Origin of the sequence: Amycolatopsis sp. NPDC101161, from assembly GCF_044768185.1 — a bacterium.
In the GTDB taxonomy this organism is placed as follows: Bacteria; Actinomycetota; Actinomycetes; order Mycobacteriales; family Pseudonocardiaceae; genus Amycolatopsis.
On sequence record NZ_JBIWPI010000003.1, the window covers coordinates 1,190,217 to 1,231,466 of the forward strand.

Here is a 41,250-nt window from a genome sequence, read left to right on the forward strand (position 1 = left end):
CGGTCCTCCTCGGACGTGGGGCGTTCGATCACCGGCAGGATCAGCCGGCTGGGGTGCGCGGTCCGTGGTGGACGGCGACCACCACGGCGTCCGACGACCCCGCCACCGATCACCGCAGCTCGCATCACGATCCTCCTTCCGCCGTCGACGCTAAGGACGTCACCCGGTTAACTCCAGTGCAAGGTTGGTACGGACTGATTCCAGCTGCGATAATCGGCGGGTGGATTACGACCTGAGCCTCATCGAGGCGCTGGACGCACTGCTCACCGAGAGCAGCGTGACGAAGGCGGCGGCGCGCCTGCACACCTCGGCGCCGGCGATGAGCCGCACCCTCGCCCGGCTGCGGCGCGCGTTCGACGATCCGCTGCTCGTGCGGGCCGGGCGTGATCTCGTGCCGACCCCTCGGGCGCTGGAGCTGCGCAGCGAGGTGCACGCGGTCGCGACCCGGGCCCGCGCGCTGTTCACCGCGTCGACCGCGGCCGACCCGCGGACCGTGGTGCGCATGTTCGACCTGAAGGTCACCGACATGCTGTCCACGACGTTCATCCCGTCCCTCATCGACGACCTGCGGAGCCAGGCGCCGGGGATCTCCCTGCGGCTGCGGCCGGAGAACCTCGAGGACACCCCGGCGCTGCGCGAAGGACTCGTGGACCTGGAGATCGGGACGCTCCGCCCGGGCGACCCCGAGATCCACTCGGAAACGCTCGTCACCGAAACGCTGGTCGGCGCGATCCGGCCGGAGCACCCGCTGGCGAAGGTGAAGACCGTCACCCCGAAGAGGTTCGCCGCGGCCGACCACATCGTCGTCTCGCGCCGGGGCCGCGCCCACGGCCCGATCGACGAGCGGCTCGCCGAACTGGGCCTGAGCCGCCGGGTGGTCGCGGTGCTGCCGAGCTTCGCGGGGGCGCTGCACCTGGCCCGGGCCACCGACGTCGTCTGCGTCACGCCCGCCAGGCTGGGTCGCTCGATGCTGGAGATGCTGGGGCTGCGGACGTTCCCGATCCCCGTGGCGTTACCGGAGGTGGTGCTCGGCATGGCGTGGCATCCCCGCAACCACCACGACCGGACGCACGCGCTGCTGCGGGAGCGCACTCGCCGGATCATGGCCCTGGCCGCCGGCTCGGCGTGATCGCGTTCGTGACGGGTCACGCCTCCGGCGTTCGCAGCACCGCCCACACGACCTTCATCCGGACACGGCGATCACGTGCTTGCCCAGCACACCGCCGCGTTCGAAGGCCTCGTGCGCGGCGGCGATGTCGGCCAGCGGGTACACGCGGTGCACCACCGGGCGCAGCGCGCCGGCCGTGACGTGGTCCGCCAGCTCGTCCAGCACCGCGGAACCGGGGTTGGCGCTGAGCGTGCGGATGCGCCGGGAGCCGTGGACGCTCGACGCCGCGATCGCGGCCAGGGCGGGAGCCGAGAGCCCGACGGTGACCATCCGGCCGCCCTTGGCCAGCCTGCCGCGGTAGCAGTGCAGCTCGGAGCCGACCGTGTCGACGATGACGTCGAACGGCCCGATCTCCTCCGCGGTGGTGGTGCCGTAGTCGAGGACCTCGTCGGCTCCGAGGTCACGCAGGATCGCGGCGTGGCGGTCGCGGGCCAAAGCGGTGACGCGGCCGCCCATCGCGTGGGCCAGTTGCACCGCCGCGGTGCCGACGCCGCCGGCCGCGCCCCGGACCAGGACCCGCTCGCCCTCGGTCAGCCGGACGCTGTCGCGCAGCGCGATCAGCGCGGTGCTGCCCGCGACGACCAGGGACGCTGCCTCGACCGCCGAAACACCCACCGGCGCGGGACTGATGCGGTCGGCGGGAACCACGACGTACTCGGCTGCTCCGGCGACGGTGTGCCGTTTCCGGGGGTGCACCATGCCCCACACCCGGTCCCCGGCCTGGTAGCCCGCGACGCCGGCGCCGGTCGTGACGACCACACCGGCGAAGTCCAGGCCGACCCCGATCGGGAACTTCCGGCCCGACACCATCTTCACCCCGCCGGCGCGGACGATCGCGTCGTGTCCGTTCACGCTGGACGCCTCGACCGCCACCAAGACCTCGCCGGCGCCGGGGGAGGGCCGGTCGGTTTCGGTGACCCGCAGGACGTCCGGTGTTCCGAAGCTGGTGATCTGTGCGGCTTTCATGTCGGGTTTCCTCCCGTGGTCGGCTGGTGTGCCGCCGATCCTGGGGCCTGCCCGCGGAAACCCGGTCGTTCGCGTTGTCCTGGGTCTGCCGGACCCACCTTCGCCGGGCGCGTCCCGGGCATACTGGGCCGGTGACCGACGACCCCCGCCGCGCGCTGGCCGAGTTCCTGCGGACCCGGCGAACGCGGGTGCGGCCCCAGGACGTCGGCTTGGAGCCGGGCCCGCGGCGACGCGTCGCCGGGCTGCGCCGCGAAGAACTGGCCATGCTGGCCGGGGTGAGCTCGGACTACTACCAGCGCATGGAGCAGGGCCGCGACGTGCGGCCCTCCGGCCAGGTCCTCGACGCGATCGCCGGCGCGCTGAACTTCTCCGCCGAGGAGACCCGGCACCTGCACGGCCTCGCGGCCGCCGCGCGCACCCCGGCCCGCCCCGCACGCGCGTACCCGCCGGAGGAAGTACCGGAGACCACGCTGCGGCTGCTGGCCGGGACGACCTCGCCCGCGCTGGTCGTCGGGCGCTTCTTGGACGTGCTGGCCTGGAACCCGCTGGCCGGTGCGTTGCTGGGCGCGTTCACCGACCTGCCGCGGGCCGAGCGGAACCTGCTGGCGATGTTGCTGCACCCGGACGCCGACCAGGCCTGCCCGGAACGGTCGGCGACCGTCGCCGAGCTGACCGCCATGTTGCGGACGCAGGTCGCCACCGAACCGGGGCACCCGCGCGCGGTGGAGCTGGTGGGGGAGCTGGCGGCGCGCAGTGCGGAGTTCGCGACGCTGTGGGCCCGCCACGACGTCGAGGACACGACCCGCGGCCGGATGCGCGTCGAGCACCCGCTGGTCGGGGAACTGAATCTGGACTGGGACGCCTACCCGATGCCGGGCGCGCCGGGGCCCGTGCTCATCGTCTACACCGCCGAGCCGGGCAGCGCGGACGACGAACGACTTCAGCTCCTGCGCGGTGCTCAGCTCAGCGCTTGAGGAACAGCTCCCGCGTCAGTGGTTCCAGTTCGTCCTGATGCGAGAACTCGCCGATGCCGACCAGGTTCATGGAGGCTCCTCGTTCGCGGCTGTGGGATCACCGGGCCAGGGCGAGGAGTTCGTCGATTGCTTGCTCCGGACCGTCGTAGGTGAGATGGGCGATGGCGAACATGGGAGCGATCACCCGGCTCCAGGCGTAGAGCCGGTCACCATCGAGTCCGCAGGCGTCCGCGACTCGTTGACAACGCACCTCGACGCCTTCGTGTCCGGCGCCGGCCACCACGTAGTCGACGGCGTCGAAGCAGGGATCGCCGATGCAGGCCTTGGGGTCGATCGCGACCAGACCGCGCGACGGGCCGCCGTCCAGGACGTTGCCGAGGTGCAGATCGCCGTGCAGCAACACGACCCGGGCCTGGGTGTCCAGCAACGCCTCACAGCGTTCGATCGTCCGTCGCCAGGTGGCCTGGTCGATCCGGGCGGCGATGGCGGGATCGGCGAGCCGTCGGCCGATCCGGGCGAAGGCTTCCTCACACCGGCCACGCAGATCCCACGGCCAGCGCGCGGGCGGGGCCACCGCGTGCAGCGCGGCGAGCAGCTCTCCCCACCGCGGCGGCAACGACGTCTGCGGAAGGTCTCCGGCCTCGGTGCCGGGCCGGATCTCTTCCAGGACCATCGCGCCCGCCTCGGCGTCCGCGGACAACACCGCTGGCACGCGGCCCGAGGACGCGAACACGCGCAGCATCTCCACTTGCCTGGTCAGCAGTGCCCGATCCGGACTGAGCTTGAGCACCGCCGGCGTTCCGTCCGGCCAGTGACATCGCAGGACGACCGAGGACGCTCCACTCTGGAACAGTTCACCGAGCACGAGGCCCCACCGGGAGGCCAGCCACGCGGCGAGGGCCGGAACCTCGTCGAGCCATCCCGCGGCGTCGGGACCGAACCGGCTCACCAACCGGGCGCCGGCTTCTTCGATGTCCACACCAGCAGTGTTGCAGCCGGTCGGCCACGGGCTTGCGTGCTTTTCCTGCACGACCGCACCGGTTGGGTCAGCGGCGCCCGGACAACGTCCGCGTGACCCCGCGCGCCGCGGCCAGCAGGGCGGGGATGCCGGCGTGGGCGTGGTCGTCGTTGGGGACGATGATCGAGAGCGCGGCGACGACGTCGTTGAGCGCGTCTCGGACGGGGACCGCGATGCCGGTCGCGTCCTCGTGGACGTGTCCGGGCAGCAGCGCGTAGCCCTGCTTCCGGACGGCGGCCCAGGCGTGCTCCAGCTGGTCCGGGGTCGTGATCGTCGCCGCGGTGCGACGCCGCATCGGGCGTCGCAGGACGCGCTCGCGGATCTCGGCGGGCGCGTAGGCCAGCAGCACGTGCCCGCTCGAGGAGAGGTGCACCGGCAGCCGCCCGGCGATCTGCGAGTAGTTGATCACCGCGTCGCGAGCCGAGAGCCGTTCCACGAACAGCACGTCGTCGCCGTCGAGGACGGCGAGCTGGGCGTGGTGGCCGACGACCGCGTGCAGATCCTCCAGGTACGGCATCGCCGCGTCCCGCAGTGACGACGTGGGGGAGGCCCGGGCGGCGAGCTCCCACAGCCGGACGCCGACCCGGACCTCGCGGCCGGGACCACGGGCCAGCAGCCCGTGTGCGCTCAGTTCGGCGATCAGCCGGGAGGCGGTGGCGATGTGCAGGCCGGTGCGTCGCGCGATTTCGGAGACGGTCAAGGACGTCTCGTCGGCGGTGAACGCGGCGATGATCCGCGCCGCCCGGGCGATCGACGACTCGCCGGTGGGTGCCCGTGCCATGTCCCGAGTATCGCCGCCGCCGGTTCTCTCGTCCATTGAGAGTTCGTTTCGCGGCCCGCGCGGATGTCGGCGATGGTCGTCAAGCACGTCGAGGAGGGTCAACGATGAATGCTTCCTTGCAGGTTCTGAGCAAGCACGTGGTGGCAGACGGGGTGGTGACCCTCGAGCTGGCCGCGGCCGGCGGTGGCCGGCTGAAGGACTGGACGCCCGGCGCGCACGTGGATCTGGTGCTGCCGAACGGGCTGACCCGGCAGTACTCCCTGTGCGGCGACCGCTGGGACCCCGGGCGGTACCGGATCGGGGTCCTGCGCGAGCCCGGCGGACGGGGCGGCTCGGCGTACGTGCACGACGAGCTGGACGTCGGCGACGAGGTCGGCGTGGGCGGGCCGCGGAACAACTTTCCCCTGGTGCCGTCGCCCGAGTACCTGTTCGTCGCCGGCGGCATCGGGATCACGCCGCTGCTGCCGATGGTGCACCAGGCCGAGCTGCTCGGCGCCCGGTGGCGGCTGCTCTGCGGCGGCCGGAGCCGCGTGGCGATGGCGTTCCTCGGCGACCTGGATGCTTACGGCGACCGCGTCCTGGTCCGTCCCCAGGACGAGCACGGCCTGCTCGACCTGGCCGGCTTCCTCGGTGATCCGCGGCCGGACGTGAAGGTCTACGCCTGTGGCCCGGCGCCGATGCTGGCCGCGATCGAGCGGGTCTGCGCGGTGTGGCCACCGCACGCGCTGCGCACCGAGCGGTTCGCCGCCGGCCCGGGAGAAGCGGCCCGCAGCACGCCGTTCGACGTCGAGCTGGCCCGCAGCGGGGTCAGCGTCACCGTGCCGGCCGGGACCAGCGTGCTCGACGCCGTCGCCGAAGCGGGTGTCGAGATCCTTTCGTCCTGCCGCCAGGGCACGTGCGGCACCTGCGAGACCACGGTGCTCGCGGGACGCCCCGAACACCGCGACGCGATCCTCGAGGATCACGAACGCGCCGCGGACGACTGCATGTTCGTCTGCGTGTCCCGCTCGCTGTCCGACCGCCTCGTCCTCGACCTGTGACCCTCCGGAGGCCTCGCATGACCACGCTCGAAACCCGTTGCCCGGTCCACGAAGGCGACCCGTTCAGCCACGCCGTGCTGGAGGACCCCCTTCCGCTGCACGCCCAGCTCCGCGACGCCGGTCCGGTCGTCTACCTGTCCCGCTACGAGGTTTACGCCCTCGCCCGCCACGAGCAGGTGCACGCCGCCCTCACTGACTGGCAACGACTCCAGTCCGCCGCCGGCGTCGGGTTGGCGAACTTCCGGACCGAGAAGCCCTGGCGGCCGCCGAGCCTGCTGCTGGAGGCCGACCCACCCCGCCACGACGCGCCTCGCCGCGTCTTGAGCAAGGTCCTCGGCCCGCGCGCGCTGCGGCGGCTGCGCGAGCGGTGGACCGCCGACGCGGGAGTGCTGGTCGACCAGGTTCTGGCCGGGGGCTCGCGGTTCGACGCCGCCCAGGCGCTGGCCCACGCGTTCCCGCTGCGCGTGTTCCCCGACGCGGTCGGTCTTCCGCCGGACGGACGGGAAAACCTGCTGCCCTACGGTGACCACGCCTTCAACGCCTTCGGCCCGGACAACGACCTCGTGGCCAAGGGCACGCCACGAGTGGCGGAGCTGTCGGACTGGGTGAGCCGCCGATGCCGGCGGGAAGTCCTTGCGCCTCAAGGATTCGGTGCCGACATCTGGGCCGCCGCCGACCGCGGGGACATCACCCCCGAGCAGGCGCCGCTGATCGTGCGGTCCCTGCTGACCGCCGGCGTCGACACCACCGTCCACGCGCTTTCCGCCGTGCTGCACGCCTTCGCCACGCACCCCGGGCAGTGGCAGCGCCTGCGGGAGGACCCGGGCTTGGCCCGGGTGGCCTTCGACGAGGCCGTCCGCTGGGAGTCGCCGGTGCAGACGTTCTTCCGCACGACGACCACGGACGTGCGGATCGCGGATGTGCTCATACCCGAAGGGAACAAGGTGCTGATGTTCCTGGCCGCGGCGAACCGGGACCCCCGTCGCTGGAACGACCCGGACGCGTTCGATCTCGCGCGCGATCCCTCCGGCCACGTCGGCTTCGGCATGGGCCTTCACCAGTGCGTCGGTCAGCACGTCGCCCGCCTCGAAGCCGAGGCGCTGCTCACCGCGCTCGTCGGACGGGTTCGGCTGATCGAGCTGGACGGTCCGCCGCGACGCCACCACAACAACACCCTCAGAGCGTGGGCCTCATTGCCCGTCAGGGTCGTGCGGTGACCCGATTTCGGGCGAGCCGGGGGAACAGGGCTTCGGCGGCCGTGCGGTCGACGTCGGGGAAGCGGTCGGCGCCCGGGCCCTCGTAGGTGGTGAGGTTCCGGTCGAACCCCTCGCGCCATTCCGCGGGCGCGAACGGGAAGTCGCTGCCGTAGAGGACGTGGCCGGGTTCGGCGAAGGCGTAGAGGGACGGCAGCGCGGTCGGGGTGGCGGACAGCGCCGTGTCGAAGTAGAACTTCCGCAGCCCGGCCAGGATGCCGTCCGGGGTGGTGCCGGGGTTGAACATCGCCGCGCCGGTGAAGCGGTGCGCGGCGAAGGGCAGGAAGCCGCCGGCGTGCGAGAGGATGATCCGCAGGTCGGGGTGGCGGTCGAACACACCGTGGGCCACCAGGTCGAGCGCGGCGCGCGTGGTGTCGAAGGGGAAGTCGAGCAATGGGCTCGGCAGGCCGTCGAGCCGCGCGATCGGCGGCTCGGCCGGGTGCACGAACACCACGGCGCGGCGGGCGGCCAGCTCCGTCCACAGTGGCTCGTAGGCCGGGTCGCCGAGGTAGTGGCCGCGGGCGTTGGACAGCAGGACGACGCCGTCGGCGTGCAGGTCGTCCAGCGCGCGTACGGCTTCGGCGACGGCGCCGTCGAAGTCCGGCAGCGGCAGCACGGCGAAGTGCCCGAACCGATCCGGCGTGTCCTTGACCAGTTCCGCCTGGAAGTCGTTGATTTCGCGGGCCAGGTCGCGGGCCGCGGCGTCGTCGCCGAAGTGGACGCCGGGGGCGCTGATCGACAGCACCCCGGTGGCGATCCCCGCGCCGTCCATCATCGCGGTCGCGGCGGCCGGGCTCCACGAGGGCATCGGCCAGCCGCCGGCGGTCTCGCCGCTGTCCTCGAGCGCCTTCAGGTAGCGGGAGGGGAGCAGGTGCTGGTGCACGTCGATTCGACTGCTCACGGTGTCTAGCCTCCTAATAACTAGGTTGCTAACTATTGTTCTGCTAGCCTAGCTCCCATGAGGACGACCGGCAACCACCCGCCCACTGCCGCGGAGGTCGACGAGCTCGTGCAGGCGGCCGACGCGGTGTTCTTCGCGATGCGGAAGGCCCGGTCGGCGGGGGCGGACCGGGACGGCGGGCTGTCCCTGCCGCAGGTCACGATGCTCGAGCCGCTGCTCGCGGAGCCGGAGCTGCCGGTCGGCCGGCTCGCCGCGGCCGCGGACGTGTCGATTCCGACGGCGACCCGGATGCTCCAGCAGTTGGAGTCCGCCGGAGTGGTGGTGCGCCGCCGCTCGGCCGAGGACGAGCGCAAGGTACTGGTCGCGTTGACGGCGGACGGCGGTGAGCGGCTGACCCGGTTGCTCACCCGTCGCCGGGAACGCCAGGCGGAGGCGTTCGCCGTGTTCACGCCCGAGGAGCGCGCGCAGCTCGTGGCTCTGCTCCGGAAGCTCGCACCGGTCATCGACATCGACCTCGGCGCCCGGAACTACTGAGCGATTTCCTAGCGCAATGCCTGGGAAAGCGCGCCCAGGCTGACGTCGACAATCGTGCGGAGCTGCTCCGGTCTCGCCCCGGCCCGGCTCATCACGGCCAGCGACTGGTTGACCGCCGCAAGGTGGACAGCGAAGGCGTCAGCCCGCTTCGCGGCCTTCAACGCCCTCCGCAGCCGCGCGCGCTGAAAGCCGAGAGCTTCGGTCGCGCGCGCGGCGATGGCGGGGCTCAGCACCGGTGTCGCCATGGCGGTCTGGGCGATCAGGCATCCGTCCGGCAGGTCGGGGTCGGCGATCCGCTTGAGGGTGACGTCGAAGAACTCCCGTATCGCCCGCAGCGGCTCGTCGGACGCGCCCGAAAGCGCCTGGTCGTACCGTTCCCCGTAGCGCGTGGCGTAGCGGTCCAGGCAGCGCAGGTAGAGCGACTCCTTGTCGCCGAGCGACGAGTAGATGGAACTGCGGTTCAACCCGGTCGCCCTGGAGAGGTCGTCGAGCGACGTGTCGGCGTACCCGGCTCGCCAGAACTGGACCATCGCCGCGTCGAGCACGACGTCCACATCGAACTGCTTCTTCCCGGTCATGCCGCCAGCCTAACTCATCTTGAACCGAACAGTTCAAGATGAGCTAAGCTAGTGACATGACCGAAAATCCGATCTCCGGGTTGCCGCTGCACGACCTCGCGGGGTTCACCCACCGCTGGGTCGACGCGGAAGGCGTCCGGCTCCACGCCGTGGAAGGTGGTCAGCCGACCGGTCCGGCCGTCGTCCTGCTCGCCGGCTTCCCGCAGACCTGGTGGGCCTGGCGCAAAGCGATGCCGGGCCTCGCCGGGCGATTCCGCGTGATCGCGATCGACCTGCCGGGCCAAGGCCATTCCGCCCGCCCGCACGACAGCTACGACACGCACACCGTCGCGTCGCGCGTCCAGGCCGCGGTGACCGCGCTCGACGTGCCGAAGTACTGGCTCGCCGCCCACGACGTCGGCGCCTGGGTCGCGTTCTCGCTGGCCCTGAAGTACGAAGAGCGCCTGCACGGCCTGGCCCTGCTCGACGCGGGCATCCCCGGCATCACCCTGCCGGACGCGATCCCCACGGATCCCGGCCGGGCGTGGAAGACGTGGCACTTCGCGTTCCACGTCGTGCCCGACCTGCCCGAGACGCTGCTCACCGGTCGCGAGCGCGATTACGTCGACTGGTTCCTGAGGGTCAAGACCTTGTCCCCGAACACTTTCGACAGCGCTGAGATCGACCACTACGCCGCCGCCATCGCGGCGGAGGGAGGTCTCCGAGCGTCTCTCGCGTATTACCGCGACGCCGCGGAATCCGCGCGCAAGAACCTGGACGCTCTCGACCGGCAGCACTTGAGCGTCCCGGTCCTGGGCGTCTCCAGCTCCCATGGGTCAATCCCCGACATGGCCGCTTCCCTTGGCCCCTGGGCGGACAACGCGACGGGCGTCGTCATCCCGCAGGCCGGGCACTTCATTCCCGACGAACAACCCGACGCGGTCGTGGACGCGTTGACCGCGTTCATCGATCACGCAGGCGGGAGGGCTTGAGCAGCAGCGCCAAGGCGGCGGTGATCAGGCTGACGACGGCGAGGACATCAAAGGCGACTCGGTAACCGTCCACAACGGACGCGTCCCCGCCGCCGCGATCGGTGACGGTGGCGGCGATGGTGACCAGCGCAGCCAGGCCGAGCGCGGCGCCGAGCTGCCGGCACATGTTGAGCAGCCCCGAGGCAATACCTGCGTCGCGCGGGTCGACGCCGCTGGTGGCCGCGACGATCGCCGGCATCATCGTGAGGCTGGTTCCTGCGCCGACCACCACCGTGGGCAGCAGGACGTGGGTGACGTAGCCGTCGTGCACGGGCAGCCGCCCCAGCCAGGCCAGCCCCACGGCGGCGGCGACGGCGCCGACGACCAGCAGGCGCCGCGCGCCGATGGCGGGGATCAGCCGCTGGGAGACGAGCACTCCTACGCTGATGACGGCGACCATGGGCAGCAGGGACAGTCCGGTGCGCAGAGCGCTTTGTCCCTCGACCTGCTGCAGGTAGAGCGACAGGAAGAACAGCGGAGCGGTGAGCACGACACCCAGGCACAAGGTGAGGATGTTGCCCATGCGCACGGTGGCGCTGGAGAAGATCGCCCAGGGGATGAGCGGTTCGGCACTGCGACGCTCGATGGCTACGAACGCCGCGAGCAGCACGACGCCGGCGATCAGCGCGACGACCACGCGCGGTGCTCCCCAGCCGCCGTCCGGTGCGGCCGAGACCCCGTAGACGATCGCCGCGGCCGACAGCGTCACGGCGATCGCGCCGGGCACGTCGACGCTCGAGCGACGGTGACCGGTCACCGTCGGCGCCAGGTAGGTCAGGCCCGCGATCAGCAGGCCGACGCCGAGGGGGACGTTGACCAGCATCACCCAGCGCCAGCTCACCGACGCCAGCAGACCACCGGCGACGATGCCGGCGGCTCCGGCGCTGGAAGCGGCCACGCCCCACCAGGTCATCGCCCGCCTGCGCCGGGACGGGTCGGAGTGGCTGGCGGTGATCAGGCTCAGGCTGGACGGCGCCAACGCCGCCGCGCCCGCGCCCTGCACGACTCGCGCGGCCAGCAGCATCCAGCCGTCCTGGGCCAGCCCGCCGGCCAGCGACGCCACCGAGAAGACGGCCAAGCCCGTCAGGAAGACGCGCCGGCGTCCGAACAGGTCACCGGCGCGCGAGGCGCACAGCAGCAGGCCGCCGAAAGTGACCAGGTAGCCGTTGACCACCCACTGCTGGGCGCTGGTCGACAAGCCCAGGCCCGACTTCATGGACGGCAGGGCCACGTTCACGATGCTGGAATCCAGGACCACCATGAACTGCGCCACGCAGGCCAACGCCGCGACGGCCGCGAGAGCGACGCCGTGCTTGGCCACCCCGTTCGAGGAGTCCGCCGGCGCGGACGGCGAGAGTGTTCGGTCGGGCACGGCTGTCTCCCTCGGTTGCCGGATAGGCTATCCACCAACCGTAGACCAATAACGGATAGGCTGTCCACCACACAGTGCGGCGAGCGGAGACAGTGATGGCGACGGGCAAGACGGCGTTCCCCAACCGGCGGGCGGCCGCGCAGCGCAACCGCGCCAAGATCCTCGACGCGGCACGGGCGGCGTTCGCCGACCCCGCGGCCGAAATCTCCATGGCCGAGATCGCCCGCCGCGCCGAGGTGGGCATGGCCACGCTCTACCGCAACTTCCCCGGCCGGCAGGAACTGCTGGAGGCGCTCTACGCCGACGAAGTCGACCAGATCTGCGACGCCGCCAGGATCGAGCCCGGACAGGCTCCCGAGGCCGCGCTCACCGCGTGGCTGCGCCTGCAGATCGACTTCATCCCGCACAAACGGCTGATCATCTCCGAACTCTTGGAGCACACCGACCGCGGCAGCATCACCAGCCACCGGGCCCGCGCGATCGAGGCGGGCCGCCCCCTGCTGACGGCGGCCCAGAAAGCCGGGCAGGTCCGCGGCGACGTCACCCTCGAGCAGATCTTCGACCTGATCGTCGCCATCGCGAAGATCAACGGCTCACCCGACTATGTGCGACCGCTCTTCGAGACGGTGCTCGACGGCCTGCGTCACCGTGCTTCGATGACTTCGCCCACATAACCAAAGGCCACCAGGTTACGTCGGTGCCGCCACGACACCGAGCGCCGCCGGCCCTATTAGAGTCGTTGCCATCCACGATGAGAGGGAGGGGAAGATGACGCGGCGACGTGAGGCCGAGGTCGGCCGGTTCGGACTGGAACCGGCACCCGGAGGTCTCCGGCTCGTGCAGAGCCTCATCAACACCTCGCTGAGTGGTCACCAAGGCGAGCTCGAGGAAGACCTGCTCGCCAAACCCGGCACGGCCAACGAATGGCTGTCCCGGGCACTCGCGGAGTGGTCCGCGGTCACCGGCCAGCAAGTCGCCGGCAGAACCGTGCGGGGAGCCGAGCTGGGAGCGCTGCGGGTTTTTCGGGAGCAGCTCCGGAACACGCTGCGCGCCCAGGCGGCACACATCGAGGCGCCCGCACTCCGGGAGCCGGGCGCCGCCGCGTCGGCCTTCGACATCGTGGTCACCTTGCGCGCGGACGGACACCTCGGCTACGGCACCTCCGCGCCGGGATGGCAGCAGGTCGCGGGACTGGCGACGGCGGAACTGCTGCTGGCTCGCGCGGCAGGGACACTGCCGCGGCTCAAGACGTGCGCCGCTCCGGACTGCGGCGCCTGCTTCTACGACGGGTCGCCCAATCGGATCCGGGTCTGGCACAACACGCAGATGTGCGGGAACCTGCCCAACCTGCGGGCCTCCCGGGCCCGGCGAAGCGCGAGCTGAACGGCCGGGCCCTTTGCCGGACAGGGCAGCGGCCCGTCGGCCTAGTTCGCGATCCGGCGGAGCGCCGAGAGCCACACCGTGGTCGGGTTCACCCGGGCGGGGAAGCGCGCGAGCACCTCGTCGTAGAACTCGACCCGGGAAGGTGTGCCGTCGAGGATCGACCGCACCACCTCGAGGTACTCGCGCGTCTCGGCGGTGATCGACGGATCGTCCCCGCGCGTCGCATCCTTGTGGCCGGCCACCACGGCCGACGGCGACAGCGACTCGACGATGTCGATCGCCGCGAGCCAGGAGTCGAGACCGCCGTCCGCCGACTCGCCGACGAACTGGTGCACGTTGTTGTAGATGACGTCACCCGCGATCACCAGGCCGATGGACGGCACGTGCAGGACGGTGGTGTCGTCCGTGTCGGTGTGCCCGACCTCGATCGGGTTCAGCGCGTACCCGTCGACGCTCAAACCGCCGTCCGGCACCGGTCGGGCCACCACCGGGGTGTCCGAGAGCTTTCCCGGGAAGATGCCCGCGAACAGGGCGGTCGGCTGACCGTCGGGACTCCCCCGGCGCATCCCGGCGATGACTCCCTCGGTCGAGTACACCGGTGTGTCCGGGAAGTGCTCGAGCAGCGTGGTCGTGGCGTACCAGTGGTCGCCGTGGTCGTGCGTGAGGTACACGGCGGACAACCGCCGGCCGAACCCCTTCACCCACTCCGCGACGTGTTCGCCCTGGGCGATGGTCATCCCGGGATCGACCAGGACCGCCTCGGTGTCGCCGTAGACGAGCGTGCTCGACACCGCGGACCAGTGCGGCGCCTCGCCCCTCGGCGACTGCAGCGGCGACGGCGTCGCCAGCGGTTCCATCTCCGAGACGTGCACCTCGTACCGCAGTTCGTGCTGTGCCATCGCCACTCCATCGCTGTTCGCCGACACGCGGACGACGTGTCCCTGACGACAAACATAGCCAAAGGCTCTTTGGTTATGTCAAGGTCTGTGCTACAACGATGATGCTGGAGCAACGGAACGCCAGCGGATGCGGGGGATGCCGGATGGCACGAGTACTGGTGGTCGGCGCGGGCGCGACCGGCGCCTTCTTCGGCACCCGCCTGGCGGCGGCCGGGAACGAGGTCACCTTCCTGGTCCGCCCGCGGCGACGGGACTTCCTGCGCACCAGGGGCCTGCGGATCATCGGACCGGAGCGCGAGGAGGTGCTGCACCCCCGGCTGATCACCGCGGACGAGGTCGGCGGCGGCTACGACGCGGTGCTGCTGTCGGTCAAGGCGGCCGGTCTGGCGGCCGCGCTGGACGACCTGGCACCGGCCGTCGGCGAGCGGACCGCCGTCATCCCGTTCCTCAACGGCATCGCGCACCTGGACACGCTCAACCAGCGGTTCGGCCCCGATCGCGTGCTCGGCGGTGTGGTGAAGGTGGCGACCCTGGTCGACGGCAACGGCGACATCCGCCGGCTCGCGTCGCCGGCGTCGATGGTGATCGGTGAGCAGAGTGGCCGGGACAGCGAGCGGTTGCGGCTGCTGGCCGACGCCTTCGAACCGGCCGCGTTCGACTTCGCCACGTCCGGGCACATCGTGGACGAGATGTGGCACAAGTGGGCCTTCATCGCCGCTGTCACCGCGGTCACCGTCCTCATGCGAGGCTCGGTGGGTGAGATCGCCGCGGTGCCGGGCGGTCCGGAGTTCGCCACCGCCGTCGTGGCCGAGGCCGCCGCGGTCTCGGCGGCAGCCGGGCACCCGCTGGCCGAGGACGCGCTCGCCGAGCTGCGCGCCGTCGTGACCCAGCCGGGATCGCCGTACGTCCCGTCGATGTACCGGGACCTGTCCGCCGGCCGGCCCACCGAGGTCGAGCACGTGTTCGGCGACCTGGTGGCGCGCGCGGACGCGCTGGGGGTCGACGTCCCGCTGCTCGGGCTGGCCACGGTCGGCCTTCGGGTGCACCAGAACCGGGCGCGGAACACCGGCGTGTGATTCGAGGAGGAAGTTGTGATGACGACGTACCTGGGCAGTGGAGACGAGCGGACGCACGACCGGGAGTACTTCCCGGAGTGGCTGCGCGACCTGGCCGACGACGTGACGATGGAGGCGTCGGTGATGAACGGGATCGCGCGCGGCCCGCGGGCGGTGCGCGACATCCTGGGGTTCGCCCGCACGCTGTACGACTACCAGGAGTTCATCTTCAAGGGCGAGTACGGCGAGAACGGGTTCGCCGAGGACTACGCGGCGCGGTTCGCCGACGACCGGCCGATCGGCAACGTCGTGGTGGTCCGGCGCAACCCGGCCGGACAGACCAGCGGGATCGTGATCAGCCACCGGCCGCTGGCGTCGGTGATCCTGTGGTCGCGGCTGATGCACGAGCACTTCAAGGACACCGAATACGGCCGGTACTTCCTGTCCGCGGACGATGCCGAGGCCGCCGCCGAGCTGCCCTGACCGCCCGCGCCGGTGGGCAGACGCGGACCAACTCCCTACGGCCCCATTTGGACCCGTCGACCGCGAGGAGCGCGCGGCCCGCGACGGCGAGGAGCTGCTGTTTCGCTTCCGCGTCGGCAAGGTCGGGCGTGGTGATCCCGATCCCGGCGCTGAACGCCCTCGCGCCGAGCACCGCCACGTCGAACCGGAGGGAACGCAACGAGGCCAAGGCGAGCGGCCCGGCCAGCGCCAGCTCCGGGAGGGACGGCTGACCGCCGGGCAGGAGCACCCGGGCCCGGGTGCCGTCCAGGAGCGCGAGAGCCGCGATCAGCGAAGCCGTCGTCGCGCCGATGGCCTGCTTGGCTTCGGCCGCCAGGGTCAGCCTGGCGTCGAACGAGGCCGCCTCGGCGTGCCGCAGCAGGACCGCGCCACCGCCGTTGGAGGATGGCCCGCCGCCCGTCACCTCCGCGGGCCCGAAGTGCGGCGACGCACGAGTTCGGTGGGCAGGGAGACGTCGTCCGGCCGCGGATCGCCGCGCAGCAGGGTGAAGAGGAGCTCGGCCGCCAGCTGTCCCTTGTGGACCATGGGCTGGCGGATGGTGGTCAGGCCGTGGGGTTCGGCTTCGGGGGCGTCGTCGAACCCGACGACCGACAGGTCTTCCGGTACGCGCAAGTCCAGCTCCCGAGCGGCTGCCAGCACCGCGATCGCCATCGTGTCCGAAGTGGCCACGACCGCGGTCACCTCGTTGTCCGTCAGGAGATCGCGCGCCGCCGGGACGCCCGCGGCGAGGTCGAACCCGCCGGCTTCCACCAGCGGAACGCGGTCGAAGTCCAGGCCCGCGGCTTCGCACGCCTCCTGGTAGCCGGTGATCCGCTCGCGCACGACGCGTTCGGCGCACCTCGCGCGCCGGCCCGCGTCGACCGGTCCGCGGTAGCCGTCCGGGACCAGGCGTTCCGCGATGATCCCGACCCGGCGGTGGCCCAGGCCGAGCAGGTGCTCGACCTGCTCCCGGGCAGCCGCCCGGTCGGGGATGCCGACGAGCGGGACGCCGGGCAGGTGGGGAGCGTCGACGACGACGATCGGGATGCCGCGTGAGCGCAGGGTCAGCAGCGCGGGGTGGTCGTCGGGCAGGCTGTGCACGATCACGCCGTCCACCAGCCCGCGCAGCGCGGCCTGCTCGCCGCCTCGGGGGAGCGGCAGCAGGGTGAGGGCCAGGTCGTCGAAGCGCCGCGTCCGCACGATGCCCTCCAGGAGACACCGGGTGGACGGGTCGGTGAACGCGTATTCGAGGGTGTCCATCAGCATCACGCCGATCGCCCCGCTGCGGCCGGAGCGGAGGCTCGCGCCGACGGCGTTGGGACCGGCATACCCGAGCCGCGTAGCGGTTTCCATGATGGCCTGACGCTGCCCCGCCGAGAGCTTCTCCGGCCGGTTGTAGGCGTAGGAGACCGCGGCCTGCGACACCCCGGCAGCCTGGGCGACGTCCTTCATCGTGACCATCGGCGAAGTCTCCTCGAGTGGCTCTCGCAGGAACGCGACGGCTTGACAGCGATGCCTGAACGCGTACCCTCCGTGTGAAGTTAATCGTATCACTAACTACTCAGCGGAGTCGAGGAGAGGTCGAACGTGACCGAATTCGAGCGTGACGCGCATGCCGTCCTGCTGCCCGTCGCCGGTGAGCTGACGGCCGAACCGTGGCTTCGCGACCTGGTGGGACGGGGTACGCGAGCGGTCCTGATCGGCGAGACCCGCGCCGAGTACGTCGCTCGCGCGATGACTCCCGAGCGCCGGGCCGCCGAGTCGGCCGCGGACTTCGGGGCTTTCACCGCCGAACTGGCCGATGCCGCCGCGGAACCGCTCCTGTTCGCCGTCGACCAGGAGCCGTGGGGCATCGCGCGGCTGCACGACCTGGTGTCGGCCTTCCCGTCCGCCGACGTCCTGCGCGGGCTGCCCGACGAGGAGATCGCCGCCGCCGCGGCCGCCGTCGCGAGCGCCGCCCGCGCGCTGGGTGTCACCGTGTTCCTCTCGCCCGTGCTCGACGTCCTCTCCGGCGAGAACCCGTGGCTGACCGGCCGGACTCTGCCTTTCGATCACGCCGAGGTCGGGCGCATCGCGGCCGCGTTCGTGACCGGCGTCCAGCGCGCCGGGGTGCTCGCGGTCGCGAAGCACTTCCCCGGCCACCCGGAACTCGCCCTCGATCCCGCGCTGCACGACACGACGCTGGACGCGTCCGTCCCGGCCGACCTGGAACCCTTCCGGCGGGTGGTGGCGGCCGGCGTGGGCGCCGTCATGACCGGACCGGTGGTGGTGCCCGCGATCGACCCGGCCGAACCCGCCTCGACGTCGGCGGCGACCGTTGGGCTGCTGCGGCGCGAACTCGGCTTCGACGGCCTCGTCGTCAGTGACGACCTCGACACACCCGCCACGACCAGGGGACGGTCCGTGCCCGAGACCGTCATGGCGGCCCTCGACGCGGGCGCGGACCTGCTCCTGCTGCCCGGCGGCCCGGAACTCGCCGGGCTCGCCGGCCGCATCGCCGCCCGGGCGAGCACCGACCACCAGTTCGCGGCCCGGCTGGCCGAGGCCGCGGCGCGCGTCCGGAGGACGGCGGAAACCTTCGAGCGAGGACGTGCGGGATGGGCGATGTCCTGACCGTCCGGGAGGCGCTCGGCCTCGAGGTCTTCCGCCGGACCGAGGTGGCGGTCCTCGCCGGCGAGGACCGGCTCGACCGGCCCGTCCGCTGGGTCCACACCGGCGAGATCCCGGACATCCACCGCTTCCTCTCCGGCCAGGAGATGCTGCTGACGGCCGGGCTCGGCATGGGCGCGACGGCCGAGCTCCAGCGGGCGTTCGTCCGGCGGATCGCCGACGCGCGCGCGGCCGTCCTCGTCGTCGAGCTGGCCGGGCGGATGTTCTCGGCGATGCCGGCGGCGGTCGTCGACGAGGCGCGGGCGGCCGGGCTGCCGCTCGTCGGGCTGCGCGACGAGATCCCGTTCGCCGAAGCCTCGGCACAGGTCCACGAAGTCCTGGTGGAACTGCGGGTGAGCCGCCTGATCGCCGAGGAGGCGACCGGCCAGGCGTTCATGGACCTGCTGCTGGCCGGCGAAGACTACGTCGGGATGGTCAAGGAGGTCGCGCGCCGCACCGGCCACCCGGTCGTGCTCGAAGACGTCGCCCACCGGATGCTCGCCTACGCCGGCGCCACCGCCGAAGCGGACGATGTCGTCGCCGACTGGGGCGTCCATTCGCGGGCGATCCACGAGCGGCACCAACCGGTCCTGCGCGAGGGACGCGCGGCTCCGACGGCCCGGGCCGGGTCGTTCCGCGACGTCGCGGCCTGCGCCCGGCGCCCGGTCGTCCTGCGCGGGGAGGCGTGGGGGTGGCTGCACCTGCTGCACGGTCCCGTCCCGCCCAGCCCGGTCGAACTGGGGACGCTCGAACGCGCCGTCGCGGCCGTCGCGATCACCCTGCTGGGCGAACGGGAAAGCGGCGCCCGCGCGGCCCAGCGGCAGGGTGCGCTGCTCAACCGGCTCCAGCTCGGCGACATCCCGGGGGAGAAGTTCCTCGAGCGGGCGCTGGCGCTGGGCCAGGACCTGCGCCGGCGCGACCTGATCGCCGTGGTCACCCGGCGCGCGGCCGACGCCGACCTCGCGCTCGTCCTGCGCGAAGCCGGTCACCCCGCGGTCGTCGGCGACCTCGGCGACCTCGACCTCGCGGTGGTCGGGCTGCCGCCCGGCGCGGGGGACACCGACCTGCTCGCGCGGCTGGCGAAGCACGGCTTGTGCGGTGGGGTCAGCCGGATCGTCGCACCCGCCGCACTGCCCGCCGCGATCCGCCAGAGCCGCAGCGCCGCGTCGGCGGCCGACGGACCGTCCGGGCCGCTCCTGCGGTTCGACGAGCTCGGGGCCCTGCGCCTCCTGGTCGCGCTCGCGGAAGGCCCGGAGCTGTCGCGGTACGTCGAGGACGAGCTGGGCCCGCTGCTGGAGCACGACGCGACCGCCTCGAACCCGTTGCTGCCCACGCTGCGCGTCTTCCTCCGGTGCGGCGGCAACAAAGCCCGTGCCGCGGAAGAGCTGTTCGTGCAACGGCGGACGCTCTACCACCGGCTCGACCGGCTCACCGCCGTCCTCGGCTTCGACCTCGCGGACGTCGAAGTCCAGCAACGGCTGCAGCTCGCCGTCCGCGGGCACGACCTGCTCGACCGGCGTGCGCGCCGCCGCTGACCGGCGGTCCAATGTGTGCAACCGCGGACCCCGGGGTGACACGGCTTGTGTCTGTCGCGGGGAGCACGCCTTCCCCAGAATTCACGGTCGAGCCCACCGGGATTCTCGTAACGGCAAGGAGTGCGGAGTGTCCACATCGTCCATGATCGTGAAGAAGCCCGTGGTGGCCGCGGCGCCGCGCGCCGGCCGCCCGGAAATCGCCGACACGGTCGCCGAGATCATCGCGGACGTCCGGGCCAACGGCGACGTCGCGGTCCGGCGCTGGTCGGAGAAGTTCGACTCGTGGAGCCCGGACTCCTTCCGGCTCGGGCCGGACGAGATCGCCGCCGTCCTGGCTTCGGTCCCGGAAACCGTGCTGGACGACCTGCGGTTCGTGCAGCGCCAGGTGCGCGGGTTCGCCCAGGCCCAGCGGGACTCGCTCACCGACTTCGAGGTCGAGACGCTGCCCGGTGTCTACTTGGGACAGCGCAACATCCCGATCGGCGCGGTCGGCGCGTACGTCCCGGGTGGCCGGTACCCGCTGACCGCGTCGGCGCACATGACCGTGGTGACCGCCAAGGTCGCCGGGGTCGGGCGGGTCGCCGCCACCACCCCGCCGGACCGCGGCGCGCCGCCGCCGGTCAGCGTCGCGGCCATGCACCTCGCCGGCGCGGACGAGATCCACGTGCTGGGCGGCGTCCAGGCCGTCGCCGCGCTGGCCCTGGGCACCGAGACGGTCGCCGCGGTCGAAATGCTCGCCGGACCGGGCAACGCCTACGTCGCCGAGGCCAAGCGGCAGCTCTTCGGCGAGGTCGGCATCGACCTGTTCGCCGGCCCCACCGAGGTCCTCATCGTCGCCGACGACACCGCCGACCCGTTCACCGTGGCCACCGACCTGCTCTCGCAGGCCGAGCACGGACCGGATTCCCCGGCGGTGCTGATCACGACGTCGGCGGAGGTGGCCCGGCGCACGATCGAATACGTCGAGGAGCTGCTACCCGGCCTGCCGACCGGCGAAGTGGCCGGGCGGGCCTGGCGCGACCACGGCGAGGTCGTCGTCGTCCCGGACCTCACCGCGGCGTACGAGCTCGCCGACGGCTACGCGAGCGAGCACGTCCAGATCCTCACCGACCGGCCGCGGCTCGCACTGGACCGCATGCGCAACTACGGCGCGCTCTTCCTCGGCGACAAGACCTGCGTCGCCTACGGGGACAAGGTGATCGGGACCAACCACGTCCTGCCCACACTCGGCGCGGCCCGCTACACCGGCGGGCTCTGGGTCGGCAAGTACCTCAAGACCGTTACCTACCAGGAAATCCAGGACGCCCGCTCCAGCGCGGAGCTGGGCGAGATCTGCGGCCGCGCGTCGCGCCTGGAGAACTTCGAAGGGCACGCGCGCTCGGGCGACGTCCGCACCGCCCGCTTCGGCTCGGCCCGGCTCGACTGGACCGAGCACTCCTTCGGCCGCGCCTGACCGGCGCCCCGGAACTCCCCCCTTCCCGCCTCGACCGACGGAGGTCGTCATGGCAGCACCGGAAAAAGCCCCCGCACCCACCACGGACGCGCCCGCCTCGTCGGCGGAGGACGCGGAACTGCTGGCCGCGCTGGGTTACGAGCAGCGCTTCGACCGCAAAGTCAGCCTGTGGGGCAACTTCGCCCTCGGCTTCGTCTACCTTTCGCCGCTCGTCGGCGTCGTGTCTCTGTTCGCGATCGGTCTCTCGACCGCCGGCCCGCCGTCGATCTTCTGGATCGTGGTCATCGGCCTCGGCCAGCTGCTGGTCGCCTTGGTCTTCGGCGAGGTCGTCTCGCAGTTCCCGCTGGCCGGCGGTCTCTACCAGTGGTCGCGCCGGCTGTGGAACGGCCGGTACGCCTGGTTCACCGCCTGGACCTACATCAGCTGCATCACCATCGGCATCACGAGCACCGCGCTGTTCAGCTCGGACTTCGTGGCCAGCCTCTTCGGGGGCACCGCGGCGCAGCCGGGCGTCAGCTCGACCCCCGGGCAGCGGCTGGTGATCGCGCTCGCCGTGACCGCGTTCTGCCTGGTGTGCAACGCCTTCGGCACCCGGGTGCTGGCACTGATCTCCAAGATCGGCCTGGCCGCCGAGCTCATCGGCATCGTCCTGGTCGGCCTCTACCTGCTGGTGTTCCAGCGCCACAACCCGGTGTCCGTCTTCTTCGACGGGATGGGCACCGGCGGCGCCGGCGGCTACTTCGGGGCGTTCATGGCCGCCTCGCTCGTCGGCCTCTTCCTCTACTACGGGTTCGAGGCGTGCGGCGAGGTCGCCGAAGAGGTCCCGAACCCCGCGCGCAGCATCCCGCGGGCCATGCAGCTGACGGTCGTCGTCGGCGGGCTCGCCGCGATCCTGGCCTTCGCGGGGTACGCGCTCGCCGCGCCCGACCTGACCGCGATCGTGTCCGGTGCGGACACCAACCCGATCCCGGCCATCCTGCAGAACTCGATCGGCACCGTGGGCACGAAGCTCGTCCTGGTGGTCACCCTGACGTCGTTCATCGCCGGGGTGCTGAGCCAGCAGGCCGCCGCGAGCCGGATCGTCTTCTCCTTCGCCCGCGACGACATGTTCCCCGGCTCACGCGTGTTCTCCCAGGTCTCGCGGCGGCACCGGGTGCCGGTCAACGCGCTGCTCGCGGTGAACGTGGTGCCGGTGCTGATCTTCGTGTTCGTCTACTTCTCGCCGGACTCGCTGGTGCGGATCGCGGCGTTCCAGGTGCTCGCGGGGTACGCGGCCTTCCAGCTGGTCGTGCTGGCCGCGTTGCGCATGCGCCTGCGGGGCTGGCGCCCGGCCGGCGCCTGGTCGCTGGGCCGCTACGGGCTGGTCGTCAACATCGCCGCGCTGGTCTACGGCGTGCTGGCGATGGTGCTGCTCGCCGCGCCCACCGGAGACGCCGACACCCCGTTCGTGGACCGGTGGATCGCCCTGATCGGGTTCCTCGTCGTGTCCGCGGTCGGGCTGGCCTACCTCCTGACGGCCAAGCCGGAACGCAAGTCCACCGCGCCCGAAGGCGACGCGCTCGAAGTCGCCGCCCGGCTGCGGGCCCGGGCCACCGCGAAGGAAGGAATCCGCTCATGACCCGCGTGCTCTACCTCTACGGCGGGTGGCCCGGCCACAAGCCCTACCAAGTCGCCGAAGAATGGGCCCGGCCGCTGTTCGCCGGGCTCGGGTTCGACGTCGAGGAGACCAACGACGTCTTCGCCCTCGACGCCGACCTCACCGGCTACGACCTGATCGCGCTCAACTGGAACAACGCCCTGCTGTCGGAAGGGCTCTCGGCGGCTCAGGAGGACAGCCTGCTCGGCGCGGTCGCGGCCGGCACCGGGATCGCCGCGTGGCACGGCGCGGCCGCCGCGTTCCGCACGAGCATCAAGTACCACTGGCTGCTCGGCGGCAGCTTCCTCGAACACCCGGCGGGGGAGGGTGTCAAGCACCCGTACGAAGTGTCCATAGTGGACAAGTCGCACGAGATCACTCGTGGCGTCGGCGACTTCCGCGTCGCCTCCGAGCAGTACTACATGTCCGTCGACCCGAACAACCAAGTGCTGGCCGAGACCACCTTCACCGGCGAGCACGTGCCCTGGATCGACGGGTACCGGATCCCGCAGGCGTGGACCAGGACGTGGGGGCGGGGCCGGGTGTTCTACAGCGCCGTCGGCCACGACCTCGACGACCTGCGGAACCCGGATGTCACCCGGCTGTGCGCCCAGGGCTTCGCCTGGGCCGCCCGGGACGCGAAGTAGCCACCACGCGAGAGCGGAGAAAACCATGCCTGTCCTCACCGGCGGCCAGATCGTCGCGCGCACCCTGCGCAACTACGGCGTCGACTACGTGGCCGGCATCCCCGGCCACGGCATCTGGTCCCTGACCGACGCCTTCCTCGACGCCGAATCCGACATCCCGTTCATCCAGACGTTCCACGAGCAGAGCGCCGTCCACCTCGCCGACGGCTTCTACCGCGCCACCGGCCGGCCGATCGCCGCGATCACCTCGATCGGCGCCGGGGCGAGCAACACCGTGATCGGGATGGGCACCGCGTTCACGGACTCGACCAGCGTGCTGGTCATCACCGGCGGGCCGCCGACCCACATGCGCGGACACGGGCTGCTCCAGGAGCTGGACCGCTACACGGCCAACGACTTCCCGAAGGTCGCCGAAGCGGTCAGCAAGCGGCACTGGGTCGTCACCCGGGTCGAGGAGCTGCCGTTCGTGATGCACCGGTGCTTCAACTCGATGCTGACCGGCCGGCCCGGCCCGGTCCACCTCGAAGTGCCGATGGACGTGCAGGCCGAGGCCGCCGACGTCGACCTGCACGACCTCGCCCGCCGGCTGCCGGTCGGCCGCCAGCACCCGGACCCCGAGGCGGTCGAGCGCGCCGTGGAGGTGCTGCGCGCGGCCCGCCGCCCGGTGCTCGTCGTCGGCGGCGGCGCGATCACCTCCGGCGCGTCCGACGACGTGGTCGCGCTCGCCGAGCACTGGAAGATCCCGGTCGTGACGACCTGGAACGGCAAGGGCGCCTTCCCCGAGGACCACGAGCTGTTCGCCGGGAGCGTCGGGCAGACCGGGACGATGACCGGCAACGCGATCGCGAGCTCGGCCGACGTCGTCGTGTCGGTCGGCTGCCGGTTCACCGACTGGTCGGCGTCCAGCTACGCCAAGGGGGTCAGCTTCTCGATCCCGCCCGCGAAGCTGATCCACATCGACATCGACCCGCACGAGATCGGCAAGAACTACCCCGCCGAGGTCGGGATCGTCGCCGACGCGCAGCGCGCGGTCGGCGCGATCGCGGCGTCCCTGCCCACCGCGGCCGCCGACCGGCCGGAGTACCTCGCGGAGCTGGCCTCGCTCAAGGCGGACTGGGAGGAAAAACTCGCGGGCCGCCGTGACAGCGACCGCTTCCCGTTCACGTCCCAGCGGCCGCTGGGCGCGCTGCGCTCGGTGCTGCCGCGCGACGCGATCATCGTCGCGGGCTCGGGCAACACCCAGGGCGCGGTCAAGCAGACGTTCCCGGTCTACGGCCCCCGCACGCACCTGACGTCCGGCGGGTTTTCGTCGATGGGCTGGGCGATCCCGGCAGCGATCGGCGCCAAGCTGGGGCAGCCGGACCGTCCGGTGGTGTGCGTCGTCGGCGACGGCGACTTCCTCATGACGGCGCAGGAGATCGCGCTCAGCGTCACCACGGGCGCGCCGGTGGTGTTCGTGGTGCAGAACAACGCGGGCTACATGTCGATCCGCGGCGGTCAGCGCAAGCAGACGTCCCGCCACATCGGCACGGAGTTCTCCCGCCCCGACGGCACCCCGTACAGCCCCGACTTCGTCGCGCTCGGCGCGTCGTTCGGCATCGAGTCGTGGAAGGTCTCCGACGCGGATTCGCTGGAGCCGACGCTGCGCAAGGCCGTCCAGTCCGGGGCTCCGGCGCTGGTCGAGGTTCCGACGGACCGCGACGCGGCCGGGCCGTGGGTCCCGGGCTGGTGGGACTTCCCCGTGCCGGCCTACGTCACCGACGAACGCCAGGACGAGTACCGGCGCACCCGCGCCACCGAACAACACCTCTGAGGACGGTCGTGGACTACGGAATCAAGCTGGACGGGCTGCCCGCCGAGGACGTGCGCGGGCTGGCCCGGCCGATCGACGGCTCGGGCCTCGACGAGCTGTGGGTCGTGGAGGACCTGGGGCTGGCCGGCGGGTTCGCCCAGGCGGCCACGCTCCTTGCGGACACCTCGGCGGTGCGGGTCGGGCTCGGCATCAGCCCCGCGGCCGTGCGCAACCCGGCCTACCTGGCGATGGAGATCGCCGCGCTGGCCCGGATGCACCCGGGCCGGTTCCGGTCCGGGATCGGGCACGGCATGCCGGGCTGGCTCCGGCAGGTCGGCGCCCACCCGGCGAGCCTGATGACCGCACTCGAGGAGGTGACGGACGCCGTCCGGCGCCTGCTGGCCGGGGAGACCGTGACGCTGCACGGTGGCCACGTCCGCCTCGACGAGGTCGCGTTGACCCACCCGCCGCGGATCCCGCCCACGCTGCACCTCGGCGTGCGGGGCCCGAAGGGCATGGCGCTCGCGGCCCGGGCGGCCGACGGCGTCATCCTGGCCGAGGGCTCCGGCCCGGCCTACGTCCGCTCGGTGCGGGACGCGGTCGGTCCCGGGCGGCGGATCACGGTGTTCGCCTGGCTGTGCCTGCGGCCGGATCGCGACGCCGCCCGGGCCGCCCTCCGACCCGTCGTCGAGCGGGCACTCGAACAGGACTTCATGCGGTTCCAGCTGGGGACCGCTCGCAATGCCGAGGAAGCACTGGCCGAGGTGACGGTCTCGGGCGACTTCGCCGACTGTGTGCGGCAGCTCGAGATCCTGGAGGAGGCAGGAGCGGACGCCGTCGTCTTCGCGCCGCTCCCGGGCGACGAGCGGGACCAGGTCGACGCCCTGCGCGACACGCTCCTGCCGGCGGTCCGGCGCTGAACCGCGAAAAGGCCGCCCCTCCCGAACCCGGGAGGGGCGGCCTTTTCGCGTTCGTCAAGCAGTCAAGCAGTCAGCCCGGCGACGACCGACGGCGCGATGCGCAGGGCGTTGGCCGCGATCGTCAACGCGGGGTTGAGCGCCGCCGACGACGGGAAGAACGACGCGTCCGCCAGCCACAGGTTCTCGACGTCGTGGCTGCGGCAGGACGCGTCGAGCATGCTGTCCGCCGGGTCGTGGCCCGCCACCGCGGTGCCGCACATGTGCGAGTTCGTCTCGATGCCCATGCGCTGGGTGAAGATCAGCGGGTAGCCGGCCTTGCGGACCAGCTTCGTCACCCGGCGGACCAGCTCCCGGTGCGGCGCGACGTTGGTGGGCGTCCAGTCGATCAGGATCCGCTCGCCGTCGACACGCACCCGGTTGTCCCGGGACGGCAGGTCCTCGGTCGTCAGGTAGATGTCCAGGCTGCGCGCGGACATGAAGTCCAGCGCCCACATCGGCGCCCGCGCCCGCGCGGGCTTGAGCATCGGGGCGCGGAGCTTGCCGAGCATCTGCAGGTTGCCCAGCGGGAACGGCGTACCCGGACCCGCTTCGTAGAAGTCGTTGACCCCGAGCGTCTTCTGCCACTGCGTCGGGTTCGTGCGCAGCGGGTTCACCCCGACGAAGAACGTGCTGTTGTGGACCATGTAGTTGCGGCCCAGCAGGCCCGAGGAGTTGGCGAGCCCCTCCGGGTGCTGCGGAGTCGCCGAACGCAACAGCAGGGCCGCGGAGTTCACCGCGCCCGCCGCCAGCGCCACCCGCTTCGCGGTGATCCGGACCTTGCGGCCGTCGCTGAGCGCTTCGGCCGCCACGATCCGGCGTCCGTCATCGGAGGTGACCAGCCGGGTGACCTCGGTGCGCACCATGATCTTCACCCCGGCCGCCAGCGCGGGCCGCACGACCCGGTTCTCGGCTTCGGCCTTGCGGCCGGTGCCGTCCGGGCAGCCGTCCGCGGTGGTGACGGCGGCGCGGTCCGCCTGGGTTTCGACGTCGAGCGCGTTCGGGGTGTGGAACGGGTGCAGGCCCTGGGCGGTCAGCGAGTCCGCGAACCGCTGGATCGCGGGCTCGTGCTCGAGCGGCGGGAAGGGGTACGGCGTCGAGTGCGGTGGTTCGGTCGGGTCTTCGCCGACCTGGCCGTGGACGTCGAACAGCCGTTCCGCCCGGCTGTAGAACGGTTCCAGGTCGTCGTAGGAGAACGGCCACGCGCGCGAGCGGCCTTCCTGGTGCTCGACCTCGGCGAAGTCGCTGCGCCGGAACCGGGGGAGCGAGGCGCCGTAGAACTTCGTGTTCCCGCCCACCCAGTAGTAGACGCCCGGGGCGAACGGCTCGCCCGTGCGGCCGTCGAACCAGAGCCCGGCGTTCTTGTAGCGCCCCTTGAGGTACATCTGCTCGGGCTGGGAGTTCTCCGGCTCGCGGGGGAGGAAGTCCCCGCGTTCGGCGATCAGCACGCGTGCGCCGGAGTCGCGCAGGGCCCAGGCGAGGGTGCCGCCGCCCATGCCCGAGCCGATGATGAGGACGTCGGTGTCGATTTCGCCGGTGGCGTCGGGGGTGACGACGGACGGGCCGGTCATGAGGCGCGGTCTTCCCGGTCGGGTTCGGTGCCCCGGATGAACGCGGCGGCGCGTTCGCCGATCATGATGGCCGGGGCGTTGGTGTTGCCGGTGACGAGCGTCGGCATGATCGAGGTGTCCGCGACCCGGACGTTGGCCAGGCCGTGCACGCGCAGTTCGGCGTCGACGACCTTGCCCATCATGCAGGTGCCGGACGGGTGGTAGAACGAGAACGACTGCGTGCGGATGTAGTCGTCGATGTCTTCGTCCACATCGGACCGCGGAGCGAGCCCGGCGTCGGCCGCCGTCCGCAGGTCGCCGTCGAGCAGCGAGGTGAGCCGCCCTTGCCGGGCGATCCTCATGCACATCCGGACGCCTTCGCGCAGCCGGGCGCGGTCGTCGGCGTCGTCGAGGTAGTTGTGGACGATCCGCGGTTTGGCGTAGGGATGCGAATGCCGCAGCCGGACGCTGCCCCGGCTCGCCGGCCGGGCGACGTACGGGCCGAACGACATCCCGGGCTCGAGCGGTGCCGCCAGCCCCTGGTCGCGGACGATGCCCAAAGCGGCGTGCACCTGGATGTCGGGCGCCGGGACGTCGTCGGACGACCGGAGGAACCCGCCGACCTCGGTCCAGGCCATCGGCCCGGTTCCCTTGTCGCGCAACAAGTTCTCCTCGGTCGAGGTGTCGGGCCCGACGATCGGCGGGGTGCTGCTGAAGAAGCTGAGGAAGCAACCCGCGTGGTCCTGCATGTTCCGGCCGACGTCGGGCAGGTCGTGCACCGGCGTGACGCCGGCGGCGGTCAGCTCGTCGGCCGGGCCGACGCCGGACTGCAGGAGCAGGTGGGGCGAGTTGTACGCGCCCAGCGACAGGATGATCTCCTGCCCCACGCCGATCGTGCGGACCTCGCCCAGGTGGTCGACCTCCAGGCCGGTGGCCCGGTCGCCGTCGAAGCGCAGCCGGAGGGCGAGCGTCGAGGGCAGGACGGTCAGGTTCGGCCGGCCGGCGGCCGGGCCGAGGAACGCGACCGCGCTGCTGCACCGCAGGCCCTTGCGCTGGGTCACCTGGTAGTAGCCGACTCCGTCCTGCTCGGCGCCGTTGAAGTCGGGGTTCGGCCGGTGCCCGGCGTCCTGCGCCGCCTCGACCCAGCCGCGCAGCAGCGGGTGCACGGACACCGGGTCGCTCACCGTGAGCGGGCCGCCGACGCCGTGGAAGTCGTCGGCGCCGCGCTGGTTGTCTTCGGAGCGCTTGAAGAACGGCAGGACGTCGTCGTAGCCCCAGTTCTTGTTGCCCAGCTCCGCCCAGGTGTCGTAGTCGTGCCGGTGGCCGCGGACGTAGAGCATCGTGTTCATCGAGCTGGTGCCACCGATCGCCCGGCCGCGCGGCAGGTAGGCGCGCCGCCCGCCGAGGTGCGGCTCGGGTTCGGTTTCGAAGTCCCAGTCGTAGGCCGTCTTGAGCTGCTGCGAGAACAAGGCGGGGATCTCGAAGAGCCGGCCTCGGGCGGGCGGGCCGGCTTCGACGAGCGCGACGGTGACGTCCGGGTCTTCGGACAGCCGGGCGGCGAGCGCGCACCCCGCCGATCCGGCGCCCACGACGACGTAGTCGTAGTGCTCCTGGGCCATTTGTCCTCCTGGGCGGCTGTCCTCTGTGGTCAAAGGTTTCCGGCCACGCTAGCCAGCCCGGCCCCGGGGACGGGATGCACGAAGTGAGCAACGAGAAGAGCCGGCACTGCACACCGTGCTACCGCCAGCCGGTGCCGGGGCTCACGTCCACGACGACCGGCTTGCGTCCGCCAGGTACCGGGTTACCGGGCCCAGGGTCAGCATGCCGCTGGCGGCGCCGGCGTCTTCGCCCTGAGCGTCACGCAGGGCGGCGGCGGCCCGCGCGGCGGCTTCGCGTTCGCCGAGGCGTACCGCGGTGTGGGCGGTCAGGCACCACATCGCCTCCTGCATGTGGTCGTGGGGTGGCTCCGGCGCCGCGGCCAGCGCGGTGCGGGCGTCCTCGTCACGGCCTTGGGCGAGCAGCACGTGGGGACGTGTCCACGGCAGATACGGTCCCCAGTCCAGGTGCCGGTCGGTGGGTGCGGGCCGGTCGTGCAGCAGCCTCAGTCCCAGCAGCGCGAGCGCGAACAGGCCGCGGTGCAGTCCGGGCATTCCGGCGGAACGCAGGGCCTCTTCGGCGGCGCGGTACTGCGCCGCGGCCGTGGCGGGGGCCGGTCCGTCGGGCTCGGTGCTGCGGGCGGCGGTGACCCGGGCCCGGAACCAGGCGGTGAGGACCTCGACGAGAGGAGCCTCGGTGGTGGCAGCGAGCTGTTCGGCCGCCGTCGCGTGTGCGGCCGCGGCGTCCAGGTCTCCGAGGGCCGAGGCGGATTGCAGGCGGACGAGCCGGCCGAGGACCGCGAAGTTCGGCAGGTCGTGCCGGGTCGCCAGGTCGAGGATCTCGGTGCCGATCCCGTCGCGCGTCACCGCGAGCCCGGGGCGGGTGAAGGACTGCAGGAACACGCCGTTGAGCGCGAACACCAGCAGTGCGGGGTCGCCCAGTTCTCGGGCCAGCGCCTCGGCTTGGTGCGCGGCCTGCCGGGCGCGGCTCAGCTCGCCCGCGGTCAGGTCGGCGGTGCGGCTTTCGACGGCGATCGTGGCCAGCAGCCGCGCCCGGAGGTCGGCGGGCTCGTCCGGGCCGAGCCGGCTGAGCGTGCGTTCGGCGGCGGTGACGACCGCCCGGGACTGCTCGGGGTCGTCGGCCCGGCTCCAGATGGCGGGTACGTCGTAGGCGCCGATGGTCCGGGCGGTCAGGCGCAGGTCCCCGGTGCGTTCGGCGGCGTGGATCGCGGCCAGGCGGTCACGCCGGGAGTGGACGAGCGCGTCGCCGCCGGCCAGCGCGAGCGTGCGGGCGAGGTCCACGGTCGTGCGCGGGCCGAGCCGGACACCCGGGCCGGTCCACGCGTCCGGCGTGCCGGGCGCGGGCCCGGTCAGGATGTCGGTCTCCAGGCGTTGCAGGTCGGGTCCGGGATCGAGGCCGAGCTGGCCGACGAGCATCGTGCGCGCGCGGCGGAGGGTCGACAGGGCGTCGGCCTGGCGGCCCGCGCGGTGCAAGGCGCGGGCCAGCAGTCCCCAGGCCGGCTCGCGCCACGGGTGTTCGGTGACGTGAGCGCCGAGTTCGGCGACGAGGTCGGCCCCTTCTCCGGCGTCGAGGAGGATGCGCGCGCGTAGTTCCAGGGCCGCCAGCCGAAGTTCCTCCAGCCGGGTCCGTTCGCGGTGCGCCCACGAGGAATCCGGTACGTCGGCGTAGGCGGGGCCGCGCCAGGCGGCGAGCGCCGCGCTGAGTTCGGTCACCGCGCCGGGGGAGTGGCGGGTGCGGGCGAGCGCGTCCTCGAACCGGTGGGCGTCGACGTCTTCGCGGGGCAGCCGCAGTGCGTAGCCGGGGCCTTCGGTGACGATCACCCGCGGCGGGGTGCGGGGTGACCGGTCGGGTTCCAGGGCGCGGCGCAGCGCGGCGACGAACGTCCGCAGCGCGCCGACCGCGCGTGCCGGTGGCTCGGTCCAGAGGCCGGCGACGAGGGTGTCGGTCGTGACCAGCCGCCCTTCGGCGGCGACGAGGCGGGCGAGCACCTCACGGTGGCGCGGACCGCCGAGGCCGACCGGGCTCCCGTCGTCGTCCAGGGCCCGCACGGCACCGAGCACGTCGATTCGCATGCCCCCATCATCGGTGCCGGTGGCCGGGTGCGCCCGGGCGCACTGATCGGTTGCTGATCGCCGTCGCCCAGGCTCGGCGGGGTCAGGTTCCCGATCCGAAAGACGGCTTTCGATGACACTCTCCATTCCCGGTTTCGACCACGTCCGCTTGCCCGGTGCCGGCGGCGTCGAGCTGGCTGCCGCGGTCGGCGGCAGCGGCAGCCCGGTGGTGCTGCTGCACGGGTTCCCCCAGACGCACCTGATGTGGCGGCACGTCGCCGAGCGGCTCGCCGGCGAGCACACGGTGATCTGCCCGGATCTGCGCGGTTACGGCGCCAGCGACAAGCCGGCGGCCACCGGCGAGGACGTCTACGCCAAGCGCACGATGGCCGCCGACGTGGTGGCTCTGGCGGCCGCGCTCGGCCACGAGCGCTTCGCCCTCGTCGGGCACGACCGGGGTGCCCTGGTCGCCTTCCGGGCGGGCTTGGACCACCCGGAAACCGTTTCGCACCTGGGCATCCTCGACGTCGTCCCGACGCTGGACATGTGGAACGTGCTGCACGGCGTCCCGGCGGCGGTCGGCTACCACCTGTTCCTCATGGCGCAGCCGCCGGGTTTGCCCGAGACGATGATCGCGGCCAGCGCGGACGCGTTCTTCGGTTCGTTCCTCGACGCCTGGGCGAACGACCCGGCGGCGATCCCGGCGGAGGTGCGCGCGGAGTACCTGCGGGCGAGCGCGGCGGCGGTGCCGTCGATCGTCGCGGACTACCGCGCCTCGGCCGGCATCGACGTCACCCACGACCAGGCCGACCTGGACGCCGGGTCGCAGCTGGCCATGCCGGTGACGGTCGTCCAGCAGGACTGGGGCGCGCAGTTGGGCTACGACGCCGCCGCGGTGTGGAAGGCGTGGGCGCCGGACCTGGACCACCGGCTGACCAAGGCGGGGCACTTCATGGCCGAGGAAGCACCGGACGAGATCACGGGCGCGATCCGGGACCTGCTGGCCCGCTGATCACGCCTTGATCAGCCGGGTCGCCGCCGTGACGACGGCCTCGCGGTGCGCGGCGATCCGCCGGGGATCCCGCGCGCCGGAGCCGTCGGCTTCGAGCAGGCCGACCGGGGTCAGCTGCCAGGCCTGGCTGATGGCGTAGATGAAGACGAGGAGGTCCACCGCGGTGAGCGGTGCCGCGGTCGTGGTGCCGGCCAGCGCGGTGGTCTTCGCGAGGTAGGTCTCCAGCGGCTCGGACGCGGCTTCGGGGCGTTCCAGCTGGGCCCAGACGTTGATCCGCAGGGGCGCCGGCTCGCGGCCGTGGAAGTCGAACAGGTCGCCGGCCCAGCCGGCCAGGTCGTCCGGCCGGAGCGGGACCTTCGTGGCCATCGACTGGATCGCGCTGGTCAGGGCGGCGTCGAAGAGCCCGTCCTTGTTGCCGTAGTAGGCGTAGATCATCCGGACGTTGGTCCCGGCTTCCCGGGCGATCCGTTCGACGCGGCCCCCGGCGAGGCCGTGCCGGGCGAATTCGGCGACGGCGGCCTCGAGGATGCGGGCCTTCGTCGCCTGGCCGTCGCGCGCGGGCATGTGGTCTCCGTCTCCGTGGCATCGGGGCGATCCCAGTGTATAAGTAAATAAGCACTTACTTACAGGAGGGTCATGAAACCCGAGATCGAACGGGCGCTGGCGATCACACCGGCGTCTTCGGCGCGCGAGCGCACCATCGACATCACCACCACCGGCGCGCGGACCGGCCTGCCGCGCCGGATCGAAGTGTGGTTCTACCGGGCCGGCGGGCGCGTCTACCTCAGCACCACGCCCGCGAAGCGCAGCTGGTACGCCAACATCGTCAAGAACCCGGCCTTCACGTTCCACCTCAAGCACGGCGTGCGCGCCGACCTCGCCGCGATCGGCACCCCGGTCCACGACCCCGCCGAGCGCGAGTCGGTGTTCACCTCGATCATCGCCGACCTGAACCAGCCGTCGAACCCGGCGGGCCTCCGGCAGCCCGTCGAACCGCTGAACGCGTGGCTGGCCGGCAGCCCGCTGGTCCGCGTCGACTTCCCGGAAGGACTCGAGTGAGGGGAACCGCTCTCGTGACCGGCGCGAACCGGGGCCTCGGCCGCAGTACCGCGCTGGCCTTGGCCCGGCGTGGCCTGAACGTAGTCGTGGCCTGCCGTGGCGGCGCCGATGCCGGTGCGGAGACAGTGAAGCTGATCCAGGAAGAAGGCGGCGACGCCCTCGCACTGCGCCTGGACATCGGGGACATCGCCACGTTCGGCGCGTTCACGACCGGCCTGCTCGACGCGCTGCGCGGCCGATGGGGCACCGACAGGCTCGACGTCTTGGTCAACAACGCCGGCATCGGGCGCTTCGGCGCACTCGCCGACGTCACGCCCGAAGACTTCGACACCCTGGTGAACACGAACTTCCGCGGTACCTTCTTCCTCATCCAGGCACTCGCGCCCCACCTCGCCGACGGCGGGCGCATCGTCAACGTGTCGACGTCGCTGACCCGGCACGTCAGTCCGGGAACCGCGGTCTACTCGGCGTCGAAGGCCGCAGTCGAAGCGTTGTCGCGCAGCCTGGCCGCCGAACTGGGGCCGCGCGGCATCCGCGTCAACGCGGTCGCCCCCGGCCCCACCGCGACCGACTTCAACGGCGGCGCCATGCGCGACGATCCCGGCCTCCGCGAAACGCTCTCCGGCTGGACGGCGCTCGGCCGGGTCGGGCACCCGGAGGAGATCGGGGACGCCATCGCGGCCCTGACATCGGATGAGATGCGTTGGATCACGGCGGAACGCATCGAAGTCTCCGGCGGAGCCCTGCTTTGAGCAGCCCGACGTGGGTCGCGGCGAACGAACATCGGTGAGTCGCTGTCGGCGTGTCGTACCGCGGTACTACTCGCCGCGCTGGATTTCCTCCCGCGGTACCGCCTCGCGGCCCGGTTCCCTTCCTACCTTTGAGGCAGAACGGGCTGGGGCGACCGGTCCGCGGATCCAGGGGATGAACGATGATCGAGGCACATCAGCTGACCAAGCGGTACGGGGAGAAGACGGCGGTCGACCACCTGGACTTCACCGTCCGGCCGGGCGCCGTCACCGGGTTCCTGGGGCCCAACGGGGCGGGCAAGTCCACCACGATGCGGATGATCGTCGGGCTGGACGCGCCGACCAGTGGCTCGGTCAAGGTCAACGGCCGCCGCTACGCCGAGCACACCTCGCCGCTGCAGGAAGTCGGGGTCCTGCTCGAAGCGAAGTCCGTCCACGGTGGACGGTCGGCGTTCGACCACCTGCTGGCACAGGCCCAGACCCACGGCATCCCGCGCCGGCGGGTCGACGAGGTGATCGAGCTGACCGGGCTGCAGTCGGTGGCGAAGAAGCGCGCGGGGAGCTTCTCCCTCGGCATGGGCCAGCGGCTGGGGATCGCCGCGGCCCTGCTCGGTGACCCGGCCACGATCATGCTCGACGAGCCGGTCAACGGACTGGACCCCGAGGGCGTCCTCTGGATCCGCAACCTGCTCAGCGGGCTCGCGGCCGACGGCCGCACCGTCTTCGTCTCGTCGCACCTGATGAGCGAGGTGGCGCTGGTCGCGGAGCACCTCATCGTCGTCGGCCGGGGCCGCCTGCTCGCCGACACCACCGTGCACGAGCTCGTCCGGGACGCCGGCGGCGACACCGTCCAGGTGGCCACCGCGGACCCGGCGCGCCTGCGCGAGGTCCTGGCCGGTCCCGGCGTCGAGATCGCGGGCCGCACCGGTTCCGAGGAGCTGCAGGTGAAAGGCCTCTCGGCTCGCGCCATCGGCACCAAGGCCGCCGAACACGGCATCGCCCTGTTCGAGCTGACCGCCCGGACCGTCTCGCTCGAAGAAGCCTTCATGGACCTGACCCGCGACGCCGTCGAGTACCACGGCGTCACCACCGGCATCGACGCGCTCGGGAGGGCGGCATGAGCACCTTGACCCCGGAAGCCCCCGCCCGCACCGTCCGCCCGGTCTACCGGGTGACCGGGCGCCACGTCCTGCGTTCCGAGTGGACCAAGCTCTGGTCCCTGCGCTCCACCTGGATCACCCTGGTCCTCGGCCTGGTGTTCCTGGTCGGCTTCGGGCTGATCTCCGCCGCCCGGTACAAGTCGAACATCAGCTCCGGCCAGCCGCTCGACCCCGACTTCGCCCACGCGACCGCCCTGAGCCTGTCGCTGTTCGGCACGAACTTCGCGCAGCTGGCGCTGGGTGTGCTCGGCGTGCTCGTGACCGCCGGCGAGTACTCCACCGGCATGATCCGCTCGACCTTGACCGGGGTCCCGCGCCGGCTGCCGGTGCTGTGGTCCAAGTCGGCCGTGTTCGGCGTCGTCGCCCTGCTCGTCGGCACGGTCGGCGCGTTCCTCGCCTTCGTCTTCGGCAGCGCCATCGTGGCCGGGACGCCCGCGGCGATGTCGCTGTCGGACCCGGGCGTGCTGCGCAGCCTGCTGGGCACCGGGCTCTACCTGGGCCTGGTCGGCGTGATCGGGGTCGCGCTCGGCGCGCTCCTGCGCTCGGTCGCCGGGGGCATCTCGGTGCTCGTCGGCGCGCTGATGCTGATCCCGGGCCTGGTCTCGCTGCTGCCGACGTCGTGGCAGGCCGACATCAGCCCGTACCTGCCCAGCAACGCGGGACAAGCGATGTTCGCCCTGACCCACGACGCCACCACCCTGGCGCCGGCCGCCGGGATGCTGGTCTTCGCCGGCTGGACGGTCCTCGTGCTGGGCGGCGCCGCCTACCGGCTCGCCCGGTCCGACGCCTGACCCCCCACCGCCGGCGCGGCCCCTGGTGCCGCGCCGGCGGTTTTCCGCGACGATGAACAGGTGACGCCCGTGCCCGACGACCAAGCCGCGGCGCCGTCGTGGACCGGCTCCCCGCTGGTCGCGCGCCTCACGGCGTACGGCCAGCGGCTGCGGCAGGCCGACCGGCGCCACCCGTGGGTCCTGGACCTGGCGGTGGTCGCCGCGCTGTTCCTGCTGTTCTGCCTGCCGGACCTGGTCCCGCACGACGACGGGCCCGGGCCCGACGAGCTGCGGCTCGCGTTCACCCACCTGCCGGCGGCCGGCACCCTCGCGCTGCAAGCCGGCCTGCTGCTGCCGCTGTTCTGGCGGCGCCGGGCCCCCTCGGTGGCGCTGGCGCTGACCGCGGTGGTGTTCGCCGTCCAGTGGTCACTCGGTGTCTTCCTGCGCGCCGACGTCGCCGTGCTCGTCGCGCTCTACAGCGTCACCCTGCACGCCCGGCCGCGGCACCTGCCGTGGGCCGGGGCCGGGGTGGTCGCGCTCGTGCTCCCCGTGGCGGCCCGGGTCTCCCGCGCGGTGTCCGCGGTGTCGTTCTGGGAGGCGCTGTTCTTCCTGCTCACCGCCGTAACCGCGGCGGTCGCGCTCGGGCTGGCCGTCCGGATCCGCCGGGCCCAGCTGGCGAGCCTGCGCGACCGCGCGCGGCAGCTGGAGATCGAGCGGGACCAGCGCAGCAGGCTGGCCGCCGTCACCGAACGCACCCGGATGGCCCGCGAGATGCACGACATCATCGGCCACAACCTGTCGGTCATCATCACGCTCGCCGACGGCGGCGCCTACGCGGCCGACGTCACCCCCGAACGCAGCAAGCAGGCGCTCGAGCTGGTCGGCGACGCCGGGCGGCAGGCGCTGGGGGAGCTGAGGCGCATGCTGGGTGTCCTGCGGGAGAAAGCGGACGCGCCGGAGCTGAACCCGCAACCGGGCATCGGCGACCTCGACGCGTTGTGCACGCGGATCCGCGCCGCCGGACCGGAGATCGTCCTCCGGTCCGCCGGGGAGCTGGACACCCTCGATCGCGGAGTGCAACTGATGACCTACCGGATCGTCCAGGAGGCACTCACCAACACGCTCAAGCACGCCGGCCCGCGCACCCGGGCCGAAGTCCTGATCGCCGTCGAGGGGCCGGCGCTGCGCATCCGCGTCCAGGACACCGGACCGCCCGATGCCGCCACGCCGCTCGAGCCACCCGCCGAGGAAGGGCACGGGATCGCCGGGATGCGGGAACGCGCGGCCCTGTACGGCGGCACGGTCACCGTCGGCCCCACCGCCGGCGGTGGATGGGTCGTGCAGGCGGTCCTGGATCTGACCCCGATCTCCGTCCCGCCCGGCGGTGCGCTGTGACGACCGTGCTCATCGTCGACGACCAGCCCCTGCAACGGTTCGGCTTCCGGATGCTGCTCGACGCGACGCCGGACACCGAAGTCGTCGGCGAAGCCGCGCATGGAGCCGAAGCGGTGCGCCGGACCGCGGAACTGCGGCCCGACGTCGTCCTCATGGACATCCGCATGCCCGGCATGGACGGCATCGAAGCCACCCGGCAGATCCTCGCCACCGGCGGCCGGTCCCGCGTTCTCGTCCTGACCACGTTCGACCTGGACGAGTACGCCTACGCCGCGTTGCGCGCCGGAGCGAGCGGGTTCCTCCTCAAGGACGCCCATCCCGAAGAACTGCTCGCCGGCATCAGGGCGGTCGCGGGCGGCGACGCCGTCATCGCCCCGGCGCTGACCCGGCGGCTCCTCGACACCTACGCCGAGCGGCTCCCGGACAGCAGCGCCGAACCGCCGTCCCGGACCGATCCCCGTTGGCTGAGCTTGACCGAACGCGAGCAGGAGATCCTGGTCGCCATCGGCAGCGGGTGGACCAACGGCGAGATCGCCGAACGCCTGGTGCTGTCGGAATCCACGGTCAAGACCCACGTCGGCCGGGTGCTGGCGAAGGTGGGGGCCCGAGACCGCGTCCAGGCGGTGATCTTCGCCTACGACCTCGGCCTGACCCGGCCGAACCCGCCGAGCTGACCCGCCCGGCCGGTGACCTCCGGTCCTCATTCGTGCAAAGCGCGGAATACCAGGCATTGCGTCGCCACTTTCCCGCATCGGACGAATTGCCGACGATGGCCCGGAGATGAACTCCGGATGTCGTGAATTTCTCGTCAGCTAGAGGGTTTTCGGACGGTTAACGGACAGCTAAAAAATGGACAGCCGGGAGAAATTGGCGACTGACGTTGCTTGTGGGAAACCTGTTCGGTCCGGACCATCCCATGACGGTGGCCGACGGCCACCTTTTCCGCCGAGGACTCTGCTGGGGAGCACCCATGATCAGGTGGAAGTCACGGATGGCAGCGGCGGCGGGCATCGTCCTGCTGCTGAGCACGGCCGGGTTGAGCCCGGCCGGCGCGAGCGCCCGGCCCGCGACGGGGGTCGGCTCGTGCACGATCAAGAACTGGAATCCGGACGCCGACCCCGACGACGCGAAAGACCGCCCGGAAGGAAATCGGCCACAGTCGTACAAAGGGGATGACTACGACTGCACCGGTGCGAGTTTCGCCGCACCGGGCGTCGAATTCACCCATTTCCCGCAGCCGAAGAACTTCAAGAGCCGGACGAGCCTCGGGACGTCGAGCCCGATGACGGCCGCCGCGTCGAATCCGCTCGCGCCCTACTTCCCGCCGTTCACCCACTTCGTGGTGCTGGTGCGGGAGAACCACACCTTCGACGACTACCTCGGCGACTGCGCCACGACGATCCAGGCGGGCTGCAACGGCGCCGTGCAGAGCACGAACCACGTGAGCTCGGTGCCGAACCTGCACACGCTCGCCAAGAACTACTCGCTGATGGACGCCTACAGCACCGGCACGCAGCCGCCGAGCGGCCCGAACCACTGGTGGCTCTTCTCCGCCCAGTCGCAGTCCAGCTCGCAGCAGCAGCCCTACCCGGCTGCCACCGGAACGCAGTTCGACCGCTTCCTGAAGGGCGTGTCGAGCCCGGGCGGTCTGGGGACCGACCCGTGCGCGACGCAGACCGGGACCACGACCGGCACCAGCCCGTACTCGATGGTGACCAGCGGCGATTTCTACTGGATGCTCAGCAGCGGCAGCGGGGAGTGGAAGAACCCGGGCACCGGCAAGCCGGAGGTGCTGCCGGTCAACCGCCCCGGCACGTCGACCCCGGAACTGCTGAACTACAACAACTACACCTGCCGGGCCCAGAACGACGACGACCAGGTGATCGGCAACGGCTTCCTGAACTACGTCTCCGCCAACGGCCTGCCGGCCTACTCCTACGTCGAGCTGTTCAACGACCACCCGGGCACCTACCAGGACATCCCGAAGAACGACGCCGTCACGAAGCAGATCGTCGACTCGATCATGAACAACGCGTCGTACAAGGACAACACCGTCGTCGTGGTCACCGAGGACGACACGCAGAACGGCTCCAACGGCCCCGACCACGTCAGCAACACCTATCGCGTGCCGACCGTCGTCGCGGCGTCGCCGAAGTACATGAAACAGGGCTACGTAACGCATGTCGCGTACAACACGAACAACGTGCTCGCCGCGATGGAGCGGACGTTGCAGAACGTCTCGCCGGGCGTCATCGACCCCGCCGGCAACCTCGGCCTGACCACGTTCCCGATGACCACCGCGGACCAGGCCGCGCTCGGCGACCCGCTGGAGGACCTCTGGGTCCAAGGCGCCACCCCGCTTTCGGCCTCGGCAACGGCCGCGCCGACGACGGGCAACGCGCCGCTGACCGTGTCGTTCGGCGGCTCGGCGACCGGCGGCCTGGCACCGTACTCCTACAGCTGGAACTTCGGTGACGGGTCGGCCGCGAGCACGGCCCAGAATCCGAGCCACACCTATACGAGCGCGGGGACGTTCACCGCGACGCTGACCGTGACCGACAGCGCTTCCCCGGCGCACACGGCGACGTCGAGCGTGAACGTCACGGTCGGTTCGGTCGGCCAGCCACTGGCCGCCTCGGCGTCGGCCGCGCCGACGTCCGGCCAGGTTCCGCTGAACGTCGCGTTCTCCGGCACCGCGACCGGCGGCACCCCGGCGTACTCGTACAGCTGGAACTTCGGTGACGGGTCCGCGGTGAGCACGGCGCAGAACCCCAGTCACAGCTACACGAGCGCGGGGACGTTCACCGCGACGCTGACGGTGACCGACAGCGCTTCGCCGGCGCACACCGCCACGTCGACGGTCCAGGTCACGGCGTCACCGATCGCCGGGGCGCCGCCGGGCGCCCCGACCGGCCTGACCGCGACCGGCGGGAACGGCCAGGTGACGCTGAACTGGACGGCCCCGGCCGACAACGGTGGCGTCAACATCACGAACTACCGCGTGTACCGCGGCACGGCGAGCGGCGGGGAAACCCTGCTCACTACGGGCGGGTGCGGTGGCCTCGGCGCCGTCCTGAGCTGCACCGACACCGGTCTCGCCAACGGCCAGGCGTACTACTACCGGGTCAGCGCGGTGAACTCGATCGGGGAGGGCGCGCAGAGCGGCGAGGCGACCGCGACGCCCACGGGCTGCCCGCAGACCCAGCTGCTCGGCAACCCCGGCTTCGAAACCGGAAGCGCCACACCGTGGACGGCGACCGCGGGCGTGATCGCCAACAAGGCCGCCGAACCCGCCCACACCGGCAGCTGGGACGCCTGGCTCGACGGCTACGGCTCGACGCGCACCGACACGCTCTCGCAGCCGGTCACGCTGCCGACCGGGTGCTCGAGCTACCAGCTGAGCTTCTGGCTGCACGTCGACACGGCCGAAACCTCGACCACGGCCAAGTACGACACGCTGAAGGTGCAGGTGCTCAGCAGTTCGGGCGCGGTGCTCGGCACGCTCGCGACGTACTCCAACCTCGACCACAACACGGGGTACGCGCAACGGACGTTCAACCTCGGCCCGTACGCCGGGCAGAACATCACGCTGAAGTTCACCGGGGCGGAGGACTACACGAAGCAGACGTCCTTCGTCCTGGACGACACCGCGATCACGGTGAGCTGATCATCAACCGGGGTCGGGGGCGGGGGGCAGGGGGGTTCGGGACCGACCCGCGGGCGCACGGGCCCGGGAGGGTGGGCGGCCAGCCCAGTTGGCCCCCGTTAAACCTCCGTTTTGCCGAC

At 71.9% G+C, this 41,250-nt stretch carries 38 protein-coding genes; 25 read left to right on the forward strand and 13 right to left on the reverse strand.

The annotated features are described in order from the left end of the window. Window positions 1–220 precede the first annotated feature (220 nt). Complete coding sequence (locus tag ACIRSS_RS27120; RefSeq protein WP_400899632.1) at window positions 221–1,129, forward strand: LysR family transcriptional regulator; 909 nt, start codon at window positions 221–223, stop codon at window positions 1,127–1,129. 54 nt (window positions 1,130–1,183) lie between these two features. Here the strand turns inward: ACIRSS_RS27120 and ACIRSS_RS27125 are convergent, their stop codons facing one another. Beyond that, window positions 1,184–2,134, reverse strand: coding sequence for an NADP-dependent oxidoreductase (locus ACIRSS_RS27125; protein WP_400899634.1), 951 nt, complete (start codon window positions 2,132–2,134; stop codon window positions 1,184–1,186). A 131-nt stretch (window positions 2,135–2,265) separates the two neighbouring features. Between ACIRSS_RS27125 and ACIRSS_RS27130 the strand changes: the two genes are divergently transcribed. Then, a complete protein-coding gene (locus tag ACIRSS_RS27130) occupies window positions 2,266–3,108 on the forward strand; it encodes a helix-turn-helix transcriptional regulator (protein ID WP_400899636.1) in 843 nt (280 codons plus the stop codon). A gap of 97 nt (window positions 3,109–3,205) precedes the next feature. Here ACIRSS_RS27130 and ACIRSS_RS27135 read toward each other — a convergent pair whose 3' ends face one another. Together ACIRSS_RS27135 and ACIRSS_RS27140 are read right to left on the reverse strand one after the other, a co-directional pair. Beyond that, window positions 3,206–4,087 (reverse strand): aminoglycoside phosphotransferase family protein, encoded by an 882-nt coding sequence (locus ACIRSS_RS27135; RefSeq protein ID WP_400899638.1) that lies wholly within the window; start codon window positions 4,085–4,087, stop codon window positions 3,206–3,208. Between the two features lie 67 nt (window positions 4,088–4,154). Next, complete coding sequence (locus ACIRSS_RS27140; RefSeq protein ID WP_400899640.1) at window positions 4,155–4,907, reverse strand: IclR family transcriptional regulator; 753 nt, start codon at window positions 4,905–4,907, stop codon at window positions 4,155–4,157. Between the two features lie 104 nt (window positions 4,908–5,011). Between ACIRSS_RS27140 and ACIRSS_RS27145 the strand changes: the two genes are divergently transcribed. Then, on the forward strand, window positions 5,012–5,947 hold the full coding sequence (locus tag ACIRSS_RS27145; RefSeq protein WP_400899642.1) for a PDR/VanB family oxidoreductase: 936 nt from the start codon (window positions 5,012–5,014) through the stop codon (window positions 5,945–5,947). A gap of 17 nt (window positions 5,948–5,964) precedes the next feature. Continuing rightward, window positions 5,965–7,164 (forward strand): cytochrome P450, encoded by a 1,200-nt coding sequence (locus tag ACIRSS_RS27150; protein WP_400899644.1) that lies wholly within the window; start codon window positions 5,965–5,967, stop codon window positions 7,162–7,164. On the opposite strand, the gene ACIRSS_RS27155 is transcribed toward ACIRSS_RS27150, so the two are convergent. Further along, complete coding sequence (locus ACIRSS_RS27155) at window positions 7,148–8,101, reverse strand: amidohydrolase family protein (RefSeq protein WP_400899646.1); 954 nt, start codon at window positions 8,099–8,101, stop codon at window positions 7,148–7,150. The two genes, ACIRSS_RS27150 and ACIRSS_RS27155, sit on opposite strands and share 17 nt — an antisense overlap. 57 nt (window positions 8,102–8,158) lie before the next feature. Here ACIRSS_RS27155 and ACIRSS_RS27160 point away from each other — a divergent pair, with 57 nt between their 5' ends. Next, window positions 8,159–8,635, forward strand: a complete 477-nt coding sequence (locus ACIRSS_RS27160; protein WP_400899648.1) for a MarR family winged helix-turn-helix transcriptional regulator — start codon at window positions 8,159–8,161, stop codon at window positions 8,633–8,635. A gap of 8 nt (window positions 8,636–8,643) precedes the next feature. On the opposite strand, the gene ACIRSS_RS27165 is transcribed toward ACIRSS_RS27160, so the two are convergent. Next, window positions 8,644–9,213, reverse strand: coding sequence for a TetR/AcrR family transcriptional regulator (locus tag ACIRSS_RS27165; RefSeq protein WP_400899650.1), 570 nt, complete (start codon window positions 9,211–9,213; stop codon window positions 8,644–8,646). A gap of 56 nt (window positions 9,214–9,269) precedes the next feature. On the opposite strand from ACIRSS_RS27165, the gene ACIRSS_RS27170 reads away from it, so the two are divergent. Continuing rightward, window positions 9,270–10,184, forward strand: coding sequence for an alpha/beta fold hydrolase (locus tag ACIRSS_RS27170; protein WP_400899652.1), 915 nt, complete (start codon window positions 9,270–9,272; stop codon window positions 10,182–10,184). Here the strand turns inward: ACIRSS_RS27170 and ACIRSS_RS27175 are convergent. Then, window positions 10,156–11,595 carry an MFS transporter gene (locus tag ACIRSS_RS27175; RefSeq protein WP_400899654.1) on the reverse strand — a complete coding sequence of 480 codons (1,440 nt, stop codon included), beginning with the start codon at window positions 11,593–11,595 and terminating at the stop codon, window positions 10,156–10,158. The genes ACIRSS_RS27170 and ACIRSS_RS27175 overlap by 29 nt on opposite strands. A gap of 95 nt (window positions 11,596–11,690) precedes the next feature. On the opposite strand from ACIRSS_RS27175, the gene ACIRSS_RS27180 reads away from it, so the two are divergent. Both ACIRSS_RS27180 and ACIRSS_RS27185 read left to right on the forward strand, forming a co-directional pair. After that, the gene (locus ACIRSS_RS27180) at window positions 11,691–12,269 is read left to right on the forward strand and encodes a TetR/AcrR family transcriptional regulator (RefSeq protein ID WP_400899656.1); all 579 of its coding nucleotides are present in this window, start codon (window positions 11,691–11,693) and stop codon (window positions 12,267–12,269) included. Window positions 12,270–12,363: 94 nt separating this feature from the next. Continuing rightward, entirely contained in the window at window positions 12,364–12,978 is a 615-nt protein-coding gene (locus ACIRSS_RS27185) for a CGNR zinc finger domain-containing protein (RefSeq protein WP_400899658.1), read from the forward strand. A gap of 41 nt (window positions 12,979–13,019) precedes the next feature. Here ACIRSS_RS27185 and ACIRSS_RS27190 read toward each other — a convergent pair whose 3' ends face one another. After that, on the reverse strand, window positions 13,020–13,877 hold the full coding sequence (locus ACIRSS_RS27190; RefSeq protein ID WP_400899660.1) for an MBL fold metallo-hydrolase: 858 nt from the start codon (window positions 13,875–13,877) through the stop codon (window positions 13,020–13,022). 143 nt (window positions 13,878–14,020) lie between these two features. On the opposite strand from ACIRSS_RS27190, the gene ACIRSS_RS27195 reads away from it, so the two are divergent. Together ACIRSS_RS27195 and ACIRSS_RS27200 are read left to right on the forward strand one after the other, a co-directional pair. Next, a complete protein-coding gene (locus ACIRSS_RS27195; RefSeq protein WP_400899662.1) occupies window positions 14,021–14,953 on the forward strand; it encodes a ketopantoate reductase family protein in 933 nt (310 codons plus the stop codon). A gap of 18 nt (window positions 14,954–14,971) precedes the next feature. Then, complete coding sequence (locus tag ACIRSS_RS27200; RefSeq protein ID WP_400899664.1) at window positions 14,972–15,415, forward strand: hypothetical protein; 444 nt, start codon at window positions 14,972–14,974, stop codon at window positions 15,413–15,415. Here ACIRSS_RS27200 and ACIRSS_RS27205 read toward each other — a convergent pair. Both ACIRSS_RS27205 and ACIRSS_RS27210 read right to left on the reverse strand, forming a co-directional pair. Continuing rightward, window positions 15,345–15,857, reverse strand: a complete 513-nt coding sequence (locus tag ACIRSS_RS27205) for a hypothetical protein (RefSeq protein ID WP_400899666.1) — start codon at window positions 15,855–15,857, stop codon at window positions 15,345–15,347. The genes ACIRSS_RS27200 and ACIRSS_RS27205 overlap by 71 nt on opposite strands. Next, window positions 15,854–16,894, reverse strand: a complete 1,041-nt coding sequence (locus ACIRSS_RS27210; protein ID WP_400899668.1) for a LacI family DNA-binding transcriptional regulator — start codon at window positions 16,892–16,894, stop codon at window positions 15,854–15,856. The genes ACIRSS_RS27205 and ACIRSS_RS27210 overlap by 4 nt, the downstream gene beginning before the upstream one ends. Before the next feature lie 126 nt (window positions 16,895–17,020). Here ACIRSS_RS27210 and ACIRSS_RS27215 point away from each other — a divergent pair, with 126 nt between their 5' ends. The 7 genes from ACIRSS_RS27215 (at window position 17,021) to ACIRSS_RS27245 (ending at window position 26,065) form a co-directional block, all read left to right on the forward strand. Then, complete coding sequence (locus tag ACIRSS_RS27215) at window positions 17,021–18,046, forward strand: glycoside hydrolase family 3 N-terminal domain-containing protein (RefSeq protein ID WP_400899670.1); 1,026 nt, start codon at window positions 17,021–17,023, stop codon at window positions 18,044–18,046. Continuing rightward, window positions 18,031–19,617 (forward strand): PucR family transcriptional regulator, encoded by a 1,587-nt coding sequence (locus tag ACIRSS_RS27220; protein WP_400899672.1) that lies wholly within the window; start codon window positions 18,031–18,033, stop codon window positions 19,615–19,617. The genes ACIRSS_RS27215 and ACIRSS_RS27220 overlap by 16 nt, the downstream gene beginning before the upstream one ends. A 127-nt stretch (window positions 19,618–19,744) precedes the next feature. Further along, window positions 19,745–21,070 (forward strand): histidinol dehydrogenase, encoded by a 1,326-nt coding sequence (gene hisD / locus ACIRSS_RS27225; protein WP_400899674.1) that lies wholly within the window; start codon window positions 19,745–19,747, stop codon window positions 21,068–21,070. 49 nt (window positions 21,071–21,119) lie between these two features. Then, a complete protein-coding gene (locus ACIRSS_RS27230; protein WP_400899676.1) occupies window positions 21,120–22,688 on the forward strand; it encodes an APC family permease in 1,569 nt (522 codons plus the stop codon). Then, window positions 22,685–23,353, forward strand: coding sequence for a ThuA domain-containing protein (locus ACIRSS_RS27235; RefSeq protein WP_400899678.1), 669 nt, complete (start codon window positions 22,685–22,687; stop codon window positions 23,351–23,353). The genes ACIRSS_RS27230 and ACIRSS_RS27235 overlap by 4 nt, the downstream gene beginning before the upstream one ends. 25 nt (window positions 23,354–23,378) lie before the next feature. Beyond that, window positions 23,379–25,166: a thiamine pyrophosphate-binding protein gene (locus ACIRSS_RS27240; protein WP_400899680.1), complete on the forward strand. Its 1,788-nt coding sequence runs from the start codon at window positions 23,379–23,381 to the stop codon at window positions 25,164–25,166. A gap of 8 nt (window positions 25,167–25,174) precedes the next feature. Further along, a complete protein-coding gene (locus ACIRSS_RS27245; protein WP_400899682.1) occupies window positions 25,175–26,065 on the forward strand; it encodes an LLM class flavin-dependent oxidoreductase in 891 nt (296 codons plus the stop codon). A 62-nt stretch (window positions 26,066–26,127) separates the two neighbouring features. Here the strand turns inward: ACIRSS_RS27245 and ACIRSS_RS27250 are convergent, their stop codons facing one another. The 3 genes from ACIRSS_RS27250 to ACIRSS_RS27260 all read right to left on the reverse strand — a co-directional run bounded on the left by ACIRSS_RS27250 (window position 26,128) and on the right by ACIRSS_RS27260 (window position 31,340). Further along, entirely contained in the window at window positions 26,128–27,672 is a 1,545-nt protein-coding gene (locus tag ACIRSS_RS27250; protein ID WP_400899684.1) for a GMC oxidoreductase, read from the reverse strand. Further along, complete coding sequence (locus ACIRSS_RS27255; protein ID WP_400899686.1) at window positions 27,669–29,270, reverse strand: GMC family oxidoreductase; 1,602 nt, start codon at window positions 29,268–29,270, stop codon at window positions 27,669–27,671. The genes ACIRSS_RS27250 and ACIRSS_RS27255 overlap by 4 nt, the downstream gene beginning before the upstream one ends. Window positions 29,271–29,411: 141 nt before the next feature. Then, window positions 29,412–31,340, reverse strand: a complete 1,929-nt coding sequence (locus ACIRSS_RS27260; protein ID WP_400899688.1) for a BTAD domain-containing putative transcriptional regulator — start codon at window positions 31,338–31,340, stop codon at window positions 29,412–29,414. Window positions 31,341–31,452: 112 nt separating this feature from the next. On the opposite strand from ACIRSS_RS27260, the gene ACIRSS_RS27265 reads away from it, so the two are divergent. Continuing rightward, window positions 31,453–32,331 (forward strand): alpha/beta fold hydrolase, encoded by an 879-nt coding sequence (locus tag ACIRSS_RS27265; RefSeq protein WP_400899690.1) that lies wholly within the window; start codon window positions 31,453–31,455, stop codon window positions 32,329–32,331. Here ACIRSS_RS27265 and ACIRSS_RS27270 read toward each other — a convergent pair whose 3' ends face one another. Then, window positions 32,332–32,895, reverse strand: coding sequence for a TetR family transcriptional regulator (locus tag ACIRSS_RS27270; protein WP_400899692.1), 564 nt, complete (start codon window positions 32,893–32,895; stop codon window positions 32,332–32,334). 72 nt (window positions 32,896–32,967) lie between these two features. On the opposite strand from ACIRSS_RS27270, the gene ACIRSS_RS27275 reads away from it, so the two are divergent. The 7 genes from ACIRSS_RS27275 (at window position 32,968) to ACIRSS_RS27305 (ending at window position 41,131) form a co-directional block, all read left to right on the forward strand. Further along, window positions 32,968–33,390, forward strand: coding sequence for a nitroreductase/quinone reductase family protein (locus ACIRSS_RS27275; RefSeq protein WP_400899694.1), 423 nt, complete (start codon window positions 32,968–32,970; stop codon window positions 33,388–33,390). A gap of 14 nt (window positions 33,391–33,404) precedes the next feature. Next, a complete protein-coding gene (locus ACIRSS_RS27280; protein WP_400899696.1) occupies window positions 33,405–34,142 on the forward strand; it encodes an SDR family NAD(P)-dependent oxidoreductase in 738 nt (245 codons plus the stop codon). 179 nt (window positions 34,143–34,321) lie between these two features. Next, window positions 34,322–35,260, forward strand: coding sequence for an ABC transporter ATP-binding protein (locus ACIRSS_RS27285; RefSeq protein WP_400899698.1), 939 nt, complete (start codon window positions 34,322–34,324; stop codon window positions 35,258–35,260). Further along, window positions 35,257–36,090, forward strand: a complete 834-nt coding sequence (locus tag ACIRSS_RS27290; protein WP_400899700.1) for an ABC transporter permease — start codon at window positions 35,257–35,259, stop codon at window positions 36,088–36,090. Before ACIRSS_RS27285 ends, ACIRSS_RS27290 begins: the two co-directional genes overlap by 4 nt. A gap of 69 nt (window positions 36,091–36,159) precedes the next feature. Beyond that, window positions 36,160–37,464 (forward strand): sensor histidine kinase, encoded by a 1,305-nt coding sequence (locus tag ACIRSS_RS27295; RefSeq protein ID WP_400899702.1) that lies wholly within the window; start codon window positions 36,160–36,162, stop codon window positions 37,462–37,464. Next, window positions 37,461–38,138: a response regulator gene (locus ACIRSS_RS27300; protein ID WP_400899704.1), complete on the forward strand. Its 678-nt coding sequence runs from the start codon at window positions 37,461–37,463 to the stop codon at window positions 38,136–38,138. Before ACIRSS_RS27295 ends, ACIRSS_RS27300 begins: the two co-directional genes overlap by 4 nt. Before the next feature lie 296 nt (window positions 38,139–38,434). Continuing rightward, a complete protein-coding gene (locus ACIRSS_RS27305) occupies window positions 38,435–41,131 on the forward strand; it encodes a PKD domain-containing protein (RefSeq protein ID WP_400899706.1) in 2,697 nt (898 codons plus the stop codon). The last annotated feature ends 119 nt before the right edge of the window (window positions 41,132–41,250 follow it).

Excerpts from the sequence above, each read along its gene's own strand:
- ACIRSS_RS27125 (WP_400899634.1), bottom strand. The coding sequence starts at position 2,134 with ATGAAAGCCGCACAGATCACCAGCTTCGGAACACCGGACGTCCTGCGG.
- ACIRSS_RS27220 (WP_400899672.1), top strand. The coding sequence starts at position 18,031 with ATGGGCGATGTCCTGACCGTCCGGGAGGCGCTCGGCCTCGAGGTCTTC.
- ACIRSS_RS27260 (WP_400899688.1), bottom strand. The coding sequence starts at position 31,340 with ATGCGAATCGACGTGCTCGGTGCCGTGCGGGCCCTGGACGACGACGGG.
- ACIRSS_RS27160 (WP_400899648.1), top strand. The coding sequence starts at position 8,159 with ATGAGGACGACCGGCAACCACCCGCCCACTGCCGCGGAGGTCGACGAG.
- ACIRSS_RS27195 (WP_400899662.1), top strand. The coding sequence starts at position 14,021 with ATGGCACGAGTACTGGTGGTCGGCGCGGGCGCGACCGGCGCCTTCTTC.
- ACIRSS_RS27255 (WP_400899686.1), bottom strand. The coding sequence starts at position 29,270 with ATGGCCCAGGAGCACTACGACTACGTCGTCGTGGGCGCCGGATCGGCG.
- ACIRSS_RS27285 (WP_400899698.1), top strand. The coding sequence starts at position 34,322 with ATGATCGAGGCACATCAGCTGACCAAGCGGTACGGGGAGAAGACGGCG.
- ACIRSS_RS27270 (WP_400899692.1), bottom strand. The coding sequence starts at position 32,895 with ATGCCCGCGCGCGACGGCCAGGCGACGAAGGCCCGCATCCTCGAGGCC.
- ACIRSS_RS27165 (WP_400899650.1), bottom strand. The coding sequence starts at position 9,213 with ATGACCGGGAAGAAGCAGTTCGATGTGGACGTCGTGCTCGACGCGGCG.
- ACIRSS_RS27180 (WP_400899656.1), top strand. The coding sequence starts at position 11,691 with ATGGCGACGGGCAAGACGGCGTTCCCCAACCGGCGGGCGGCCGCGCAG.
- ACIRSS_RS27250 (WP_400899684.1), bottom strand. The coding sequence starts at position 27,672 with ATGACCGGCCCGTCCGTCGTCACCCCCGACGCCACCGGCGAAATCGAC.
- ACIRSS_RS27140 (WP_400899640.1), bottom strand. The coding sequence starts at position 4,907 with ATGGCACGGGCACCCACCGGCGAGTCGTCGATCGCCCGGGCGGCGCGG.
- ACIRSS_RS27235 (WP_400899678.1), top strand. The coding sequence starts at position 22,685 with ATGACCCGCGTGCTCTACCTCTACGGCGGGTGGCCCGGCCACAAGCCC.
- ACIRSS_RS27200 (WP_400899664.1), top strand. The coding sequence starts at position 14,972 with ATGACGACGTACCTGGGCAGTGGAGACGAGCGGACGCACGACCGGGAG.
- ACIRSS_RS27265 (WP_400899690.1), top strand. The coding sequence starts at position 31,453 with ATGACACTCTCCATTCCCGGTTTCGACCACGTCCGCTTGCCCGGTGCC.
- ACIRSS_RS27290 (WP_400899700.1), top strand. The coding sequence starts at position 35,257 with ATGAGCACCTTGACCCCGGAAGCCCCCGCCCGCACCGTCCGCCCGGTC.
- ACIRSS_RS27185 (WP_400899658.1), top strand. The coding sequence starts at position 12,364 with ATGACGCGGCGACGTGAGGCCGAGGTCGGCCGGTTCGGACTGGAACCG.
- ACIRSS_RS27170 (WP_400899652.1), top strand. The coding sequence starts at position 9,270 with ATGACCGAAAATCCGATCTCCGGGTTGCCGCTGCACGACCTCGCGGGG.
- ACIRSS_RS27240 (WP_400899680.1), top strand. The coding sequence starts at position 23,379 with ATGCCTGTCCTCACCGGCGGCCAGATCGTCGCGCGCACCCTGCGCAAC.
- ACIRSS_RS27305 (WP_400899706.1), top strand. The coding sequence starts at position 38,435 with ATGATCAGGTGGAAGTCACGGATGGCAGCGGCGGCGGGCATCGTCCTG.
- ACIRSS_RS27150 (WP_400899644.1), top strand. The coding sequence starts at position 5,965 with ATGACCACGCTCGAAACCCGTTGCCCGGTCCACGAAGGCGACCCGTTC.
- ACIRSS_RS27190 (WP_400899660.1), bottom strand. The coding sequence starts at position 13,877 with ATGGCACAGCACGAACTGCGGTACGAGGTGCACGTCTCGGAGATGGAA.
- ACIRSS_RS27210 (WP_400899668.1), bottom strand. The coding sequence starts at position 16,894 with ATGGTCACGATGAAGGACGTCGCCCAGGCTGCCGGGGTGTCGCAGGCC.
- ACIRSS_RS27275 (WP_400899694.1), top strand. The coding sequence starts at position 32,968 with ATGAAACCCGAGATCGAACGGGCGCTGGCGATCACACCGGCGTCTTCG.
- ACIRSS_RS27230 (WP_400899676.1), top strand. The coding sequence starts at position 21,120 with ATGGCAGCACCGGAAAAAGCCCCCGCACCCACCACGGACGCGCCCGCC.
- ACIRSS_RS27145 (WP_400899642.1), top strand. The coding sequence starts at position 5,012 with ATGAATGCTTCCTTGCAGGTTCTGAGCAAGCACGTGGTGGCAGACGGG.